Below are 57671 nucleotides of genomic sequence, written 5' to 3' on the forward strand. Positions count from 1 at the left end.
CATCCATTCGCATCAGCAGTGCCATCCTAAAGGCAGTCAAAAGATAATGAAAATTTTAAATTCTTATTTAGAACATAAGAAAAAATTATGTTTTATCCGGACAGTGTAGTCACAAGATATTTGTCCCAAGAGTGATACACCTGATTTGCACGGCAGTAAGAAAAAAAGAGGTATTTTTAGCATATCGTGCAGCAATACCACGCCATTTTTTTAGATGAAGGAAAGTATTTTCAAAGAGATACCTCAGTTTATACAATTCATTATCATAATGATCTTTGCATTTTCCGATTTTTTTTGGTGGAATAACAACGTTTATCTTCTGTTTTTTCGCCTGTTCAATAATGAATATTACTGTCATAACCGTGATCAGCCAATAGATAATCGGCATCGATTCCTTCAATCAGGTGGCCAACTTACGTGCAATCAGCAGTGGTACCTTGCGTGACAAGGATTCTGATCGGCATACCATGCGCATCCACGGCCAGATGTATTTTGGTGTTGAGCCTCCTTTTGTCCGGCTCATATCCTGATTACCACCTCTGGCTCCACTGGCATGGGGGTGAACCTTGCAGTGGCTGGCATCAATCATCAGCCATTCATAATCTGGATCATCAATCAGAACCTGTTCAAAGTCTCTGTAAATATGAGACACTTGGGAGATGAGAAACAGTTACCCGAGCGACATCAGTCACGAACAATTCGAGCTTATCAAACCTTTGCTGGAGAGCGCGCGCAGGAAGACCAGCCCCCGACGAATAGATCTGTACGAGGTTTTTTGCGCGGTGCTGTACCTGCTGCGTACGGACTGCCAGTGGCGAGCCCTGCCTAATGACTTTCCCAAGTGGCGCACGGTACACTCATACTGGGCCATCTGGAGTGAGTCGCGCGAGGGCGGTAGCCTGCTGGAGCAGGCATTAAAAAAATCAGGTTGGTGCGGCCCGAGAGAAGTTGGGGCGCAACGCCTGCACGTCATTCTTGATCGTGGACGCGCAGAGCGTGAAGAACACGGACACGGCGAGCCAGAAGGGCTATGACGCAGGCAAGAAGGTATCAGGCACCAAGCAAGCGTCATATCGCGGTCGATACCCAGGGTTTGCCGCATGCCATTGCGGTGACGACAGCGGAAGTGACCGATCGCAAAGGTGTGTTGCAGGCTTTTCAGCGTTGTCGTTCAGGCCTTGGCCGGGTGGTGGCGGTGTTGGCGGACAACGGTTATGTGGGGAGTCGTTTGCTCAAGGTGTACGCGATGTGCTGAGCGAGACTGTCGCGGTTCAGATCGCCAAGCGCGCAGTGAGTTGCATACCTTCGCCGTTATCCCCAAGCGTTGGGTGGTGGAGCGCAGCTTTGCCTGGCTGGAGAAGAATCGACGGCTGTGGAAAAACCGTGAGCACTTACTCAACACCAGCTGGCAGTTTATTCATCTGGCCTTCCTGGCATTAATACCCAGAAGATCATAAACAGGTTCTTAGGGCTTTGGTACGGAGGCGCAGTGCGAGCAAGCGCTGGAAGTTGCCAGCTGGTCGGATGGGCTTCACTGTCCACGCTGTAACAGTACTGCTTACTATGTCATACGTGATGGTATACGCAAGGTTTTTCAATGCAGAGCCTGCCGACATCAGACCTCATTGATTGCCGGGACAGTTTTTCAGGGCACTAAACTACCGTTGACCGTCTGGTTCTTGGCAATTTATCTGGTTAGTCAGGCCAAGACCGGTTTGTCGTCCCTGGTGCTCAAGCGTCAGCTGGGAGTGAGCTATCCTACGGCATGGTTGATACACCACAAACTGATGCATGCGATGGCCAATCGTGAGGAGCGCTATGTCCTTGATGGCAAAATCCAGGTCGATGATGCTTATCCTGGTGGAAAGCGTGCGGGTGGAAAAGTGGGCAGAGGTTCAGAGAATAAGGTGCCCATTATTGCCGTTGACACCCGCTGTGCCTCTGACTGAGGATGACCACTCTTTGCGCGTGAGGCTTACCCCAGTCTCAGAACTTATGCTGGAGGCAATTTCAGCCTGGGCAAAGGATTGTCTGGCACCAGGCAGCACGGTACTCTCGGATGCCTTGGCCTGCTTTGGTGCCGTTACAGAAATTGGCTGCAGTCACCATTTTACAGCTATCACCGGACACAAACCAAAGGAGACTCCCGAGTTCCGGTGGGTCAACACTATACTCGGTAATCTCAAGACCAGTTTGTCAGGTTGTTACTATGCTTTTAACTTCCGCAAGTATGCCGCTCGCTATCTTGCCGCCTTCAGTTACCGATTCAACCAGCGTTTTGATCTTTGCTCACTCCACGAACGATTGCTGATCGCCGCTGCTTCGACCACTCCGCAGCCCTTGCACTCTATTCGGATGGCTGACGTTCGTTGCTAATCAGGTCATTACAAAAGCAGTTTCTGACTAACGGGGATAGTTACGTCTTAAAGATGATTACTTGTCATAAAACGTAACTATCCCTGTATCCACATCGTACATTCCACCTTCCAAAGCAATTTCCTTGTTATCCAGCAAAGTAGTCAGATTGCCCAGTTTGATACCGTGGCACGCGCCCTTGACTGCACCACATTTGGAATTCACCTGTTTCTCAATATCACTCCTGCATGTAGAAAAACGATGATAGCCATTTGTGAATCGTTCGATACAAGGCCCGGGGAGGGTTCAATACTTTATAAAAAACAGGTAAAAAATTTCTGTATGTTGGATGCATGTCGAGCAAAGGGCGACGAAGCGGTAGGGCTATTTCCAGGTTTCCAGAAACAGATAAACGATCAACTGCAATTTTCAGGGTGACTTATCCGCATTTCTCAAAAGAACCAGTACAGCGCCACTTCCCCCATGTTCAGGCAGTGCCTGGCAAAAAGCGAGCACATCATCATGGTGCATCAGCCAGTTGCCTGTCAGAATTTTTAGTACCGGTCTGCGGCTCTTTGAACTGAGTCCTCTGCCATGAATAACCCGCACACAGCGATATCCCTGCAGGATGACATTCTCCAGAAATGCCACCAACACCCGGTATGCCTCATCCCGATTTAACCCATGCAGATCAAGCTCACCCTGAACAGGCCAGTACCCGCGCCGTAGCTTGCGTAAGGTATAGCGCTGCAAACCGGGACGAATAAAAGACCATTCATCCCCATCCGCCACCTTTTGCTGATAATCATCAAGCAGACGATCCCGAACCTCTAACAAGGCTGGTGTATCAAGTTGAACAATCGGCTGCTGTCTTGATGAAGCAAGCGTAACTTTCCCGGTCTCGGCAAGCGGTCTAACTCCCTGCATAGCCTCGCGGAACAAGGCAGCATCATTACGGTTAGTTTCCTGACTGGATGACGGGTTACCCTCCTCCTCTACGCGTAAATATGTGGACAGAAAATTCATCGCATTCAACTGGATTTTTCAAGATATCTTTCCGCATCCAGAGCGGCCATACAGCCACTGCCAGCACTGGTAACCGCCTGGCGATAAATATGATCCTGCACGTCACCAGCTGCGAATACACCCGGGATACTGGTCGCTGTTGCATTACCCTCGTTCCCACCTTGCGTAATAATGTAGCCATTTCCCATTTCCAGCTGTCCCTGGAACAGATCAGTGTTGGGATGATGCCCGATAGCGATGAACACACCCTGCAAATCAAGATCACGTGCCGTATCGTCCCGGACATGACGAATGCGAACTCCGGTAACGCCACTGTCATCACCCTTCACCTCTTCCAGAACGTGATCAAGTGCCAGCTCAATCTTGCCGCTTTGTACCTTTTCCATCAACTTGTCGATCAGAATTTTTTCTGAACGGAACTTGTCACGACGATGTACCACAGTTACCTTACGAGCAATATTAGAGAGATACAACGCTTCTTCTACTGCGGTATTCCCCCCCCCAATGACAGCGACATTCTGATTTTTATAGAAAAAACCATCACAAGTTGCGCAGGCTGAAACCCCTTTCCCCATAAAAGCTTCTTCTGAAGGCAGCCCGAGATATTTTGCCGAAGCGCCTGTCGCAATAATCAGTGCATCACAGGTGTAGGTTCCCTGGTCGCCTGTCAGTTCAAACGACTTTCCTGACAATTTAGCAGTATGGATATGATCAAATATGATTTCAGTCTGAAAACGCTCGGCATGCTTCAGAAAGCGTTCCATCAACTCCGGACCCTGTACCCCGGCAACATCCGCCGGCCAGTTATCCACATCCGTCGTCGTCGTGAGTTGCCCGCCTTGTGCCATCCCGGTAATCAGCACTGGATTGAGATTCGCACGCGCAGCATAAATAGCTGCTGTGTAGCCAGCTGGACCGGATCCGAGAATGAGTAATTTACAATGTCTGGTTGTTGTCATAATTGAATAAGAAGTATCAGAATAATTTTTAATTACAGGTTAAAGATTGCGTTCCACCCAGCCCGTCACACTTGTCAGGGCTTGTGGCAGCTTGTCTGGCAGCGTGCCGCCGGCCTGTGCCATATCCGCACGTCCGCCACCTTTCCCACCCACCTGTTGCGCAACAAAGTTGATCAGGTCACCTGCTTTGAGCTTTGCTGTCAGATCATCGGTCACACCGGCAATAAGCACTACTTTATCGTCTTCGATGGTACCCAGCACGACAACACACGATTTCAATCGACTCTTGAAATTATCCAGTGTTTCACGCAGTGTTCTGATGTTCACATTTTCCAGCACTGCCGCCAACACTCGTATTCCCTTGATTTCCTGCGCCTGCTCAATCAGGGAAGAACTTTGCATGCCAGCAAGCTTCGATCGCAAAACTGCGATTTCCTTCTCTACTTGCCTGACATGATCCAGCACCTGAGATAACTTCAGAGCAGCTTCCTGTGGTGCTGCCTTGAGCACATCGGAAACCTGTTGCAACTGTTGTTCTTGTTGCTGTATGTAAGCTAACGCAGCCTCGCCCGTCAATGCTTCAATCCGGCGAATACCTGCTGCCACACCAGATTCAGCAACAATCCGGAAGAAACCAATGTCGCCACTGTGTTGCACATGAGTACCACCACATAGCTCGGTTGAAAAATCACCCATTGATACAACACGTACCGTATCACTGTATTTTTCACCGAATAATGCCATGGCACCTTGCTTGACGGCCTCATCATAGGCCATCAGTTGTGTCGCTACTTCATGATTCTTGCGGATTTGCATATTGACGAGATTTTCAATCTGACGAATCTCGTTTGCCTGCATAGCGCTATTATGGGAAAAATCGAAGCGTAATCTGTCAGCATCAACCAGTGATCCTTTCTGCGTGACATGATTACCCAATATCTGGCGTAAAGCAGCATGCAGCAAATGTGTCGCGGAATGATTGTAGGCAGTGTTGATTCGAGCAACTGGATTAACCCTGGCGATCACCCGATCACCTGTCACCAGCCGACCACTGCTCAGCATTCCAGTGTGGCCGAATACCTTGGCCTGGATTTTCTGAGTATCTCTTACGGTAAAAGTGCCGCCACCTGACAAAAGCTCTCCGCTGTCGCCGGCTTGGCCACCTGATTCCGCATAAAAAGGAGTTTGATCCAGCACAACCACAGCTTCTTCACCGGCCTCTATGAAATCCACACGGCTGCCTTCCTTATACAGCACCAAAATATGCGCTTCATGCTGCAATGTTTCATAGCCGTGAAACTTGGTTGGCAATCCGACATATTCAAGACTCGTTTGCATAGTGAATTTGCCGCTGGCACGTGCGCGATCCCGTTGTTGCGCCATACACACCTCAAATCCGGCCAGATCAATCCTGACCTCTCGTTCACGAGCAATATCCGCAGTCAGATCAACCGGAAAACCAAAGGTATCGTACAGACGAAAAACAACATCGCCCGAAAGCATATTGCCTTCCTGAGCTAATGCGGCTTCCAGCACTCCCATACCATTCTCCAGTGTTTCAGCAAAACGTTCCTCTTCCTGCCTGATAACACCAGCCACATGCTTCTTGGCAGCCATCAATTCTGGATAGGCCTGCCCCATGACATCAACCAGATCATCCACCAGCAAATGAAAAAAAGGCTGTTTCTGCCCGAGCCGGTATCCATGCCGAATGGCGCGACGCAGGATACGCCGCAACACATAGCCTCGTCCTTCATTGCCTGGAATCACATCATCCGTAATCAGGAAAGCACAGGCACGGATATGATCAGCGATAACCTTGAGCGAGTTGTTTGACAGATCCTGTTCACCGGTCACTCTGGCGGCAGCTTCAATCAAACAGCGAAACAGGTCGATTTTATAATTGCTGTGAACCTGTTGCATAACAGCCGCAATACGCTCCAAGCCCATGCCGGTATCTACTGATGGCTTGGGCAGCGGATGCAGTTCGCCACTGGCATCGCGGTTATATTGCATGAATACCAGATTCCAGATTTCGACATAACGATCACCATCCGCATCCTCCGATCCGGGCGGGCCGCCCGCCACTTCCGGGCCATGATCATAAAAAATTTCGGAACAGGGGCCACAAGGCCCTGTATCTCCCATTTGCCAGAAATTATCTGATGTTGCAATACGCACCAGCCGGGAAGGAGCAATCTTCACCTCATTCAGCCAGATATCTGCTGCTTCATCATCCTCCGCATAGACAGTTGCCCATAGCTTATCCCTGGGAATATTTAGCGGACCGGTCAGAAACTCCCAGGCAAACAAAATAGCATTACGCTTAAAATAATCTCCAAAGCTGAAATTACCGAGCATTTCAAAAAAAGTATGATGCCGTGCGGTATAACCTACATTTTCCAGATCATTATGCTTGCCTCCTGCCCGCACACAACGCTGGGCACTGGCGGCACGAACGTAAGGGCGTTTATCCTGACCAAGAAACACATCCTTGAATTGCACCATACCCGCATTGGTAAACAGCAAGGTGGGATCATTCCCTGGCACCAGCGGGCTGGATGGCACGACGACATGCCCGTGTGTCTCAAAAAAATCAAGAAATTTCTGCCTGATTTCACTACTTTTCATCCTAAAAACCTCACGACTCAATTCTCTATTTCCCTGGTATCACACAAAACCCTGCTGATCACTTCAGAAGGAAAGCCTTTTCCTGCCAAATAACGGATTTGCTTTCCCCGTTCTGCCGGAGTAGACGAGACGCCGCCAAATTTTTTGTACCAAAGCGCTCGTGCACAGGAAAATTCTGTTTGCTCAAAATCTTTCATGGCAGCTTCAATCAGATGATCGGTAATTCCCTTCATTTGCAACTCATAGCGTATTCGTTTGCTTCCATATTTACGACTGCGCGCATGGAGAATCTGCTCAGCTGCCCTTTCATCTGACAGCAGTTTTTGCTGCTCAAGTCTGTCAAGAATATTTTTTATTTCATCAAGTGTGTGCTCATGGCGCGATAGTTTTCTTTCCAGCTCCTGCCGCGAATACTCTCGTCGGACAAGATATCCCAGCGCGCGTGTATATAAATTCATCTTTATTCGTCGGGAGAAGGTGGAACAGCTCGATTATTTGTTTCAGCAAGATCAACTGCCGCACGTATTTTCTGTTCAATCTCACGTGCAAGATCCTTGTGCTCTTTCAGGTAGTCACGCACATTATCCCTGCCCTGCCCGATTTTCTCACCGTTGTAGGAATACCAGGCGCCAGCTTTCTCGATCAGTTTATGCAACACACCCAGTTCGATAATCTCGCTCTCGCGCGAGATACCTTCCCCGTACAAAATAGCGAAATCTGCCTGTTTAAAGGGAGGCGCAACCTTGTTTTTAACAATTTTAACGCGAGTTTCATTACCAATCACTTCATCCCCCCGCTTAATTGAACCGGTACGGCGAATATCCAGACGAACGGAAGCATAAAATTTCAGTGCGTTACCGCCTGTGGTTGTTTCCGGATTACCAAACATCACACCAATCTTCATGCGTATCTGATTGATAAAAATTACCGTAGTATTGGTTCGTTTGATATTGGCGGTCAGCTTGCGCAAGGCCTGAGACATCAATCTTGCCTGTAGTCCCATCTGCGGTTCACCCATTTCCCCTTCTATTTCAGCGCGGGGTGTCAGTGCCGCAACCGAGTCGATTACAACAATATCAACCGATCCGGATCGAACCAGCATATCCGTGATCTCCAGCGCCTGTTCACCGTTATCCGGCTGGGAAATCAGCAATTCCTGTACGTTAACGCCAATCTTTTGAGCATACTGCGGATCCAGCGCATGTTCTGCATCAATAAAAGCGGCTGTTCCGCCAAGCTTTTGCATTTCTGCTATCACCTGCAGCGTCAGGGTAGTTTTACCTGAAGATTCCGGACCATAAATCTCGATAATACGTCCGCGCGGAAGTCCGCCCACACCCAGCGCAATATCCAGACTCAGCGAACCGGTAGATACCACCTGGATATCTTTAGCCACATCGCTATCACCAAGCCGCATGATTGAGCCCTTGCCATACTGCTTTTCAATCTGCGCCAGTGCAGCCGTAAGCGCCTTATTTTTGTTTTCGTCCATAGCTATCCCCGAAAAAGACAGCCGAAATTATCGCATATTCAATCTGTAAAAAACGCCATCCAGCATCAACTACTATGCCAATACGCTAAAAGCCTCCAAAAACTTCAAGCCACTGGCTGCCCTGGGATATAATTCACAGCAAAATCCACAGGAAAGAATGCCGATTCGTCTGACACTGATTACTCACAAGACATCTACGGCACGCATAGCTTCAGGATGGTTAACATCCAGATAAAATAAAGGAGGCCAATCATTCGTATCATCTTACTGGGCGCACCAGGCGCGGGCAAAGGCACGCAAGCAGGTTTTATCCGCGAGCATTTTTCAATTCCACAGATTTCCACCGGTGACATACTCCGTAATGCTGTAAAAGCAGGAACCAAGCTGGGCATAATGGCAAAAAAAATCATGGAATCTGGCGGCCTGGTTTCGGATGAAATCATTATTGATCTGGTCCGCAATCGAATTGAAGAACCTGATTGTGTCAACGGTTTTTTGTTTGATGGCTTTCCCCGCACCATTCCTCAGGCCGATGCACTTAGAACAGCCAATGTACATATAGACTATGTCATCGAAATTGATGTACCTGATGCCGAAATCATAAAACGTTTATCAGGCCGCCGCGTACATCCAGCATCAGGTCGGATTTACCATATTACATTTAACCCGCCAACAGTTGCTGATCGGGATGATGTGACTGGCGAAGCGCTGGTTCTGCGTGATGATGACCGGGAAGAAACCGTGCGCAAACGTCTGCAGGTCTACCATGACCAGACTCAGCCATTGGTTGGATACTATCTCGAATGGTCAAACAGCAGCGATCCCGATGCGCCAGGTTACGTCAAAGTTGCCGGAACCGGCAGCGTGGAAACCATACAGAAAAATATTATCGTGGCGCTCAAACAGACAGGCCAAGCACTTCTTTGAATCGTTCCCTGTCCCAGATCATTTGCTGAGAAATGACTAAAGTAAACGCCGGGCAGATTGTAACTGCCTGATCAGGCAGCTGGTTTTTCAAAGACTTCTGCTGCGTGACATTTATTTATACGGTACGCGGACGAGAAACAAGTTTTGATCAACCAGGAGTGGAATATGACTATAAAAAATGCATTCTATGCCCAATCTGGCGGTGTAACGGCTGTAATCAATGCTTCAGCAGCAGGTTTACTGGAAACAGCACGCACACACCCGGATAAAATTGGAAACGTTTATGCCGGTCGCAATGGCATTATCGGGGCACTCACCGAAGACTTAATTGATACCGGCGCCGAATCCTCTGAAGCAATCCGGGCATTGCGCCACACGCCATCCGGCGCTTTTGGCTCCTGTCGCTACAAACTGAAAAGCCTGGAAGATAACCGACGGGAATACGAACGTCTGATAGAAGTATTCAAAGCCCATAATATCGGCTATTTCTTCTATAACGGTGGCGGTGATTCAGCCGATACCTGCCTGAAAGTCTCACAGCTGGCCGGTACACTCGGCTACCCAATCCAGGCAATTCACGTACCCAAGACGGTTGACAACGATCTGCCTGTCACAGATTGTTGCCCGGGGTTTGGTTCAGTCGCCAAATATGTGGCTGTTTCCATGCTGGAAGCCAGTTTTGATGTCGCCAGCATGGCCAAGACTTCAACCAAAGTATTCATTCTGGAAGTAATGGGACGTCATGCCGGCTGGATTGCAGCCGCGGGCGGGTTGGCTTCCAGTAAAGATCGTCATGTCCCAATTATCATCCTGTTTCCAGAAGTTATATTTGATGAAGAGAAATTTCTGGCCAAAACGGATCGTTACGTCAAGGAATACGGCTATTGTACGGTAGTGGTATCAGAGGGAGTGAAAGGAACCGACGGCAAGTTCCTGTCCGATCAGGGGTTGCGCGATGCGTTTGGACATGCGCAACTGGGTGGTGTGGCACCAGTGATCGCAAATATGGTCAGGAATGGCCTGGGATTAAAATATCACTGGGGAGTAGCAGATTATCTTCAGCGTGCTGCCCGGCATATTGCCTCCCGCACAGATGTGGAACAAGCCTACGCCATGGGCAAAGCTGCTGTGGAATATGCAATTGCCGGACACAATTCGGTTATGCCAACTATCGAACGTATCTCCAGCTCGCCCTATGCCTGGAAAACCGGCATGGCCGAACTCTCCAAAGTCGCCAATGTAGAAAAGATGATGCCAGCAGACTTTATCAGTGAAGATGGCTTTGGCATTACTGACAAATGCCGCGAATATCTCAGCCCTTTAATCGAAGGGGAGGACTATCCACCATACAAAAATGGACTGCCCGATTATATTCGGCTTAAAAATACGGCAGTTGCTAAAAAACTGGCCGAGTTCAAAATTTAATCTGTTTTGTTTTTTAGCAGCAAGAGCATATAAAATATACGTTTAAGCTATATATGCTCAGAGCTGTTCATGGTTTTGATTGTAGATTGATGCGGGGCTACCAGGCCTGGCTCCGTACGTATTTAGGATGGTCTGATTTTAACTGGAGTTCTTTATGGCAAACGGTTTAACGATTGCAATCTGCAGCGCGATACTTGCCCTGATTTTTAGCGGCCTGTGGATTCGGCGTATCTACGCACAACCCGCTGGTAATGCACGCATGCAGGAAATTGCAGCCGCCATACAGGAAGGTGCGTCGGCTTATCTCAAGCGACAATATCTGACGATCGGTATGGTGGGTATAGTTTTATTTCTGATTATCGGTCCGACACTTTCCTGGAATACAGCCATTGGCTTTGCGCTGGGGGCTATACTTTCCGGGCTGGCCGGTTTCATGGGCATGAACGTCTCGGTTCAGTCCAATGTCCGGACAGCTGAAGCCGCCCGCAGCGGATTGAACGAAGCACTTGCCATTGCCTTCCGTGGCGGCGCCGTAACCGGAATGCTGGTTGTGGGGCTCGGCTTGCTTGGTGTGGCAGGTTATTCAGCCCTGCTACTCAGTGGCGCAGATGAAAGCAGCAATATCAGTGCTCTCATCCACCCGCTGGTTGGTTTTGCTTTTGGTGGCTCATTAATTTCAATTTTTGCCCGGCTGGGTGGTGGTATTTTCACCAAAGGTGCAGACGTTGGTGCTGATCTGGTTGGTAAAGTTGAAGCCGGAATTCCGGAAGATGACCCGCGCAACCCGGCCGTAATTGCAGATAACGTAGGTGATAACGTGGGTGACTGCGCTGGAATGGCGGCTGACCTTTTTGAAACCTATGCAGTCACCATCATCGCTACCATGCTGCTGGGTGCCCTGCTGTTCCAAACCGAAACAGGCAATGCAGCGGTCTATCCGCTCGCGCTGGGTGCTGCATCCATCGTTGCTTCAATTATCGGCTGCTACTTCGTCAGGATGCGTGAGGGTGGCAAGATCATGAACGCTCTGTATCGCGGATTGGCAGTTGCCGGTGGAATTGCTTTCTTCGCTTATTTGCCAATAACCGTATGGTTTATGGGAGGAGCAACCCTGTCACTAGACGGTGTCGAAGTCAAGGGCGGCGAGCTGGTCATGCGTCTGTTTGCCAGCACAACGGTTGGCCTGGTCTTAACCGGTCTAATGGTTATTATCACTGAATACTACACCTCTACTGAATATCCACCGGTACAACATATCGCCAACGCTTCCACCACCGGACATGCCACCAACATCATCGCTGGACTCGGCGTGGGTATGCGTGCCACAGCTGCCCCGGTACTGGCAGTCTGTGCAAGTATCATCGTTGCCTACTCACTCGCCGGAATCTACGGAATCGCGATTGCTGCAACCGCCATGTTATCCATGACTGGCATCATCGTAGCACTGGATGCCTATGGCCCGATTACTGATAACGCGGGCGGCATTGCTGAAATGTCCGGCATGCCTGACTCCGTGCGTGCTATTACCGATCCGTTGGATGCAGTAGGTAACACCACCAAAGCCGTTACCAAAGGTTACGCGATCGGCTCGGCCGGCCTGGCTGCGCTGGTATTGTTCGCCGACTATACTCATGGACTGGAACATGCCGACAAACTGCTTACCTTTGATTTATCCAATCATCTGGTAATTATCGGGCTGTTTATCGGCGGCATGGTTCCCTTCCTGTTTGGTGCAATGTCGATGGAAGCAGTTGGGCGTGCAGCTGGCTCAGTTGTACTTGAAGTGCGTCGCCAGTTCAAAGAGATCCCAGGAATTATGGACGGTACCCATAAACCTGATTATTCCCGTGCGGTCGATATGCTGACCAAGGCAGCGATTCGGGAAATGATCATTCCATCTCTATTACCTGTGCTGATACCGGTGTTGGTCGGCGTTTTCCTCGGCCCGCAGGCTTTGGGAGGCGTCTTGATGGGCTCAATCGTTACGGGCCTGTTTCTTGCTATCTCCATGACTGCTGGTGGCGGCGCATGGGACAATGCCAAGAAATATATCGAAGATGGAAATTATGGTGGCAAAGGTAGCGATGCTCACAAAGCTGCTGTAACGGGTGATACAGTTGGTGATCCTTACAAGGATACTGCTGGCCCAGCTATTAACCCATTGATTAAAATCATCAACATCGTAGCGTTACTGATTATCCCACTGCTATAATCGGAAATCAGGCTCTACTGCTAAAAAAGCCCGCCAGATTTGGCGGGCTTTTTCGTATATCCTGCAAAAAAATCCATGCAAAAATAAAACTCTCTACTTATCAGCCAACATATCCAGAATCCTGGACTGATAATCTACAATAGCAACTCTATTCCACATTTTAACCATCGTACCCATACCTTATCCTCACTCGCACAAGGTTAAATAATTTTCAAACTAATTCTGTTGTCGTATCTGTTTATGAAAACTGACCAGCTCTGAAGTTATACGACATCACATACAAGATTATTGGACAAAATGTCTTATATATTACGTTATACGAAGGAAGAAAAAGAATGAGTGCAAAAGAATTTGCGTCGCAGCTTAAAGCAACGATCCAGGACATCAAAGGCAAAGGCACCGCTGCAATCTACTGCGACAACCTCATCGCATATCTCGACGAGGTAGCCAACTCTCCCTCGGTGATGGTCTCTCCGGCCGAGCTGGAGCAGTACAAGGCGCAGCTGCAACTCGAAGTAGAAAGAAACAAGAATGAACATGCTTCCGGTTTGGAGATGTTTAGGTCAGTTATTACCGCCGGCCAGAACGCAATCCGATCGTCATTCTTGTTGAACGGTGGCGCGGCGATCGCCCTGCTAGCCTTCATAAGCAAGTTGACGGAGAACCAGAAAGACAAGGTCGCGCTCTTTGCCGACAGCCTTAGCCCTTTCGTGCTGGGCGTCCTTGCAATAACGGTCACTTCCGGGTTTACGTACTTGAGTCAATGGTTCTATGCAACCGACGGCGGCGGTTGGAAAGTCAAGACAGGCCTCTGGCTCAATGTTGCCGCCATTGTCATCGGGTTGTCGTCCTACGGGTTCTTCATCTGGGGCATGTGCAAAGGCGTATGCAGGCTTTCAGACCTTCGTATAACAAGCCCATGCACGCGACGTGCGACACGTCGGGGCAGCACAAGCCAATCGCACGGTTTGAATCCAGCACGCCATTCACAGCGGCCAGCGTGGGCGAACGCTTCGACGATATCGGTTGGGAGCGATTGGACGGGGCAGGAAAGATTGCGTCACCATCGTCACCAAAACGGTATACGGTTCATTCCATCAAGCATTTAGTAATAGTTGAGGCTAATGTGTTAGTTGTAAAGTACTGCCTGAACCTTGAACTGTTCAACGGCCCAAGCCCTCCGGTTTGGGGAAACAAATGAAGTTGAGAACCATCGTAAGTAGAGCCAGCGACCTAACCCGGCGGTCAAGCCGAACGCCTTCGGCGTCGGCTTACCTTGCACGTTATACGCATAAGCTCGCCCCTTCATAGCGGTTGCCAAATTGCAGCATTTTGTATACTATGAGTCACACACAAAGCTGTACTGGAAGTAAAATGAAGTTTCTTGAAGTTAATAAAATCCATCAAGGCCGATCAGAAATACTAATGAAACAGATTGAACCAGAATCTGTAGCTCTTAGCTTTTGGTCTCCGCCCTACTTTGTTGGCAAGGAATACGAAAAGGATGAAACCTTTGATTCTTGGCAGGCTATGCTTCGCCAAGTTATACACCATCATTCAAAGGCACTCAAACCAGGCGGGTTCCTAGTAATAAATATTGGTGACATTCGTTGCTTCAAAGACGAGAGCATTCCACGCTTCCAAGCAATGAACATCTCTATGCAAAAATCAAAAATTACCAGAGAAATGGTGCTTGAAGCAAAAGCACAATTTCCTGAATTTAGCCGGTATCAACTAGCAGAACATCTTGGTTGTAGCGAACAAACAATTGATAGAAGGCTAAACGGAAATAATATTCGGGGTGGAAAATATGAAATACAGACAAGAGTAAATCTTGTGGGTGGGCCACTCCAAACATACGGACAAGAATGTGGTCTTTATTTGTATGATCACAGAATCTGGGTTAAAGACCCAGCATGGGCAAATTGCAAGTGGACTTCAAACTCGCTTAAATCAGTTGATGAATATGAAGATCTTTACGTTTTTTGGAAACCAGGGCAGCAAACCATAGATAGAAAAAAATTAGAACCACAAGAATGGAAGGATTGGGGGTCGAGAGCTATATGGTTTGTTAAAAGTGTGCGCGCAAACGATGACCATGAAGCTAAATTTCCACTGGAGCTTGCGTCAAGAGTTATAAGGCTATACACAGATAAAGATGATGTTGTGCTAGATCCTTTTATGGGATCTGGCACAACAAGCATAGCTTGTATTCGTCACGGAAGGAAATTTATTGGAATTGAAAAAGAGGCTAAATATGTAGCGCTGGCACAAGAAAATATAAAAAAGGAGATGAGCCAACTTAAGCTAAATATTTAAGGGAACGGCACTTGAATGGTCTGCACTCTCCATGGTGCAATATTTTTTAAGAGTTCAAAACTGACACGAGCTCGTAATTTTCTTGGGTCTTTGGATTTATCATCTTTTCCTGGAAATAATAAACCGTTATACGCGCCAAGATAATTCGGCTGCTGTGTTAACAAAAGTCCATTCGGAATGCAGGCAATATCAATTCTTTCCAATGGCTGCCCATCATTTCTAGCGCCTACAACATTTGGTTGCAACATTCGATACACGGGTTTTAAAGCAATCATCACAAGCGGGGCAATCGTGCCATCTGAAAGAACGAAAACCGGCGGGAGGCTTGCATGAAAATCATGTGATGCCCGCGCCCCAGTTGCTTGTAATATGGTATTTCTGACCCCATCCACGGGATTTATCCAAACACCATCGCCTGAGACTTGGTTGTGACTCATGACTGTGTGATGTTGATCATCTCTTGGGCCTACGCTTTTGATATCCACGAAGAACCATACTGAATTCGTAAATCCACCTGTTGCGGTCGCAATCGCATCGTCAGTGAGTACAAATCGCTGATCTGATCCCGTTGGTAATCCCGTGTCTCTAACACGGAATACCGAATCTAATAATCTTGGCAGTTTTGAACCGATTGCGTGCTCGCCAACCTCAATCCAAGGATACTGGTCTTTAATTGGCTGGCGCCCCCTATCTTCAGGTGGATAGTTCTCCCAAAAAGGGTAGAGATAAGATGCTTCATTGTAATCTTGTTTGATTTCAACAATATTTGCAGTAATTATCGAAACAAGGTAGTTTGTCAAAAACTTCTCAAGCTCAATCAAAGAAGACGGGTTGGCTATAAAATGGTTTCTCGCTGAGTTATAGATATTGAATTGATTTTGTCGATGAATATTAATCATAAAAGCTAGCTTTCACCTTGAGGTCTGCAAATAATTCTTGAATATCAACATCCAAAGCCACTGCAACTTGCTGTACGATTTCAATCGTAGGATTTCTGACTCCGCGCTCGATTCCGCTTATGTATGTGCGGTGAAGTCCTGACTCATCAGAAAGTCGGTCTTGTGACCAACCTTTTTTTTCACGGGCTAGTCGTACATTTTGGCCAAAAAGAAGTTGTATGCTCATATGTCTGCATAATGGCGGTGCGTTACTTATTGGTCTATAGACGATGAGTCACATTAAAGAATACGTATAACAAATCGCTCAACACGGACGGGCAAAAGCGGCACTTCGCTCTGCTTTTGCTCGCCGGTTAGCTCAAACGTTAGGCACCAATATCATGCGAACACTTTCACCGCTGTTTCTTGCATTCGCAACGCTCTTCGGAGCCACAGGACTGTATGCAGCCACAATGAACAAGTGCGTCATCAACGGCAGCGTCTCATATCAGCAAACGCCCTGCTCTTCGACTCAGGCCCGAAAGGATCCGACGCTGGACGAACTGAACGCCGCTGAAAAGAAACGGCGCGCTGCTTCCAACACAACCAAAGCTACGGCTATTCCAGCCCCCCTCTCCCCACCCCGGGTGAGTTGTCGCCACCCGCTCCTACAGCCTCCAACCGCTATCGCTGCGACGGTCGCAAGCATTGCTCTCAAATGAGTTCGTGCGCGGAAGCCAAATTCTTCCTGAGCAACTGCCCCGGCGTAAAAATGGACGGAGACAACGACGACATCCCCTGCGAAGAGCAATGGTGCAGCCCTTGAGCATCTACCAGCGCCTAACTGAGCGTTGCAGGGAACGCCTCCAGCAGTGCACGCTTCGGCCACGCCACGCGAGCGCCCATGAACGGAGATCACGATGGCCTGGATATACCTGATCCTCGCTGGACTCTTTGAGATTGGCTGGCCCATCGGACTGAAGATGGCGCAGGTGCCGGAAACCCGATGGAGTGGTGTTGGCATTGCGGTCGCGTTTATGGCCGTGAGTGGCTTTCTGCTATGGCTGGCTCAGCGGCACATTCCCATCGGTACTGCCTACGCTGTTTGGACGGGCATCGGTGCGGCCGGCACCTTCCTCGTGGGCGTTCTTTACTACGGAGATCCAACATCAGTTGCGCGGTACTTTGGCGTGGCGCTCATTGTTGCCGGGGTCATCACGCTCAAGCTCGCGCACTGAGGTGTGGGCGCTAACAATTCATTCAAGCCGAAGCCGCTCTTCGCGGCGCGGCTTAATTCAGGCGTTGGGCGCCCAAGGATGACCGTGCAAATAGACAAAATCATCGCGCAGTGTTCGGCTGAACAACCAACGGCTGAATCTCTAGTAAGAGACTTGGGTGTGTACTCCCATGAGGAGTTCTGCATATCGTTCTGCGCGAGAGTTGCATCCGAGTACGTGGCAGGCCGTCTTTCATTTGAGGCCGCAGATGCGGCGGTGAACTGGCTTCACTATTTCTGCTATGTAGATGCAGAGCGGGGTATACCGGATTTTTCTACGGCAGTTCATGCGGCATTTGACCAAGGCGAGTACGCTCACGCTGGAGACCCACCAGACACCGATCCCGTAGAGAAATACACTCGTCCTCTACTGGCGCAAGTGGCTACTGACTATGGCAGTCTGTGTGCGCCCAACAATTCGCTGCGGGCGCGACGGCCCTGACGGGCCGCAGCCTGAGCTCAAACGTTAGGCATCATTCCGTATGCGCAAGCAATATCATTTTCGTGAAAGCAAAGAAGGCTTACTCGCTTGGGATGTTCATCTCTTGATTGACCTTGTGAAGGATATACAGCCTTGTGCTGTGGATCTTTCCGCCATCCGGGAAGTTGACGAGCCCTATTGGTACAGCACTAAAGATCCACTCCCTACTTGCCGTGATTTGATCGACCATATGCGACTTGTCGAGGCCACAGACCTTATCTATCCGATCATTCTTTCACCGGATGGTCGGGTTATGGATGGGATGCATCGTGTGGCCAAGGCCCTGTTGCAGGGTCAGCCCCACATCATGGCCGTACGCCTTCAGATCATGCCGGAGCCGGATTATATTGGCGTTGATCCGGACGATCTCCCGTATGATGATGCCTAACAATTCATTCAATCCGACACCGCTTCGCGGCTCGGTTTAATTCAGGCGTTAGGAGTGCCAATGAATTATAACAACCGAATATTTCGTGGAAAATCTAACTCTGCGAATGGTGAGGTCAGCGAATCAACGCGTTTTCATTATCATCAAAACGCAGATCAGGTCTGGGCTGAGTACTCTGGCGGCGAAATTGTGAGTGGACACCTTCAAGGGAAGATATTTGCTGATGGTAGTCTTGAGTTTATGTACCATCACGAAAATATCTACGGTGAGTTGATGGCCGGTAGATGTTGCTCTACACCTCATCAAAGCCCAGATGGAAAGCTAGTTCTCAAAGAGAGTTGGCAATGGTTTACTGGGGATCAAACAACTGGAGTATCAGAGATTGAAGAAGTTTTTGAATCCTAACAAGTACCAGCACAACCGTTCCCTCCTGTCACTGAACTCGCAACAAGTTGCTCGCCTGTGTGGTGGGCGTTAGGCGCGACATGACAGATCCTCGCAACTTGAGCCAAGAAGATCGGCGCCTTTTTCGCATCGTCGGCGAAGTGCTTCACTACGTCTGGGACCCAATCGGCGTAGCTGGCGTCCCACAAGCTCGTGACGAATACGACAATTACGTGCCGCAAGTATTTAGCCTTCTTCGGGCAGGCTCCGACAAAGCGGTAATATCTGAGTACTTGCAACAGATTTCAGAAGGCCGCATGGGACTCTCCAAACTTACGGATCAAGCCGATGATGCGGCCTCAGTACTCGTGGACTGGCGTGATCACATCAATGAAAGTCGCGCCTAACAATTCATTCAAGCCGAAACCGCTACGTTCCTGCATCGCCTGCATGACTTCTTCGTGGGTGTATGACTTGGCATTGAGGTCGTTGGCTTCCCGCAGGGCTTACTTGGAACTATCGGGTATATTCCTCCTGCTGAAGCAGAAAGAAACTTCTATCAGCAGCAGGATAAACACGTGAACAAAGCCACTTTACTTTAACTCAATAGCCTCCTCAAAACCTGGGGCGGTTCAGTGAGCCCACTTGCGCAAGGCGACATAAAAAACAGGAGTAAGAAACAAACCAAACAACGTCACACCGAGCATCCCGGCAAAAACGGTTATACCTGTTGCGTAGCGCACTTCACTACCTGCACCGTAGCTGAGCACGAGGGGAACAGAGCCAGCAATGAAAGCGATTGAGGTCATTATGATCGGGCGAAGTCGAAGACGGCAGGCCTCTAATGCAGCCTCGACGATATTCTTACCCTGGATTTCAAGTTCCCGGGCAAACTCAACGATCAGGATGGCATTCTTGCATGCCAGTCCCATCAATACAACCAGCCCCACCTGGACGAATATGTTGTTGTCGCCGCCCGCGAGCCAGATACCGAAAAGCGCAGCGCACATGCATACCGGCACGATCAGGATGACCGCCAAGGGTAATGTCCAGCTCTCGTAGAGGGCAGCCAGCACCAGAAAGACCAGCATGATCGATAATGGGAAGACGATGACCGCCGCATTGCCCTGCGTCACCTGCTGATAGCTGAGGTCGGTCCATTCCAGCACAATGCCGCGGGGCAAAACCTCCGCAGCAATCTCCGACAGCTTGGCGATGACTTGTCCCGAGGAAAGCACGCGGGGATCCGCATCACCGATAAGGTCAGCGGCGGGATAACCGTTGTAGCGGATGACTGGATCCGGGCCAAAGGTATGCTGAATCGTTACCATCGACCCCAGCGGAACCATCTCTCCTTCAATATTGCGGGTGTACAGGTTGCCGATGTCTTCAATCTTCTGGCGGAAGGCTGAGTCTGCCTGGGCCATCACCCGGTAGACCCGGCCAAATAAATTGAAATCGTTGATATAGATGGAGCCAAGATAGATCTGCAAGGTGCTGAAAAGATCTGTCAAAAATACCCCTTGGGCTATGGCTTTAACTCGATCTACATTGACCTCGAGCTGCGGGACGTTCGCTTGATATGAGCTGACAGGAAAAGTCATGCCCGGCGTCTGGGCAATCACATTCTGGAATTTAGTCGTTGCGCTTTGCAACGCTCCATACCCTAGACCGGCGCGATCGACCAGATAGAGCGAATAGCCCGACCCGTTGCCCAGCCCTTGAATAGGCGGAGGCAGTAATGCATAGGCTTGCCCGTCCTTGATCTCTGCAAGCCTGCCATTCAGTTCAGCGGCGATGGATTCCGCAGAACGCTGGCGTTGGTCGAAAGGTTTGAGGATGATGTAGGACGTGGTCTGGTTGGGCGTGTTGACGGATTGCAAGGCATTCATGCCCACATAGCTTTCAGTGATGTCCACGCCTTCGATAGTACTGGCGATTCTGTTCAGTTGACGTGTGACAGCATCGGTACGAGCAAGTGATGCGCCCTCCGGCAATTTGGCTCCTGCGAAGAGGTAGAGCTTGTCCTGATTTGGAATAAAGCCGGTCGGCACGATATGGAATAGCAGGGTAGTCGCGAGCAATAGTCCTGCATAGACGGTGAACACGATGCCGCGGCGCCCCAGCGTTCGGGCTACAGTATTGTGATATCCATGGGAGCTGCGGAGAAACAGCCGGTTGAACGGACGGAACAGCCACCCCAGCATGCGTTCGAGCAGCCGTGTGAGCGCATCCTTCGGAGCATCATGTCTTTTGAGCAGTTTTGCCGCCAGTGCCGGCGACAGGGTGAGTGAATTGATCGCAGAAATGACGGTGGATATGGCGATGGTGACGGCAAACTGCTTGTAGAATTCCCCGGTGACACCGCTCAGGAATGCCATGGGCACGAAAACCGCGCAAAGCACGAGCGCAATGGCGATGATCGGACCGGAGACTTCCTTCATGGCCTGGTGTGCTGCTGCAAGAGGACTCAGGCCTTCCTCAATGTTGCGCTCAACATTTTCGACGACGACGATGGCATCATCGACGACAATACCGACTGCCAATACCAGTCCAAACAATGTCAGCGTATTGATAGAATATCCGAGAAGGTACAGCCAGGCAAAAGTACCGACAATCGAGACCGGTACCGCGATCAGGGGAATGATTGATGCACGCCAGGTCTGCAAGAAGAGAATGACCACCAGCACGACCAGGAAGACCGCTTCGATCAGGGTTTGACCCACTGCCCGAATGGATTCCCGGACAAATACAGTAGGGTCCCACACTATTCGATACGTCACGCCCGCAGGGAAGTTTGCTGAAAGTTCTTCAAACTTGGCATAGACCGCTCTGGCTACCGCCAGGGAGTTTGCGTTGGGAGTGAGGAAAATGCCAGCGCTGGCGCCGTTCTTTTCATCAATCATAGCGTGCAGCGTGTAATCGCCGGAGCCGAGTTCAACGCGTCCCACGTCGGATAAGCGAACCAATTGGCCATGGTCCCCGCTTTTCAACACGATATCGCTGAACTCCTGTTCGCTGCGAAGCCGCCCGCGCACATTTATCGGAATGAGGAAATCCGTACTCTTGGGCGATGGTTCTGCGCCCAACTGACCCGCAGATACCTGGACGTTCTGTTCACGCACGGCATTGATCACATCACTGGCTGTAAGCCCGCGTGTGGCGAGTTTGTTCGGGTTCAGCCACAGACGCATCGCATAGTCGCCTTCCCCGTATAATCCGACGTTGCCCACCCCCTCCAGGCGTGAGAGCTGATCCTTTATATTCAATGTCAGGTAGTTGCGTAGATAGACTCCATCGTAGCGATTGTCAGGTGAAGAAAGACTCACAAACATGAGCGGGGTAGGAGACTGCTTCTGTGTGGTTACACCGTACTGACGTACATCGGGGGGCAGACGGGACAGGGCCTGGGCGACGCGATTTTGTACACGGACAGCTGCAGTATCGGGATCGATGCCGGGTGTGAAGGTGACTGTCACTTGCAGGCTTCCGTCGGAACCCGCAACGGACTTCATGTACATGATGCCTTCGACGGCATTGATCGCTTCTTCCAGCGGAACGGCGATTGAATCTGCCATCTCTTTTGGATTGGCGCCGGGGTACATTGCCCGCACAACTACGCTGGGCGGCACCACTTCCGGGTATTCACCCGCAGGCAGGAGCGGAATGGCGATAAGTCCCAATGCAAAAATAATTATTGAAAGAACAATTGCAAATATGGGACGGTCGATAAAGAATTTGGAAAAATCCATGATCGTACCTTTACCCTGACGCTTTCATGGAACCGGAAGAGGGGTAATCGCTTGCGATTCCATGGCGACATGCTCAGGACTTACAATCATTCCCTCACGAAAGATCTTCTGGGCGCCGGTGACAATGACCTTATCTGTCGTGTCAAGGCCGGACTGCACGATGTATAGGCCATCGATCTGACGACCCAGTGTGATGTTCTTGCGTAGCGCTTGGTTACCTTCTCCCAGTACATAAACATATTTATGATGCTGGTCGGTCAGAATGGCCTTGGCGTCTATCAAAAGTGCAGGCAACTCATCACCTTGCAGCTGTACTCGAGCGAAAAGGCCGGGTGTCAGCAAGCGGTTAGCATTAGGGACAACAGCGCGAGCACGAATTGTGCCTGTTGTGGGATCAACTTGATTGTCGAAGAAATCCACAATCCCCCGGTGCGGAAAGCCTTCCTCATTAGCCAGACCGATGCGGACCGGATAGACATTGCTCTCGCGATTGTTCTTGCGAGTGAATTCCTTGTGGCGCAGGAAGCTATGCTCATCGCAGTCGAAGTACACGTACATTGGATCCTGCGAGACCAGGGTTGTCAGCATTGACTGGTCAGCCTGGGCAAGATTGCCGGCAGTTAAGTATGCTCGCCCCACGCGACCTGCGATCGGTGCTCGAACCTCGGTAAAACCGAGATTGAGTTTGGCAGTAGCGACGGCAGCTTCCGCTGCACGAACCTCGGCGGCCGTTTGGTTCAACTCCGTTTGTCTCCTGTCAAACTCTTCGCGTGACATCGCCTGTGCTGCGAACAGTGCCCGCGCGTGTGTAGTCTTGCTTTGCGCAAGTTTCGCCGCCGACCGTGCATGTTCGAGCTGCGCCTGTGCACTATGGAGCACATTGCGGTATGGCCGGGGATCAATGACGAAGAGAAGGTCGTCAGGTTTAACCTCGCTCCCTTCCTTATAGGCAACGCGATTGATGTAGCCACTGACGCGAGGACGCAGCTCTACAGTTGGGATTGCATGGACTCGGCCATTGAATTCGTCCCAGGTTTGCACTGAACGCACCAGTACACTCGCAACTGCAACATCGAGTGGTGATGACTCGACCGGCGTATTAGATTCGATATTACATCCGACGAGGAAAGCTACCGAGAGAGCAATAAGAATAGTAAATACGCATGGCTGACGTATGGTTGAGCTGTACATATAAATCATGAAAAATCTCTGGAGCGATTTTGGTGCAAATATACACTGAAATACACTGGACCAAGGCATTCTGCGGCGGGTTCAAGTACAACCCGATTACATCAGCGGCCTTGGCTGCAAACTCGGGATCCGTGCTGACGCACCAGGATCAGTGGCGCTGGCGCTGGGCGTCTCCGATGACGCGGTGTATATAGCGCGTGCTGCGTAAACAAGGCAAGGCGTCCAGCTGCAGCGCCAAAGAACCGCCATCCCAGCTCGCCTTGCTCACTGGTGGCGCCACCACCCGACCGTATTCGGGCGCACGCCGATCTCACTGGCAACTTCGTCGTTGCGCTTGCCCCGCAGGCAGGCCAGAACGATGCGGGCGCGTTCGGCCATGCGAACCTCACCGCTGCGACTTCGCGATAGCCGCTCAAGCTCGGTCATGACTTCCGCCGTACACGACAACGTGATCGCCACTCATGCCATGAGGCCCCATGCTTCAAATGATGCGGGTATCATAATATGATCGACATATTTTGTAATTAAACACCAGCTTAGAGGGTCGTGAAACTTAATCCTCGAAATATTCCTATTGAGGGTTTCTGAGAAAAAGTGCCTCGGAGAAAAGTTAAATTATGGCATGATCTAATAGATTCTGACAGGCCGCCACTGAGTTTTATCATTAGGGTGCAGGATATCGTGGGCAAGAGAAGATGAACCTGAATCCAATTTTCAGAAAGATTGTTTTAGGTGCTGCCGAAGCGTCGTTGGACGTCGCGGGAGCAGCGCTCCTGCCTGGGGCGTGGTCGATATTGAAGGGTGCCCTCGAACCGGTATTGGAACGATTGAAAGCGCGACTCGGGGGCGAGGAGCCTACCACAACGCTTGAACGCGCCCAAAAGGCTGTTGCGGAATTTGAGGCCGACCATCATCTGCAGGAAATGCTGCGCAGCACTCTGTTAGAACGACTCGATATGCTCGTCAAGGGCCAGCAGATTATTCACACTGACGTGCAGAAATTAATGCTGATCGTATCGGGTGATCAGAAGCTGTTGAATGAGCTTGTAGGAGGTATCCAGCGTATTGAGCAGCGCCTGGATGAAGGCGTGAATCTCAGCGACGAAGCTGTGAAGAAGCTGACACAAGCCGTACTACGTGAGGCGGAAAACAGTCGCCAAGTGCGAGCGTTGGCCCTCCGGGAGATGGGCCCCGTAACGAAGCTTGTTGCGCGGCAGGTACACCGGTTACAGGTCCGGGCCGTCGAGCTGATCGAAGAAGGAGCACTGGATCGCGCTAACGATGAGCTGCAAGAAGGACTGGTGCTGATTGCAGCGTTACTGAAAGAAGCACCCACTGATTTGACCCTGCGACTACAGCTGGGATTTATCTACAAAACCATTGCACAGGTATTCAGCGTGGCTGACGATCATGAACAGGAGAAGACCTACATCCAGCGCGCCGAACAGATATTCAGATTCGTGAAGGATGATGTATCCGGTAATCCAAAGACTGCTTTGGATGCCGCCAACGCGATTCACGGGTTAGGCAATGTGTATCACCAACGAGGTGACTTTGAGGCGGCGGTTGAGAACTACAAACTGGCCACTTCACTTTCCTCGGATCACATGTACGCATGGCACGATATGTTTGTCGCTTATTACGAGCTGGCGAAGCGAGGTAAGGTAGACTTGAACATGATGCGCCATGCACTCAACATGCTGAAGCTAACGGGGGAAGAAGCGCCCGGACTGAGTGCCGGGCATATTGCACAGTTGGCATCAATTCTCTGTAAATTTGAGAAAGATGCCATACCCTGACACCCAGATACAGCTGATCGACTGCGCCAGCGGATAATTCGAACCGTTAGAGGCATATATGAATTACACAGCAAATAAGGAGTATCAAATGACTTCAAATTCAGAACGGGACATAGAAAAAGGCTATTCGAAAGCGGATTTTGTCGCAAAACTCCGCCGGCTGGCAGATTCCATTGAAAATGGCGAGCGTTTCGAAATTCAGATCGCGGGAGAACGCATTTATGTTCCGGTTCGTGCAACCTTTACCATTGAGCATGAAAGATCCGATTCAGAAGAAGAAATTGAATTCCAGATAAAGTGGCAGAAAAATTAACACTCAAGATTCTGTTCTGGTCAAGTAAAGCCGGACACATTGTTGGTAATTGTCAATCTACTTGTCGCCTATAAGGAAACTCAAGCCACCTGTTTGAGTGTGTTTTTTTGTTTACCAGAAGGTGTTTTACTTTTCCGGGGATTCAGATGAACTTGTTGATTCTGCACCAGTTTCGTACTGGGCTCAATCATCGTTCAGGATGGTTTGCTCGTGCTACCTCATAGATGGCATGGCGTTGAGCCAGCAACTCCTCATCCTGACCGTTTGCCGTTGCATGGGAGTGCTGTATTGAATCGCGCTGTGACCATGTTCCGTGTTGTACAACGGGACATCGTCGCCATACTGGTGCCGCCGTCCGTTAACTCCAACGTTGAAGGCTTACGAAAAAGCCACGATTTGACCACAATCAGTTTTCTTCCTACAATCTGCTGTACTATTAGAAGTTAGCAATCCAGCAACACGTCAGATCTACAGCCCAAGGCTGGCGATTCAAATCTCACCCCGGCAGTACTTGTTTTTGGCATAGCCATTACTTTTTTGAAGAAGCCTTTTGTACGGCTTTCTCTCACCAGCGAGATTTTCACGAACCCATTGACAGGTTCAACATAGGGCGTAGTTCAGCCTGACCCGGCATTGTTTGGATCTTGAAAGACAGATCGAACTCACTAGATTTTTCCCAGGATTGCTCATCACCCGTGCTTGGGTATTTTCTTGTCACAGCATAAGGTAATGGTAAAACCACCCCCTACTGCCCTTTATTTGTCAGTGTGTAGTCGTTCACCCCTCGCTTTCAAGTGGTGTAATTTCTTCAAAGGAACGAATAAATTCATGACAGATCAGCTATTACGTAGCAACAACTTCCCTCCAACAACCTGCAAAACTTTAAAAAATAATTTCACTTCCAGGCCAGAAGCTCTGGGCATTTCGTCCTCTCCCAGGTGTACCCATAAGCAAATGATCAAACTGCAAAATCTAAAGCCTAATTTGTTTTATCAAGATCAAAAATCAGACATCACTTGCAGGCTTGCCGAATGAATCTCCACTTCATACAAACACTCGGCTTGTTCCGTTCACGTTTCCCGGGTAACAGCGACCCTCTTATCCGTTCTACGCTTGGCCCTCATAGCAACCCGAGCCAGCTTGGTGTAGCAATTGCCCAAGGCTCCAAAGCGTATTTAGCCGGACTTCATCATTTTAAGTTGCGAGAACGAACGCGTGAAAATGCGCTTTACATTCGTGCAGTTCTGCGCACCCTTAACCGCGCCCAGCAACGCGGCGAAAATGTAACACCAACCGCCAGCTGGTTGCTCGAAAATGCTCATGTCATTGAAGAGGCAATTCCTGCTGTTTTACGCGATCTTCCCCCCCGCTTCTACCTGCAACTGCCATCCATGCCCAACTCCAAGGTGTCACGCACACTCGCGATTGCCTGGGCTTATATTGCGGATGTAGATAGTGCCGTGTCAGAAGAAGGTTTTCGTACCCTCGTCGAGGGTTTTCAGACTGTACAGCCTCTGAATATTGGAGAATTATGGGTACTACCTTCATTGTTACGCTTTGTTCTGGTTGAAAATCTCCGGCGTATGGCAATCCGCATCGTACACACACACGACATGCGGTTAACCGCTAATCTCATTGCCAACAGGCTGATCGACGCATCCCCCGAAGAAGAAACCGGAATACTGGCTGATTATGCCAAGTATGCCCAAGACAGAACTTTTGCCACACAGTTTCTCCATCGTTTGCGGGATGGTTCCCACATTTCACATAAAGGATTACTTTGGCTGGAATCTGCACTGAAGGCTGCTCAAACAACTGCTGAGCAAATCACACTTGATGAGCATGCTGATCTATCGATCAATGGAATCATTACCGGCAATATCTTCAGGAGTCTACGTCTCATCGATGATATTGATTGGACCAACTGGTTCGAGCAGGTCAGCCTTATTGATCAGCTGCTGCGTGCACGAACCAATTTTGCTGCACTGGATTTTGCTTCACGTGACACGTACCGCAATGCGATCGAAACACTTACCAAACGCTCAGGACAGAATGAACATGATGTCGCTCGGCAAGTAGTGGAACTGGCTGAAACAACATCAGATGAAACAGCGCACAATCCCGACAAAGTGGATATAGGCAGCTTTCTCGTTGGATCCCGGCGACACGAGCTGGAAAATATACTCGGTTGTACCACACCCTTTGGGGAACGCCTCCGCGACGCATGGCGTAAAAGTAGCTGGCTTGGCATCGTGCTACCGGTCAGCCTGATAACCGGATTATTACTGGCTGTTGCCACCTTGAGACTGCGTACAGAAGAATCAGATGTGTACGTACTGCTATTACTGCTTGCACTTTCTCTCATCCCAGCAATTGAAGCGGCAAACGGCCTGTTCAACGCATTCATTACCATGCTGATCAAACCGGACAAACTGATTGGCTACGAATTCAAGGAAGGTGTACCTGATGATGCACGCACCTTTGTGGTTGTGCCCACATTAATCGGTAATCGCGATGAAGTTGAACAAGCGATACGTGATCTTGAGATTCTCTACCTGGCCAACATGAAAGGCACGTTGTATTTCGCGCTGCTATCAGATTGGCCCGATAGCAGCATGGAAGAAACACCTGCTGATCGCAAGCTGCTCGCCTTTGCACACAAACAGATGGCGGCTCTCAATAATCGTTATCCGAATAAAAACTTTACCCGTTTTTATTTCCTGCATCGCAATCGTCTCTATAACGAAGCGGAAGGTTGCTGGATGGGTTGGGAACGCAAGCGAGGCAAGTTACAGGAGTTCAATGCCCTGCTGCGCGGCGATGCCAGCACCACTTACTTTACGCCAGACAATCCGTTGCCCGAAGATGTCAAGTACGTACTGACACTCGACGCTGACACAAGAACAACACGCGATGCAATTGCACGTCTGGTCGGCAAGCTTGCTCATCCACTTAATCATCCAATATTTGATACAGAAAACAGGCAACTTCGTACGGGTTACGGCATCCTGCAACCGCGTATTACACCATCGCTCACCGTCGGCGACAAAGCGTCCTTATTTCAGCGCATCTCTTCCACCAATCGCGGTATGAATCCTTACGTATTCGCAGTTTCAGATATTTACCAGGATCTGTTTGCGGAAGGCATTTTCACCGGAAAAGGGCTTTACCACATCGATACCATGACGGCAGCTCTGCAAGGGCGTATCCCCGAAAACACCGTTCTCAGCCACGATTTGCTGGAAGGGGCTTACGCACGTGCCGCTCTGGTGACTGATATTGAGGTAGTCGAAGATTACCCAACCCGCTACCTGGTTGATTCTGCCCGCCGACACCGCTGGGTACGTGGTGACTGGCAGCTGCTGCCGTGGATTTTTAATCCTAAATCAGGATTATCCATGTTGTCGCGCTGCCAAATGATTGATAACTTGCGCCGCTCAATTACACCAATTTCATGGATAGCTGCTGCTATTGCAGGTTGGACGCTGCTCTCCTCAGAACTAGCAACGGAATGGTTGGTGCTATTAGCATTATGCCTGTTCCTGCCACAAGCACCAGGCTTGCTGAGTGCATTGCTGCGGCGCGATAGCAGGACAACTCTCGGCAGTCACTTTGCTGCCTTCGCGCGCGATACCCTCCTTGCGGTAACACAAATAGTGGCAAGAATCATTTTGATGGCGCATCAGGCGTGGTCCCTCAGCGATGCTATCCTGCGTACGCTGCACCGGCTGCTGATCAGCAAACAGAGACTACTTGAATGGCGTACCGCTTCGCAAGAAATGCGATTCAGTGAACGCAGCCTCGCAGGCCACTTTCGTATCATGTCGGGAGCGCTGATAATCGCCACCGCCGGATTGATCATTCCATTAATACTTGGTGCAGATGGAATAACCGTAGCGATAGTATTCACATTGCTCTGGGCGGGATCACCTATCCTTGCATGGTTGATCAGCCACCCGGCAGAAGCTGAGAGCAGACTGAAGATAGCACCGGAAGATATTTCAGCATTACGTCGTATTGCCCGCCGGACTTGGCTCTATTTTGAGACTTTTGTCACAAGTGAACACCACATGCTGCCACCTGATAATTATCAGGAAAAACCCATACCACTTGTTGCCGGTCGAAGTTCCCCCACCAATATTGGCGTCTACCTCCTCTCTACAATCGCAGCGCGGGATTTTGGCTGGATTGGATTTATTAAAACGGTAGAGCGGCTGGAAGGAACATTTGCCACGCTGCAAAAAATGGAACGTTTTCGCGGCCATCTTTATAACTGGTACGACACACGCAGTCTCGAACCTCTTCAGCCTCTCTATATATCCTCAGTGGATAGCGGTAATCTCGCTGGCCACCTGATCACAGCAGCAGCAGCCTGTGACAACTGGTCAGCCGCACTAGCTGTTCATCTGCAAGGTGATTATGAAGGCATCATCGACTGCACTGATATTCTGCATGAAACGCTAAAAGTTCTGCCAGATGACAGAAAATCACTCAGACCATTGCGACAACGGTTGGGCGAGCGCCTCAAAAGCATGCATCACGCGGTCAATGCATTGCATCATGAGCCCGGAACAGCTTCTATTCGTACCATTAATCTCGTTGCACTGGCTACGGATATTGTTAACCTGGCAAAGGCGCTTGACGAAGAAATTCATTCACCTGCCTGCGAGAAACTGGTGCTGTGGGCACAAAATCTGGAAAAAACCTGCAATGCGCATCTGAGTGACACGCATACTGATGCCGAGACAGTCAAACAACTGCGCCAGCGGCTGCTTACTTTACACGATGGATTAAGAAAATTTGCCTTTGAAATGGATTTCCAGTTCTTGTTGCGGCCAGAACGCAAACTGCTTTCCATCGGTTATCGAGTAACAGAGCGTCAACTGGACGAAAGCTGCTACGATCTGTTGGCCTCCGAAGCGCGGCTGACAAGCCTCTTTGCAATCGCGAAAGGTGATCTGCCAACCAGGCACTGGTTTCGCCTCGGCCGCCCGATAACAGCAATTGGTTTTTCCGGTGCCTTAATGTCATGGTCGGGCTCGATGTTTGAATATCTGATGCCTGCTCTGGTGATGAAAGAACCATTGGGCAGCATTCTCAACCAGACGAATCAATTGATCATTGAGCGCCAGATTGCCTATGGGCGTAAAAAAGGTGTGCCGTGGGGAGTATCGGAATCTGCCTACAATGCCCGTGACCGGGAAATGACTTATCAATACACCAGTTTTGGCATCCCGGAACTGGGGTTGAAGCGTGGTCTGGCCAAGGATACAGTCATTGCACCCTATGCCAGCCTGCTCGCCGTCCAGTTCCGTCCAAAAGAAGCCGTTGCCAACCTCAATCGACTGGAAACTCTGGGTGCGTTAGGTTACTACGGCTTTCATGACGCCGTAGATTTCACACCTGAACGCTTACCTAAAGATCGAGGATGCGCCGTAGTGCGCAATTTCATGGCACATCATCATGGTATGTCCATCATTGCTATTAATAATGCTTTGCTCAACGGTCGGATGCGTGAACGCTTTCATGCTGATCCGGTAATTGAAGCAGCTGAATTATTATTACAAGAAAAAGCACCGCGTACGGTACCCGCCATGCCTATCCATGCTGAGACCAGTGATCGAATCGAGCCCGAACTGCTTGATCAACGCCCGGATTCACGGCTGATAACCAATCCGCTCATTGCTCCCCGCGCGGTTAATGTTATGTCAAATGGCCATTATTCACTTATGCTAACTGCATCTGGCAGTGGTTACAGCCGTATCGGTGAAATTGCCCTTACCCATTGGAACAATGACCCCAATGAAGAACGTACCGGCACTTTCCTGTTCATTTCCGACCCTGCCACTGGCGCATGGTGGTCAGCCACAGCTGAGCCCAAACATGTTCCCAATGAAATTTGCCACACCACGTTTTACAATGATCGCGCTATTTTTTCCAAAAAAGTTGGCCAGTTGCGCTCAGAGACGGAGTGTATCGTTATGTCCGAATATGACGGCGAGATGCGACGCATTACACTATGGAACAATGGTGATGAAGATCGTCATATCGAGATCACTTCTTTTGCTGAACTGGTGCTTGCACCCGAAGCAAATCATAGTGCTCACCCATCCTTTTCAAAAATGTTCGTTCGGACGGAAATCTGTCATAACAACACAACCATTTTTGCCGAACGACGCAAACGCCTGGAAACCGAGCCTGACATGGCACTTGCTCATCTTGTGACCTTCAGTGAGGGAATGCTGCGTGAAGTTGAGGCTGAAACAGATCGCCGTACCTTCATTGGCCGCGGCCGTTCTATTGCCAATGCAGCTGCCTTTGATCCAAACACCCGGCTGTCCCAGAAAGCCGGCTTTACACTTGACCCTGTCATGGCGCTGCGGGTCAAGATACGTGTGCCCACGCGCCGTAAAATATCGGTTGCTTTCTGGACTATTGCTGGAAAAAACCGTTCTGAGCTTGAGCAGAATATCCATCGCCTTGTCCATCCAGGCTGTTTTCGGAGGCAAGCAAAGCTTGCCTGGACTCGCTCACAAATCCAGGCACGTTACGTAGGTTTAAAACTTGCAGAAACATCTGGTGTGCAGAAACTTGCCCGTTATCTGCTCTACCCTCATCCGGTACTGCGAGCACCCGTAGATACAATTGCGCCCGGGCCAAGCCAACAATCAATGCTGTGGCCCCTGGCAATCTCAGGTGATTTCCCGATATTTGTCTTGCGTATTGCTGATATTACTGACCTGGCTATCATCATCCATGCCCTGCGCATACAGGAATATCTGCGCAGCCGCAATCTGATCTTTGATCTCGCCGTTATCAACGAGCAACCCACCTCTTATGTGCAGGATTTGCAGCAGGCAATCGAACAACTTTGCAGTAACGCAAGACTTCTCAACGGCGAATCTGGATCATGTCAACATATCTTCGCGATACGCCGGGATCTGATTGATGCGGATACTTATAGCGCATTACTGGCGATTGCTTATATTAGCTTGCATACGCATAACGGGCCTGTTCTTGACCAGATTGAACGTGCTGAAATAGCGCTTGCCCGTCACAAAACCACTGCCCCACCCTCAATTCGTTTGCAGCAAGCTGCTCCAGTGACCGTTTACAGTCAAGATCTCACTTTCTGGAACGGCTTTGGCGGCTTCGCAAATTCGGGCCGAGAATATGTTGTTCGACTCTCAGGAAATCGGGTAACGCCACACCCATGGATCAACATTATCGCTAACGATAATTTCGGCTTCCACACCTCATCCGAGGGGGCATCTTTCACCTGGAGTCGTAACAGCCGTGATTTTCATCTGACTCCATGGTCAAATGATCCTGTGACTGACCGGCCAGGAGAAGGTATCTATATCCACGATCTCGATACAGGAGCTGCCTTTTCTCCATTTGCCTGTCTGTTGCGCGATCCGGCTGCTGTTTACGAGGCACGTCATGCACGAGGCGTATCCAGCTTTACAATTCAGCGTGGCAGCCTTACCGCAACACTCACTCAGCTTGTCGATCCGATTGATCCTGTAAAAATACAGCGCTTGTGGTTTAAAAATACAGGCAGTAAACCCCGCAAGTTCAGAATCTATGCTTATGCTGAGTGGATACTTGGCAATCATCGCTCCCGTTGTGCGCCCTTCATCGTAACCGATCGTGATCCAACAACTGGGGCACTGAGCGCACACAATCCTTATCACCTTACATTTGATAACATCACTGCCTTTCTGGCCTGTGATGGTAACAACCAGCATTTCACCTGCAATCGGAGCGAATTCATCGGTCCCGGCGGCTCAACCAGTGCACCTGTGGCAGTATTAACAGGCGCAACGCTATCGGACAGCCTCACAGCGAATGCTGATCCCTGTGCGGTGCTGGCCTGCGACATCAAGATCGCACCAGGAAGTGAAGCAACACTGCATTTCGTACTGGGTACGGCTGATTCACTGCAAGAAATTTCAGAACTAGCACAACCTCACCTTGCCAGAGATTTCGACACCCGCCTCACTGATAATTACGCAGCATGGAATAAATTCGCCAGTACACTCCAGGTGCAGACGCCTGATCCTGCCTTTAATGCCATGGTGAATGTCTGGTTGCCCTATCAGGCACTGACCTGCCGTATCCGCGCCCGTTCTGCTTTTTATCAGGCAAGCGGCGCTTATGGCTTTCGGGATCAGTTGCAGGATACATTAGCGTTGCTTTTGCACGATTCCACGCTGGCTCGCATGCAGATTCTCAATGCGGCAAGTCGCCAGTTCGTACAAGGTGATGTTCAGCACTGGTGGCTGCCATTGAGTGGCTCGGGCGTACGTACCACTATCTCAGATGATGTGGTATGGCTTGTTTACACGACCTGGCATTACATCAAAACTACAGATGATTACGCTATTCTTGATGAAGAATTGCCTTTCATCACGGGCCCCGAGCTGGAGCAAGGACAAGCCGATGCCTTTTTTACACCAGAAACTGCCGAAGAAAGTGCATGTCTTTATGAGCACTGTGCACATGCGCTTGATCTCGCAATAAAACGAAAGGGCGAAAATGATCTACCGCTGATCCTCGGTGGTGACTGGAATGACGGCATGAACCTGGTTGGTAAAGCTGGACAAGGCACCAGTACCTGGCTAGGCTGGTTCCTGCTCAAGACATTGCGGGATTTTGCGCCTGTTGCAAGACAACGTGATGACATAAAACGTGCTGAAGCCTGGGAGCAACATACCCATTGCCTGGCTCTTGCACTCCAGGCTCACGCATGGGATGGACACTGGTACCGCCGTGGCAGCTATGATGATGGCACATTCCTCGGATCGCAATCATCTGATGAATGTCGCATTGATTCTATTGCACAATCCTGGGCAGTGCTGTCTGGTGCGGATGATCTCCCGCGTGCCAGGCAGGCAGTCGATCAAGCCATTAAAATGCTGGTGGACGATAATTCAGGAATTGTGCGCCTGTTCACCCCGCCTTTTCAACATACCAGCAAGGAACCGGGTTACATCAAGAGCTACCCGCCAGGCATACGCGAGAACGGAGGGCAATATACTCATGCCGCAACCTGGCTCGTAGCCGCACTCACTGAACTGGGCAATGCAGATGAAGCATATCGGCTATTTTCCCTGCTGAACCCGGTGAACCACGCGCTGGACGAAGCAGCCGCCTCACGATATCGCGTCGAGCCTTACGTGGTTGCCGCCGATATTTACTCTGAAGGCCGCCAGGCTGGGCAAGGTGGCTGGACCTGGTATACCGGGTCAGCTGGCTGGTTGTACAGAGTTGCAGTCGAAAATATATTAGGGATCCTTCGCGAAGGAGCAGTACTCCGGATAAAACCGGCACTTCCCTCCACCTGGGACAGTTTTTACGTTCAGTTGCACATTGACACAGCGTACTACAACGTTACAGTAAAGCGTGCAGCATCGGCCAGCTGTACGCTTGATGGCAGATTAATCGAAAATTTCCTTATCCCACTGGAAAAAAATGGTCAGCATGAAATAATGATCAATGTAATCTAAGCAACGATCGCTGTTTGCATATTTCATCCTGCTGTTTCGATAACTTTTGTAAGAAACTACATCCATAAAATCAGATCCAATTTTTGAGTCTGATACGAACATCAACTCTGACAAGCACTTGGAGTAATTATTGGCAACATCCGAAAACTCAATAAATAAGTCAGATCATTCCGCTCACACTCCCATGATGCAGCAATACCTGCGTATCAAAACACAGCATACCGATAAGCTGCTGTTTTACCGCATGGGGGATTTTTATGAGCTGTTTTATGAAGACGCTGAAAAAGCAGCCAGATTGCTGGATATTACATTGACTCACCGTGGTTCCTCCGCCGGAGAGTCAATCAAAATGGCAGGTGTGCCATTTCATGCAGCAGATCAATATCTGGCAAGATTGGTAAAACTGGGTGAATCCATTGCTATTTGTGAACAGATCGGCGATCCCGCTACCAGCAAGGGGCCGGTAGAACGTCAGGTTGTCCGCATCATCACCCCCGGTACCCTGACTGATGCGGGGTTGCTGGAAGAACGTGGTAATAGTGTTGTATTGACACTAGCACTGCATCACGGCGTGATTGGCCTGGCTTGGCTCAACTTGGCCGCCGGAGATATGCGCGTACTGGAAACCTCCCCAGATAACCTGGCCAGCGAGCTGGAACGCTTGCATCCATCAGAAATTCTGTTGCCGGAATCACTTGATCTGCCTGTGATATTAAATAATTTTACCGCCCCCAAACGCCTGCCGGATTGGCAATTCGATTATGAACATGCCATGCAGCAGCTTACCCGGCAATTCGGCACCCGTGATCTGAATGCCTTTGGTTGTGAAGAATTGCGTGCTGCAATCATGGCAGCCGGTGCATTATTTGAATATGTCAGGCTGACGCAACATACTGCTGCAGCCGACGAATCGGCAGCACAGATACTTGGTCATCTGCAAACATTACGGGTGGAACGGCCAGAGACCTATTTGCGTATGGATGCCGCTACGCGCCGTAATCTTGAAATTACGCTGACATTGCGCGGAGAAGATGCACCCACACTATCATCCCTGCTGGACATTTGCTCAACCAGCATGGGTAGCCGGTTGTTGCGACACTGGCTGCATCACCCGCTACGCAACCGTATCATCTTGCAACAGCGACTGGATACCGTTTCTGATTTGATTGAGGCAAAGCCTGGAATCCTCTATGCAAGCATCCGTGAACAACTCAAACATATTGCTGATATTGAGCGCATCACCAGCCGGATTGCTTTAAGAACAGCTAGACCCCGTGATTTATCCGGCCTACGCGACAGCCTGACAGCGCTCCCTGAAATTGTTAAACTGATCACAACCTCAACAGCTATTGCCGTTCATCGTTTTGTCCCGGCCATGGGGCCGAATACCACGCTCACACAACTGCTCGTTCATGCACTGCAACCGGTACCCGGTGCAGTGATTCGTGAAGGGAACGTTATTGCTGACGGCTATGATATCGAGCTGGATGAATTACGCGCTTTACAGAAGAATTGTGGCGAATTCCTGCTGCAACTGGAAGCACGGGAACGTAAGCGTACCGGTATCCCGACCCTCAAAGTGGAATATAACCGGGTACATGGTTTTTACATTGAGGTAACCCGCATCCATAGCGAAAAAATCCCCTCGGACTACCGCCGCAGACAAACCTTGAAAAATGCGGAGCGCTATAGCATCCCCGAGTTGCAGGCATTTGAGAACAAAACACTGACTGCACGTGAACAGGCATTGGCACAGGAAAAAAAACTGTACGAGCAGTTACTGGAACAACTGGCAGATTTCATCATTCCTTTACAGGAAATTGCCGGCTCTGTTGCTGAACTGGATGTCCTGTGTGCTTTTGCTGAACGTGCAGATTTGTTTGGTTATACCAAACCGGTATTTACTGATGATCCTGCTTTGGATATCGAGGCTGGGCGACATCCGGTAGTGGAAAATCAAATAGAACAATATATTGCCAATGATATACAGTTGGGTGCTGTCACGCGGGAAGGGCGGCAGATGCTGATCATCACCGGCCCGAACATGGGTGGAAAATCTACTTACATGCGACAAACAGCGCTAATTGTTCTGCTAGCGCATTGCGGTAGTTTTGTTCCGGCCGGGAGCGCTCGCATCGGCCCCATTGATCAGATTTTTACCCGGATTGGTGCAGCTGATGATCTGGCAGGGGGACGTTCCACCTTCATGGTGGAAATGACGGAAGTCGCCAGTATTTTGCGCAATGCAACCGCACAAAGCCTGGTGCTGGTGGATGAAATTGGCCGGGGAACTTCAACTTTTGATGGGCTTGCATTGGCTTTTGCCATCGCCCGCCACTTACTGACTCAGAATCAGAGCTATACCTTGTTTGCCACACACTATTTTGAACTGACCCGACTAGCGGAAGAATTTCCGCAGGCAATCAATGTACATGTCACCGCAGTAGAGCACAAAAGACGTATTGTCTTTCTTCACCGAATAGAGGAAGGATCTGCCAGCCGGAGTTATGGGCTGCATGTTGCCGCACTGGCAGGTGTACCGGATAAAGTTATCCGGAATGCCGGAAAAATTCTGGCGCAACTGGAGCGGGAAGCGCTCAGCAAGAACCCTCAGCAGAGATTATTTGAAACGATTGAGGAAAACGAGGAAGCTGCTCCTGCTTCCGTGCATCCGGTGCTTGATTATCTTGAGCAACTTCACCCTGACGAGCTGACTCCCCGGGATGCACTGGAACAACTTTACCTCATTAAATCAATGGCTAATAGGATAAAATGATTAACAGGATGGTGAAAAACGCTGGTAAGATCATCTAATGTTCGTGGCCATGCGGCCCATGTACATGCCCGTGAGATAATTCTTCTTCCGTTGCTGGACGTACTTCCATAACAGTGCATTCAAACTGAAATGCTATACCAGCGTAGGGATGATTACCATCCACTACCACGACATCATCAGTGATCTCTCTCACTGTATAGATATAGAAATCATCAGAATCTTCCTCGCCTCCCTCAAACTGCATCCCGACCGTGATTTCTTCTGGGAACGCACTACGCGGCTCAACGCGCATCAGTTCTTCATCATATTCGCCAAAAGCATCATCTGGTTCCATTTGCAGGGATAAGGTTGCCCCGATTTCTTTTTCATGCAGCGCTTCTTCTACTACTGGAAATATTCCATCATAACCACCATGCAAGTAGCTGATGGGTTCATCAGTTTCTTCCATCAGATTTCCTTCCTGATCGGTCATTTTATAGTGAAGTGATACCACCGTATTTTTTACTATGCGCATGCTTCCTCTGCCTGAATCAGGCTTCCTTGTGGTTGATAAAATTTGTTCAAAGTCACACTGTTAATTTCTCAGCACACACGGTGCGAAACTTTTGCGATGAATAGCTGTTATCCCATGCAAACGAATTGCTTCCAGGTGCGCCTTGGTGGGATAGCCTTTATGTCGATCAAAACCATAAATCGGGTAAATCTCGTGTAGCCGTAACATCTCTGCATCCCTCGCAGTTTTGGCAAGAATCGAGGCTGCCGAAATCTCAGCTACTAGACTATCTCCTCTAATAACTGCCTGCACTTCATAATCCAGTTGTGGTACATGGGTGCCATCTACCACAATTAGTGAATTAGATACCGGCATTAATTCAATCACTGCTCTTCGCATTGCGAGCATGCTGGCCTGTAAAATATTCAGCCGGTCTATCTCCTCTACCGAGGCTGACGCAATTGCCCATGCACGAGCATACTGTTTGATCTGTCCGGCCAGGCTAGTTCGCCGTTTTTCACTTAACTGTTTGGAATCCGCCAATCCATTGATAACGTGACAAGAATCCAGCACAACACACGCAGCATAAACCGGGCCGGCCAGCGGCCCCCTACCCGCCTCATCCACCCCGTAGATAGCTTTTCCTTCTGGATAAATCCATACCCGAACGACATCAGAAGTTGCGATTTCCGAATTCCCTGTTAACCAAATCAGATGGCCCGGGCAGTGCACATCAGCCGGGCTTCGGTAACAAGCTGGCCATCCACCTCTGCACAGGCTGAATATTTCCAAATTCCTTTAAGCTGACGGGTAATTTCAACCTTTAATACCAGCTGATCACCCGCGATAACCGGTTTCTTGAATCGTACCGCATCAATACCAACGAAGTAATACACCTGTCCGGCATCTTTTTCCATATTCTCCGATCGAATCGTTAGCAAGGCAGCCGCCTGCGCTAGTGCTTCAACAATCAATACTCCCGGCATCACCGGATGATGCGGAAAATGTCCGGAAAAATAGGGTTCATTGATGGAAACATTCTTGTATGCATGAATCCGTTTGCCCAGCTCAAGTGAAACCACTCGATCAACCAGAATCAACGGATAACGATGCGGCAGGTATTTCAGTATTTCATGGATATCCATCACAGCCATTCTATCTCTCTGTTATACAAATATTTTATGTACTTATTGCTTCTCGGAAACCGGTTCCTGTGCATTTAATGCCTTGATCACCTGGTCAGTAATATCAATACGCGCACTTCGATAGACTGAATCTTGCAGTTGCAGGATCAGATCATAATCCTGTTGCTCTGCGAGTTCTTTAATCACCTTGTTGGTGCGTTCCAGAATCAGGCTGTACTCTTCATTTTGGCGCAAACTCAAATCTTCCCGCATCTGCTGCTGTGTACGCTGGTAACGTCGGCTGAGTCCGGCCAGTTCCCGCTCCTTCAAGCGCCGCTCCTCTTCATTGACAAAGTCAATATTTTTTTCCAGCTCCTGCTGTAAAGCTCTGATCTGCACGGAAAGCTCCCTGATACGTGCATCACGCGCCTGAAATTCATTTTCTATCTTTTTTTGCGCGGCTACAGCAGGCATTGATTCCCGCAGCACTTTCTCGGTATTGACAACGCCGATCTTGATCTCTCCAGCAAACAGATAGGGCGATAGAACAAAAACCACCAGAAAAATGAATATTTTTACAAAGCGAGCAACAGTTATCTGACTGTACCTATTCAATGAATCTTTCATTTTCTTCTAATACGATTTTTCAGATTCAGAAAGTCTGTCCAAACTGAAACTGGAAACGTTGCAATTTGTCGCCTGGTTTATCATTAAGTGGCTGGGCAATACTGAACTTTAGTGGCCCCATGGGAGAAATCCAAGTTGCAGCCAATCCGGCAGAATAACGAAAATCATCAAATCCCAGTCCGGAAAATGAATTAATAATTGTACCGCCATCCGCGAACGCACTCAGGCGAACTGATTTGTCTTCCTTCATAAACGGTACCGGAAACAATACTTCAACGTTACCGACTATACGCTTGCTGCCTCCCAGAGCCAGATTATTATTGTCACGAGGCCCCAACGTATTGATGTTGTATCCTCGAACCGAATTAAAGCCACCTGCAAAAAAATTCTTGAAGAAAGGTAGCGGTTTGCCGGAATATCCATCACCCACTCCCACTTCACCATTCAGCATCAGGGTAAACAGCCTGGAGACAGGAAAAAACCATCTCTGCTCATAACTGACTTTGTAGTAATTCAGGTCTCCGAACGGCATACCAAATTCGCCAAATAATCGCTGCATCAATCCAGAGGTTGTCCAGATCGCACTGTCACGACGATCACGCGCCCAGCTCAAGGTAAGCGGAAGATTATTGGAAGTCTTGCCAAATTGATCGACAAAATCCCTGAAACGTTGCGGGCTGTCATTGCGCAGATCAATTTTGGTGTGTTCATAACCCAGCCCCAATGAAACCACGTCATTTTCCGCGACAGGGATACCAAAGCGAATATTGGCACCAGTCGTATCGGTATTGAACACCCCTACACTGCTCAGAGAGCGGGTATTGATGTCACGTTTAAACGCTTCCAGACCGAGACTGACTCCATTAATCGTATAGTACGGATTACTGAATGAAGCCGAGATAATCTTGTTAACGCTCCCGGTATTCACCTGCAGACTGAGAAAATTACCCGTTCCCAGAATATTGTTCTGGGCAATTGATCCATTCAGAATAATTCCTTCGCGATCGGAATAACCAGCACCAAACATGATTGCCCCGGTCGGCTTCTCAACTACATTGACATTGATATCCACCTGATCCGGTACATCTGCAACTGGAGGGGTTTCGACGTTAACACTGGTGAAAAAATCCAGCCTGTCCACCCGTTGGCGGGAGCGGTTGATCTGTTCGGTAGAATGCCAGCCCCCTTCCATCTGCCGGAATTCACGACGTATCACTTCATCCCGGGTACGTTCATTACCGCTGATGTTGATGCGTCTGACATAAACCCGGCGCCCTGGGTCAATAAAGAAAGTAAAAGCTGTCTTGCGAGTTTCCTTGTCCAGCTCCGGTGAGGCATTAACATTGGCAAAGGCGTAACCGTCATTCCCCAGCCTGTCACTGATCAGCTTGATAGATTCAGTCAGCTTTTCGCGGGCAAATACGCCACCTGGCTCCAGTTTAATCAGCTTGCGCAATTCTTCTTCCGGCACAAGCAGCTCGCCTGCAAGTTTTATATCGGATACCGTATATTGAGGACCTTCCGTTACATTGACTGTAATGTAAATATCTTTCATATCCGGCGTAATCGAAACTTGCGTAGATTCGATATTGAACTCTAGATATCCCCGATCAAGATAATAGGAACGCAGCGTTTCAAGATCAGCCGATAATTTTTGCTTTGAATACTGATCGTCCTTCGTAAACCATGTCATAAAACCCGGTGTTTTGAGACTGAACAGACCGGTCAGCTCATCTTCAGGAAAAACATGATTGCCGACAATGTTGATTTGCTTGATTCGAGCTGTTTTTCCTTCCTTGATGTCAAAGTTGATGCCGATACGGTTCCGTTCCAGCGGCGTGGTTGTGGTCGTAATTTTGACGGCATACTTACCCCGGCTGATGTACTGACGCTTCAATTCCTGCTCAGCTTTTTCAAGTAGCGAACGACTGAAAATACGGGATTCTGACAAGCCTGCCTGCTTCAGCCCTTCCTTGAGCTTATCCTTGTCAAATTCCTTTGCGCCGTTGATTGTGATTTGCGCGATTGCAGGACGTTCCTGAACCTGCACAATCAGCAGCTCTCCTTCGGATTTCAGTTTGACATCACTAAAAAAACCGGTTGCATACAGTGCCTTGATCGCTGCACTGGCTTTTTTACTGTCGAGCACATCGCCAACTTTAACAGGCAGATAACTGAATATTGTTCCGGCTTCGGTACGCTGAATACCTTCTACCCGGATATCCCTAACCACGAATGAATCATTTGCCGCGCAACCTATTGAATACAGGAAAAAAAATAACGCATAAAACCTGAATTTCATGTCTATTCAGCAGCCAGACGAAGTAGATCGTTATATATTGCAAACACCATCAACGTAATCAGCAAAGCCATACCAATCTGATTACCGACATACATTATTTTTTCAGATAATGGTATTCCCCGCACCACTTCGATCAAGTAATACATCAGGTGCCCGCCATCCAGAACTGGAATCGGTAGAAGATTCAACACACCAAGACTGATACTAATCAGAGCCAGGAATCCCAGGTAGGCAGCAAACCCCATTTGAGCCGACTGGCCAGCATAGTTTGCAATGGTAATCGGCCCGCTGATATTCTTCAGCGAAACATCACCAGTTACCATTTTCCCAAGCATGCGCACGGTAAAATAAGACATTTCCCAAGTCTTGGTAACCGCTTTAATCAAAGCTGCCATCGGAGGATAGCTGGTTTTCACTAGCAGATTTTCTAGTATCTCATGATGGATTTCAGGCGTAATTCCAGCCTTGCCAATTTCAGCATGACCCTCGGATACGGTTTCCGGCTGTAATGACATAACAAGCACCCGGCCATCCCGCATCACCTCAACCGAGAGTGTGTGCCCGGGATTTGAACGCACCATATCGACAACATCTTCCCAGGTGGAGACTTCCTTTCCATTAATCGCCACAACTCTGTCGCCAGTCTTGAGACCCGCGTGTTCTGCCGCCCCGCCAGCCATCACCTGATCAATAACCGGAGCAATAATTGGCCGATAAACACTCAAGCCCAGTCGGTTCAGAAAATCGCTTTCAAGATCTTCTGCGCCAAGACTGCTCAAATCGAGCTTAAGCTGACGAGAAATTCCACTTTCACCTGCAACTGTTATCCTCACATCAGGATTCTTGTCTACTGCATTATCCAGCAATAGCAGTCGGGTTTCCTGCCAGGTGGTAATTGCCTGATCGCCGATTCCGGTAATGGTATCTCCGTTTCTGAAGCCTGCTGAAGCCGCAAGTGTTGCGGGTTCAATTTCTCCCAGGATTGGCTTTACGCCACTGATACCAAGTATAAAAAGTAACCAGTACAACAAAATAGCTAATAAAAAATTGGCCACAGGGCCTGCAACTACGATAGCGAAACGCTTGGAAACAGGTTGTCGATTAAACGCACGCGGAAGTTCGTCAGCGGAAACTCGCCCTTCCCGTTCATCCAGCATCTTGACATATCCTCCCAGAGGGATCGCAGCAACCACCCATTCCGTCTGATCACCACCAAGGCGTTTTTTGAACAGGGGCTGACCAAATCCGAGAGAAAAGCGCAGCACCTTGACTCCACACCAACGAGCGACCAGATAATGACCAAATTCGTGAAAAGTGATCAGCAGACCCAGTGCAATTACGAATGCAAAAATAGTTGAGAGCAGTGTCATATCAAAGATCTGCAAAAATTATCCATTCCACTGCTCGGTACGAAATAACGGAGCCCCAGACCGCTCTCTTTGCCAGGTCTGATTATCCAACCATTTGCGAGCTATCTCACGCGCCTGTAAATCAGCAACAAGCACATCTTCCAAGTCTGTAACTTCCTGTCTGTCTATTGATTCCATTACATATCCGATGATCGCAGGGATTGCCGTGAAAGGTATTTCACCGGCCAGAAAAACTTCAACCGCAACTTCATTGGCAGCATTCAGTACGGCTGGCATATTACCTCCCTTTGAAAGGGCTTCATATGCAAGCCTGAGACAGGGGAATCGCTCGAAATCCGGAGCTTCAAAATTCAATTGTGCAATTTTGAAAATATCCATGGATTGCACACCACTTTCCATTCGCTCGGGATAACCCAACGCATGTGCTATCGGCGTGCGCATATCCGGATTACCGAGTTGGGCAAGCACCGAGCCATCAATATATTCAACCATAGAATGAATGACGCTTTGCGGATGAACAACCACCTGGATTTTTTCGGGTTCTACATTAAACAGCCAGTGCGCCTCAATGACTTCCAGCCCTTTATTCATCATGGTAGCCGAATCAACTGATATTTTTCTGCCCATCACCCAGTTGGGATGAGCACAAGCTTGCTCCGGCGTAACGGTTGACAAGGTCTGCAGATCTGCTTTACGGAAAGGTCCTCCCGAGGCAGTCAGCAATATCCGGCGCACCCCAGAACTAATCAGATCTCCATTGTAATGTTGTGGCAATGACTGAAAAATCGCATTGTGTTCGCTGTCTATCGGTAATAACGTTGCATGATATTGTCTGACCGTATCCATAAAGATACGGCCAGCCATCACCAGCGTCTCCTTGTTAGCCAGAAGAATATGTTTGCCCGCCCGCGCAGCTGAGAGTGTCGGACGAATACCTGCCGCACCAACAATCGCTGCCATAACCGTATCGATTTCTGGCAAAGATGCTACTTTTTCCAGTGATTCGATACCTGAAAGCACCATGGTATCCAAGCCTGCCACACGCAATTTAGCTGCCAGTTGCTCGGCACTCTGAGCGTTAAGCATCACAGCATACAACGGATAAAATCGTTTACACTGCTCAAACATTTTTTCAACATTCTTATCGGCAGTCAGGGCAATCGCCTGAAACCGGTCGGGATGTCTGGCTACCACATCCAGTGTGCTTTCCCCAATGCTGCCGGTCGAGCCCAAGATGGTCAAATGACGGATTGGAGTCATAATTCAGTCGAATAAAATAAGATGGCCGCTAGCGCAGCAACGGGCAAGACCGGGATCAACGCATCAATACGATCCAGTATACCGCCGTGACCTGGTAAAATACTGCCACTATCCTTAACGCCTGCCTGCCGTTTCAATAATGATTCAAACAAATCACCCACTATTCCCAGCACCGCGAGCACAAGCAACAAAGGAACCAGCAAGCTAATCAGTTTGTTTTCCCTATCTACTATATAAAACCAGATCAACGCATAGATCAATACACCAACTAGCGCAGCAGCCACTCCCTCCCACGTCTTTCCAGGACTGATCTGCGGTGCAAGTTTATGCTTGCCATAGGTACGCCCGATAAAATAGGCAACGCTGTCAGATACCCACACTACTCCCATGAATCCAAGTAACAATAATGGATCTATCGCACGAAGCTGATAAAGTGACAGACACACTGGCAGCAATACCAGCCAGCCGGTTAACATGAATACCCACACATTGCGGATGGGTTGGGTTGTTACCAATTGGTAAGGTACCGCCAATAACCAGAAGATGGCAGATGCGATATAAAACCAGATCATCGATGAATCTGCCGGATTTCTGGCTACCACCATGCTGGTCAAGAATAATAGCTCCCCTCCCAGCAAGGTGGTGAAAATCATATAAAGAACAGTCTGGCCAACTGAGAAACGCCCCAGACGACACCACTCCCTGGCTGCTGTAACAGTCAATCCCAGGAGTAATACGGCCCAGAAAATATCCGGTAGATAAAATAATGCCGCCAGAAAGGCGGTCAATAATATGAGTGCAGTAAAGAGTCGGGTGCTAAGCATGAACGGGTGAGTCCCGTTAATTGAACAATGATGGTTAAACTTTATTTTCGTTCAAGATCTTATCCTTGATTTCCTGCCGACTTGCAAGCTGCTCACTTGTTTGGCCAAATCGGCGCTCACGTTTCTGGTAGGAAAGGATAGCCTTGTCAAGAGTTGATACATTGAAATCCGGCCACAAGGTATCGGTAAAATACAGTTCGGTATACGCAAGTTGCCAGAGCAAAAAATTGCTGATCCGACATTCTCCTCCTGTGCGAATGAATAAATCCGGCTCGGGAGCATCCGCCATAGCTAAGCATCTGGAAAGATCAGATTCATTAAAGTCCATGGTTGAATCAGAGCTTTGGGCGATCATTTTACGTACAGCCTGCATGATATCCCAGCGTCCTCCGTAATTTGCAGCCACCGTAAAATGCAAACGAGTGTTACCGGCAGTAAGCATCTCACCATGCCGAACACATTCGATTATTCTGGGATCGAATTTCGAAAGATCACCAATCACCCTGAACCGGACTCCATTTTCATGCAAGCTGGCGACCTCCCGTTCAAGCGCAGCAAGAAACAGCTGCATCAGCAACTTGACCTCTTCTGCAGGTCTTCGCCAGTTTTCACTACTGAACGCAAAAATTGTCAGATACGGAACGCCTTTTTCAATGCAGGCTTTGATCGTGCCTCGTACTGCCTCAACACCCTGAGTATGCCCTGCTATTCGTGGCAGATAACGCTGCTTTGCCCACCGGCCATTACCATCCATGATAATAGCGATATGCTTGGGTGTCATCCCGGTTTCCGGGATTCCACGAGTTGAACTCAATATTGAAGGCATATATCAGACAGCCATCAATTCTGCTTCTTTGGTTTGCAGCAGCTTGTCTACCTCGGCAATATATCGGTCTGTCAGTTTCTGGATATCATCCTGCGCACGGCGATCCTCATCTTCCGCGATCAACTTGTCCTTCAACAACTCTTTCAACTGGGTGTTAGCATCACGCCGAATATTCCTCATTGCGATACGAGCTGTTTCCGCTTCTGTTCTAACAATTTTGGTCAAGTCCTTGCGTCTCTCTTCTGTCAAAGGAGGCATAGGCACTCTCACCATTTCACCCGCAGTCATCGGATTTAAGCCCATATCAGAATCTCGTATCGCTTTTTCAATGGCTGAAAATGCTTTTTTATCCCATGGAATAACACCTATGGTCCGCGCATCAGCCAGGGTTACATTCGCAAGCTGCCTGATCGGCGTAGGTGTTCCATAGTAGTCAACTGTTATATGATCCAGCAGTCCTGTATGTGGACGTCCACTTCTTACTTTGCTGAAATCAACTTTAAGTGCATCTAGGCTTTTCTGCATTTTCTGCTCAGTAGCCTTTTTTACATCAGCAATCATATTTAAGTAGATATTGATATTAAAAAGCGATTACAACAATGCACATACGCTCTGCCATATACCGCGCGGAATAACAATATTTTAGATAGCATCCAAAAATTCAGACAATTACCGAGGTTCCTTCATCTTCACCCATGATAACTCGTTTGAGTGCTCCGGTCTTAAAAATACTGAATACATTGATGGGAAGCTTCTGATCACGGCACAAGGTCAGCGCAGTAGCATCCATTACCTGAAGGTTTTTATTAATTGCCTCATCAAAAGTCAGGTTACGAAAACGTTGTGCATCCTTATTTTCAAAAGGATCACTGGTATAAATCCCATCAACTTTGGTCGCCTTGAGAACTATGTTGGCATTCATTTCCATACCACGCAAGGCAGCTGCTGTATCCGTAGTAAAAAAAGGATTACCGGTTCCCGCAGCAAATATGACTACTTTACGTTCATTTAAATAACGCAAGGCCTTGCCACGAATATAAGGTTCCACGACTTGATCTATCCGCAAAGCTGATTGTACCCGTGAGACAACGCCATTCCGTCTCATCGCATCATGTAATGCTAAAGCATTCATGGTGGTAGCAAGCATTCCCATATAATCAGCTGTTACGCGATCCATGCCATCTCCCGCAGATTTCATACCACGAAAAATATTACCCCCACCTACCACAATCGCAACCTCAACGCCTAACTGCAACACTCCAGCAATCTCGACGACGATACGCTCAACCACTGTACGATCAATGCCATACTGCGCATCACCCATAAGAGCCTCGCCCGACAACTTCAATAAAATACGCTTATAGACGGCTGGCATATATGCCCGTGTAATGGAAATTTATCGTAAAGTCTTCCTGAAAATTGATCACGCTGCTATCCATACACTATCAACAGCTACTCCAGATTCTGTTGAGACTCCTCTGGAGTGATGACAGCAGATAGCAGGAAATGGCTGACGAGAAGCTGCAGTCGATCTTATCGCTGTGCAAAGGAAAGAAAGAGCGATCGTGTTCCATTTGTTAAATTCGACTGACAAGTTTCGCCAGAAACTGGCCTGTGCGTATATCCATAACACAGCCTCTACATAACTGGTAATTGTTCGTATCGCTGCGCTCCGGATCGTCTGCCTTGTCCAAACAATAGAGCTCCATCTTTGCTCACTGTGCCTCTGTTCATACGTGAATTGAGCTCCAATAATCCATTAGAAACCCATAGAAGATATATAGAATTTACGCCTGATGGATAAATTCAGGCTGAGGCACAATCCGCATACACCAGATACTGAATCTCAACAGATCCTAGCTTATAGTGACAAGCCGTTATTTACCTCTGTCGCACACTCGGTCAAACCAATCACTAGAAAATATTCTTATTTTGATTGACTTACCTGCGCCATAACCTCAGCTGCAAAATCATCAGATTTCTTTTCGATTCCCTCACCTACAACGTACAGTGTAAAATTATTGACACCAGCAGACTTTGTTTTTAACAGCTTTTCGACAGTCTGCTCGGGATCTTTGATAAAAGGCTGACCTAACAATGTAACTTCCGCCAAATATTTGGCAACCCGCCCTTCTACCATTTTCTCAATTATATTAGCCGGTTTACCACTTTCTGCCGCCTGGGCAGTAAATATCTGACGCTCATGCTCAAGTAAATCAACAGGCACTTGCGCACTTGATACGCAAACAGGCTTGCTGGCTGCAATATGCATGGCTATATCTTTACCCAGGACTTCGTCTCCTCCCGAATAATCAACCATTACCCCGATCTTGCTTCCGTGCAGATACATCGCGAGACGACCTTCGGCCTGGTAACTGATTCCACGACGAATACTAATATTTTCGCCCAGCTTCATAATCAAAGCCTTGCGAACAGATTCAACCGTTTCTCCACCAGTCAAAGGCATTTCAGCCAATAATGCCGTATCCGGAACACATTGGCTCACCATCAATTTCGCCAGATCACTGGCAAAACTGATGAAATCTTCATTTTTGGCAACAAAGTCGGTTTCACAGTTAACCTCTACCAGTGCGCCCTGTTTGCCATCAGCAGTAATGAACCCACTAATAACTCCTTCCGCAGCAATACGGCCAGCCGCTTTACTCGCTTTGGCTCCACTTCTGATCCGCAATAAATCTTCAGCGGCCTTCATATCTCCATCAGCCTCGGATAAGGCTTTTTTACATTCCATCATGCCCAAGCCGGTAAGCTCGCGCAATTCTTTAACCATACTTGCAGTAATCTCTGCCATACTGACTCCGTATCCGGTTAATACAAAAACTTTGAATAATCTATTTCAACAAGAGGCGGTAACGGAGATCATTTACGCACCTGCAGACAGGTCTTGACCGGACAGAATCTCACTATCAGTTTTACCCATCTCGACAATTTCCTGGATGGCTTGGTTGCGCCCCTCCAAAATGGCATCTGCCATGGCGCGCGCATAAAGTCGTATCGCTTGGCTGGAATCATCATTTCCCGGTATCACATATTGAATACCGGCCGGGCTATGATTTGTATCTACTACACCCACAACCGGAATGCCCAGTTTACTCGCCTCGATAATCGTGCCTTTCTGGTACCCCACATCAATCACAAACATGGCATCCGGCAGTCCTTTCATCTCCTTGATGCCACCAAGACTGTTGTTCAGCTTTTCCAGTTCACGCTGAAAATCAAGAGCCTCTTTCTTTACCAGCTTGTTTAATGTCCCATCTTGCACCATTTTTTCCATATCTTGCAAACGCTTGATCGATTGCCTGATCGTCTTGAAATTGGTCAGCATTCCTCCCAACCAGCGCTGATTAACATAAGGAGCGCCACACCGGATTGCTTCTTCTTTGACAATATCACGTGCCTGGCGCTTAGTTCCCACGAAAAGAATTGTCTCTTTATTTGCTGTTAACCTGCGAGCATAATCCAGCGCATCCCTGAACATGACAAGCGTATGCTCGAGATTAACGATATGAATTTTATTACGCTGACCGAAAATATATGGGGCCATTTTCGGGTTCCAGAAACGGGTTTGATGGCCAAAATGAACACCCGCTTCCAACATTTGCCGCATAGTAACTGACATGAATTCTCCCTAGGGTTAACCGCTACTTATCGACGTACTTCCTTAATGAAGGCACCCTATTTTGATAAGCGCGAGTTGTAAGTTATATTATAAAAGTTAATGAAATAAGAAATTTCTCCAGCGCATAAAATTGCTTCTGGCACCGAACACAATTATAACATGGCAGATCCCGCGCTCAAGAAAACTCACTTTTCAAATTGAATGAAACCGGAATCAGTCCGCTGAATTACCAACTCTGAAGTTCAACTTATCAACATCATGTAATGTGATATGTTTGATATTAACCGTGATAAGGCCTTCCTCCTGCAGCTTGGAGAATGATCGGCTGACCGTCTCCAGCTTGAGCCCCAGATAGCTACCAATATCTTCCCTTGTTGCTCTCAAAATAAAATCTGTTGGCGAATATCCTCGCCTGGCCAGACGGGTTGACAGGTTAAGCAAAAAAGCAGCCAACCGTTCTTCTGCTCGCATGCCGCCCAGTAACATCATAACCCCTCTGTCCTGCACAATTTCACGGCTCATAATCTTGTGAAGCTGACTCATCAGCGAAGGAATATTTTGCCCGATTTCCTCAAGTTTTTTGAAAGGCACTTCGCAGACCTCACTATCAACCAGCGCAACCGTGTCACAAGTATGCTTCTCCGGACTGATCGCATCCAGCCCCAACAGCTCGCCTGTCATATAAAAGCCAGTCACCTGCTGGCGCCCGTCCACCTTCAGCACACAAGTTTTAAAGGAGCCATTTTTTACCGCGTAGAGTGACTTGAAATCAGATCCGGCATGCGATAAATACTCGCCTCTCCGCACCCTGAATTTATAATTGATCAGATTTCCAAGGTACTCTATTTCCTCATCAGTCAATCCCACCGGCAGACACAATTCTCGAAAACTGCAAGTCATACAGTCGGATCTTTGCTGCAGGACAGTGGAATTACCGGGTATTGCGCAGTTATACAAGACGACTCCCACCTTAATTTAGAGAGGAACAAAGACCAGGCACTAATTTATCTGGCAACACTATTCCCCAGCACATACTCCGCCAGACTCTGCGCAGAATCCCCCGTCAAATTTGGAAAAGCGGGCATCCCAATTCCTTTACCATTTTTCACTCTTTCCATGATAGCGTCCGCATTAGTCATCTCGGGCTTCAATATCATTACGTTGCCGCTCACAGGCGTATGGCACTGCACACAGGCTTCCTTAAAAATCTTTTCACCTGTCGCGCCTGATGATGGCATGTAGTCATTACTTCTGATGCAACCACCCAACGCAGACAACACAAAACCGAGCAGCATCACAGGCAAAATAGTTTTCATTTTTCTGGCATCTATCAGCAATAACATCTCTAAAAACAGCCAAGCTTACAGGCAACCGATCAAGTCTAGCATACTTACCACTCACTCGGATTAATTCCAATAAAGACACATTAAAATCAATTGGTTATCATGAGATCATCAAATATGAAAAAAGCATAATTGTTACGAACCAAAAGCTTGTAATGAATCAATGAATTTCAGCCACCTCGAAAGCCTGAGTTCATCATAGTATTGATCCTAAAAATTCACACGCACTCCCGCAAGACCAGAACGCCCAGGCAATGGCGCGCGATCCTTCAAAAAAGAGGTATGCCGCCGCGCTTCCTCATTTAACAAATTGGAGCCTCGCACGAACAGGCTGCAATTCATCTCCCCCCAGTCAAACCCATAATCCAGCTGAACATTCAGCATTGTGTAACCAGCGGTAGCTGTTTCCAGTGAAGCGGTATCAGTCTGTTTGTATACTTGCATCATATCAACTTTCCCTCGCCAGGGGCCATAGGTATAATCAAGCGCACCTCCGAAACGAAGTGGCGTTATCCGTGGCAAATATCCCCCCGTGGACAGTCGCCCGCGCACGTAGTCAGTCCACAACCGCAAATCCAGTTTGCTACGACGATTGTTGAGCAGATGAATAATCGTTTCGAATTCCGCTCCTATGAAATTTGCATTACTCTGATCATAATTCAGTAATAACAGGCCATCCTTGTCCAGCACGCCCTTGATATCGACACGATCCGGCAATCTGTCACCTGTCAAATCTGATTCCCGCAAAAATATAAAATCACCGATCTGTTTGGCAAACAGGTTAAGTGTCCAGTTTAAATTCCCGTTTTGTTTGCTCAGAGACAGATCAATACTACTGGTCTTTTCCGGCGAGAGTGTGGTTCTGCCCACTTCAAATGTATTTGTAGCCAGATGCGGCCCGTTGGAATACAGCTCTTCCAATGCCGGGGCCCGCAGCGCGTAGGAAAGACTCCCACCCAGCGAATAATTCTCCTGAAATTTCCATGTTGCACCGCTTGAAATACTGAAAATGTCATGACTGACTTCAAAAGCGTCATTTTTACGCTCCGTCCATTGATGTTCAAAGCGCCCGCCCACCTCAATAATCCAGCGTCCGGCATCTAGTTTTTCCAGCAAGAATACCCCCAACGAATCCAGGTGAGAATCGGGAACAAAGGCCTCTTCACCAGCAGTAGAAAGATTGCGATTCTGGTATTGCAGTCCCAGCACACCCCTCCAATTACTTAGGGGCTGGTGCAGCATCTCAAGCCGACCATCCCACTCACGATTCAGCAGCAACGTTCCATTCCCATCATCTCCCGATTCCCGATGCGCATGATCGTTATAACCCCAGCGTATTTTTATTTTCTGCAACCCAGGCAGAGGTTGATTTAACGCCCCCTTCATATCGAAACGCGTCTGCTTTTGTCTGATTCGCGCCCCCTCTTCATGGCCCGATACAGCATCGTCACCATGCAAACCTTCGTCATGCCCGTGATCATGCCCCGGCACGCCATAGTGATTAACAAAGCGACTGACTGCGACCCCAAAAAAACCACGTTCGTCAATATAAGATAAACCACTGGAAAAATTTGTTGTCCGGACATCGCTGTTCTCAAGCACACCTTTTTTCGCACCAGGCTCTGGCTCAATCTGCGCGAAACCGGGTATCGAATAATTCCCGGTGTGCCGCTTCATTCCATCCAGATGCCAGGCAAAATGCCCGGCTCCCGCATTAAGTCGGAATGCTCCCGTAAAATCATCAGCAACCGAGCTGTAATGCCCATACAGATCCCCCTCCATTTCATTAGGGATATGATCTGGTATCCGTTGATTAACGACATTCACCACTCCACCACTGGCTCCGGAGCCATAAAGCAAAGTCGAAGGTCCGCGAAAAATTTCAACCTGATCGGCAAACAACGCCTCTACTGCCACGGCATGATCAGGGCTGACCGTGGAAACATCCATCGTACCAACACCATCCTCCAGCACCCGCACCCGCCCGCCGCCCAGGCCGCGGATTATTGGGCGACCGACCGCCGGCCCGAAATCACTGCTGGATACACCCAGCTCCTGAGAAACTGCTTCACCAACATTACGTAAATCACGTGTTTGAATACGTTCTCGTTGCAAAATTGATACAGGCTTGGGTATATCTGCCTGAGTTCCACTTAAAGGATCAGCCGTCACCACGATGGGTTGAAGTGATATGGATTCAGTCGCTGCAGACTCAAATGCCATACCATCAGACACTTCCGATACTTCCCGGGCGCAGGCGCAAAACGAAACCAACAACCCTGCAAATACTATCAGACCGGTTAAAGCCTCCGGTTTTCCTGAATCAAATTTGAATAAACGGAAAAGTTCGATTATGCTACTGCTTACAAACAAAACGATGAACATAGGAGGTTTAAATGTTTAGATTTTCATTTTTAGCAATCGCCTGCGCAGCCATCTTGGCGTTAAGTGCCTGCGAAGAGAAAAAAAGCCTTGATGGGCACTCAATGGAGAAACCACCTCCCTCAGCTTTCATGGAGCGTGATTCCGCCCCAGATCTCGACAACCCTGAAGGGATGGCTACGAGTTCATCTTCACCCGAAGAGGAAAAGGGCCAACCTTAAAACTTCACAATTATAAACAGCTCACCAGTACAATTAGCGTGATCTGTATGATGCCATGCATAGCCTTCTTATTTGAAAGATGTGTAGCAAAATCTAAGGAAGGCTATGTAGGTAAAGTGAAATCGGAACAAACAGCCTCTCTTGCGAGTGCGCAAGATTAATTAGCCTCACCATCCATACATATTCGCCATGTTCTGGCTCTGGCGCATATTTACCCGCCATCACAAGAAACAACTCAATATTTACTGGCAGTAATAAATATTGTCCAAAAGGTACTCGCAGAAACAAGTTGTAGCGTAGTCGTTAGTTCATCGATGGAATTTATACACAAAAACTCCCTGTGAAAACATGATAGAAATTGCTACCCACAACACCCGCGCCCGTTAAGCTATTTTTATTATGGCTGTTTTGCTATGATGAGGAACCTTGTGATCACACATTCTTCGATGTTAAACATTGACTTGCACAGCCACTCAACCATATCCGATGGTATGTTATCACCCTCTCGATTATTGGCGCACGCAGCCTCGCGTGGTGTAAATATACTGGCATTAACAGATCATGACGATATTGCGGGGTTGAGTGAAGCCCGCCACCGCGCCCTGCAGGAAAATATCACATTAATCAACGGCGTTGAGATTTCTGTCACGTGGCGCAGCCGGACTTTACACATCATAGGACTTAGAATCAACCCCGAGCATCCACCACTGGCAGATGGGTTAGAAGAAATCCGAGATGGCCGTATGGATCGGGCACAAGCAATTGCTGCACAACTGGATAAATACGGTATTCATGGCAGTCTTGAGGGTGCTCGTGCCCAGGCTGGTGAAAGCAGATTAATCGGTCGCACACACTTCGCCCGTTTTCTGGCTAGCCAGGGATACGCCAAGGATGTCAAATCCGTATTCAAAAAATTCCTGGTCAAAGGCAAGCCTGGCCATGTCTCACACGTATGGACCAGTCTGAGTGAGGCCATAGATTGGATTCGTGGCAGTGGAGGTCAGGCTGTCATTGCCCATCCAGCTCGCTACAAGCTGGGTAATAACCTGCTCGAACAATTACTTAGCGAATTTTGTGAGCTAGGGGGGGCAGGAATAGAAGTTGTCTCTTCCAGCCATACGTCCGAACAAACTCGGCAATTTGCACAACTGGCTTCTCGCATGAATCTGTACGCATCGTGCGGATCCGACTACCATGGCCCGGGAGAAAGTTACTTTGATCTGGGCCGATTACCCGCGTTGCCGCCCGAATGTACCCCGATATGGTCAGAATGGAAAATTTCAGACATTCAGAAAAAGTCAATCCAGTAACCATAAATGAGCAAGCCGGATAAACCAGATTATTATTCTCTGGAAAGTTACCTATTTCACTCAATCATGAAACTGTTGTAATTTCCTTATATAACCGCTTTAAAAAATAGCCATGGCTCAATTTTTTTCCATACATCCACAAACACCCCACTTAAGACTTATCCGCCAGGCAGCTGATATCGTTCGCAAAGGCGGCATAATTGTTTATCCAACCGATTCCTGTTACGCACTGGGTTGCCAGATCGGCAACAAGGAGGCAATGGATCGCATACGCACCATTCGCAAAGTGGATCAGAATCATAATTTCACACTGGTGTGCCGGGATCTGGCGGAAATAGCAACGTATGCCAAAGTGGACAATGCGCAATATCGTCTGCTTAAAACCGCCACACCCGGCAGCTATACTTTTATTCTGACTGCGAGTCGCGAAGTTCCACGTCGGCTCCAACATCCCAAGCGCCACACAATCGGGCTACGCATCCCCGAGCATCCTGTCACACAGGCATTATTAGCCGAATTAAACGAACCTCTGCTGAGCTCAACACTTATCCTCCCAGAGGACGAGCTGCCACTGAATGATGCCGAAGAAATACGCCAGCGCCTGGAACATCAGGTCGAGTTAATCATGGATGCCGGCTCCTGTGGCACCAACATGACTACGGTAATTGATCTGACGGAAGCAACCCCGAGAATCGCCCGCCTTGGAAAAGGGGATCTCTCACCCTTCGGAATCACGAATGGATGACATCATTCAAGGTATCGCTATTTACGCACTGCCTGTTATTTTTGCCATCACATTGCATGAGGCCGCCCACGGCTATGTTGCCCGGCATTTTGGTGATCTAACCGCAGAAAAAGCCGGGCGTATCAGCCTGAATCCACTCAGGCACATTGATCCTTTTGGCACTATTCTACTTCCCTTAATGATGTTCCTGGCTAGCAAACTGGTAATGGGTAACGGCCTGCTTTTTGGCTGGGCCAAACCGGTCCCCGTTAATTTCAACCAGTTACGACAACCCAAAAAAAACATGCTGTGGGTAGCTGCCGCCGGCCCAGGTGCCAACCTGCTAATGGCCTTCTTCTGGGCAGCCATCATCAAATTCGGAATAAGTGTACCTGACGGTACTTATGCCAAGCCCATGATATTAATGGGCATCGCTGGTATCGAAATTAACGTGGTTTTGATGGTGCTGAACCTCTTACCCCTGCCACCGCTTGATGGTGGACGTATAGCAGTAAGTCTGCTGCCCAACAAACTTGCCTGGAAATTTGCTCAAATTGAACCCTATGGGTTTGTAATTTTGCTGGTACTACTCGTCAGCGGTGTCCTGGGGGTGGTGCTATGGCCTCTGATTACAATCACCAAACAGATGATCGTCATACTTTTTGGTCTTTATGTATAAATAGTGTTCTCTCTACGTATCGCCAGGCACCCTTATATTTTTTCTTCGATTCCACGCTATCCGGAGCTCTGTAAAAATGTTTGTTGATCGCGTTCTCTCAGGCATGCGTCCTACAGGAAATCTACATCTAGGACATTACCATGGTGTATTGAAAAACTGGTTAGCCTTACAGCAGAAATATGAATGCCTCTTTTTTGTGGCTGACTGGCATGCATTGACGACTCATTACGACTCCCCCGAAATCATTGAGCAGAATAGCTGGAATATGGTAATCGACTGGCTGGCAGCAGGAGTAGATCCTACACAGACAACCTTATTCATTCAGTCGAAAGTCCCCGCACACGCCGAGTTATATTTATTATTATCAATGATTACCCCACTTGGCTGGCTGGAACGTGTCCCTACTTACAAAGATCAGCAGGAAAAACTTGTTGCGAAGGATCTCAGTAC

At 48.7% G+C, this 57671-nt stretch carries 46 protein-coding genes and 3 pseudogenes (1 of these 49 running past the window's edge); 20 read left to right on the plus strand and 29 right to left on the minus strand.

The annotated features are described in order from the left end of the window. Positions 1–109 precede the first annotated feature (109 nt). Positions 110–619: pseudogene (locus tag BM331_RS12220) on the minus strand (IS5 family transposase); the annotation flags it as partial. Between the two features lie 40 nt (positions 620–659). Here BM331_RS12220 and BM331_RS11445 point away from each other — a divergent pair. Both BM331_RS11445 and BM331_RS08575 read left to right on the plus strand, forming a co-directional pair. Then, positions 660–1457 (plus strand): annotated as a pseudogene (locus BM331_RS11445) (IS5 family transposase). A gap of 15 nt (positions 1458–1472) precedes the next feature. After that, positions 1473–2376 (plus strand): annotated as a pseudogene (locus BM331_RS08575) (IS1595 family transposase); the annotation flags it as partial. 57 nt (positions 2377–2433) lie between these two features. Here the strand turns inward: BM331_RS08575 and BM331_RS11870 are convergent. The 6 genes from BM331_RS11870 to recA form a co-directional block, all read right to left on the minus strand. Further along, positions 2434–2580, minus strand: a complete 147-nt coding sequence (locus BM331_RS11870) for a hypothetical protein (RefSeq protein WP_011633888.1) — start codon at positions 2578–2580, stop codon at positions 2434–2436. Positions 2581–2784: 204 nt separating this feature from the next. Further along, positions 2785–3381, minus strand: a complete 597-nt coding sequence (locus BM331_RS08580; protein ID WP_074929019.1) for a Smr/MutS family protein — start codon at positions 3379–3381, stop codon at positions 2785–2787. Positions 3382–3386: 5 nt separating this feature from the next. Then, a complete protein-coding gene (gene trxB / locus BM331_RS08585) occupies positions 3387–4340 on the minus strand; it encodes a thioredoxin-disulfide reductase (protein ID WP_074928879.1) in 954 nt (317 codons plus the stop codon). Positions 4341–4379: 39 nt separating this feature from the next. Continuing rightward, positions 4380–6971, minus strand: coding sequence for an alanine--tRNA ligase (gene alaS / locus BM331_RS08590; RefSeq protein ID WP_074928881.1), 2592 nt, complete (start codon positions 6969–6971; stop codon positions 4380–4382). 17 nt (positions 6972–6988) lie between these two features. Then, positions 6989–7429, minus strand: a complete 441-nt coding sequence (recX, locus tag BM331_RS08595; RefSeq protein ID WP_074928883.1) for a recombination regulator RecX — start codon at positions 7427–7429, stop codon at positions 6989–6991. Between the two features lie 2 nt (positions 7430–7431). Beyond that, the gene (gene recA / locus BM331_RS08600; protein ID WP_074928887.1) at positions 7432–8463 is read right to left on the minus strand and encodes a recombinase RecA; all 1032 of its coding nucleotides are present in this window, start codon (positions 8461–8463) and stop codon (positions 7432–7434) included. A gap of 252 nt (positions 8464–8715) precedes the next feature. On the opposite strand from recA, the gene adk reads away from it, so the two are divergent. From adk to BM331_RS08625, 5 genes are all read left to right on the plus strand, one after another. After that, positions 8716–9390: an adenylate kinase gene (gene adk, locus BM331_RS08605; protein ID WP_074928894.1), complete on the plus strand. Its 675-nt coding sequence runs from the start codon at positions 8716–8718 to the stop codon at positions 9388–9390. A gap of 165 nt (positions 9391–9555) precedes the next feature. Next, on the plus strand, positions 9556–10815 hold the full coding sequence (locus tag BM331_RS08610; protein ID WP_074928895.1) for a 6-phosphofructokinase: 1260 nt from the start codon (positions 9556–9558) through the stop codon (positions 10813–10815). Positions 10816–10969: 154 nt separating this feature from the next. Continuing rightward, the gene (locus tag BM331_RS08615; RefSeq protein WP_074928897.1) at positions 10970–13027 is read left to right on the plus strand and encodes a sodium-translocating pyrophosphatase; all 2058 of its coding nucleotides are present in this window, start codon (positions 10970–10972) and stop codon (positions 13025–13027) included. Positions 13028–13362: 335 nt separating this feature from the next. After that, a complete protein-coding gene (locus BM331_RS11450) occupies positions 13363–14136 on the plus strand; it encodes a hypothetical protein (protein ID WP_177217856.1) in 774 nt (257 codons plus the stop codon). A gap of 265 nt (positions 14137–14401) precedes the next feature. Further along, entirely contained in the window at positions 14402–15346 is a 945-nt protein-coding gene (locus BM331_RS08625; protein WP_074928901.1) for a DNA-methyltransferase, read from the plus strand. Here the strand turns inward: BM331_RS08625 and BM331_RS08630 are convergent. From BM331_RS08630 to BM331_RS12445, 3 genes are all read right to left on the minus strand, one after another. Then, complete coding sequence (locus BM331_RS08630) at positions 15343–16245, minus strand: BglI family type II restriction endonuclease (RefSeq protein ID WP_074928903.1); 903 nt, start codon at positions 16243–16245, stop codon at positions 15343–15345. The genes BM331_RS08625 and BM331_RS08630 overlap by 4 nt on opposite strands. Next, complete coding sequence (locus tag BM331_RS08635) at positions 16238–16471, minus strand: helix-turn-helix domain-containing protein (protein WP_074928905.1); 234 nt, start codon at positions 16469–16471, stop codon at positions 16238–16240. The genes BM331_RS08630 and BM331_RS08635 overlap by 8 nt, the downstream gene beginning before the upstream one ends. A gap of 285 nt (positions 16472–16756) precedes the next feature. Next, positions 16757–17143, minus strand: coding sequence for a hypothetical protein (locus BM331_RS12445; protein WP_256214866.1), 387 nt, complete (start codon positions 17141–17143; stop codon positions 16757–16759). A 1-nt stretch (position 17144) separates the two neighbouring features. On the opposite strand from BM331_RS12445, the gene smr reads away from it, so the two are divergent. The 5 genes from smr (at position 17145) to BM331_RS08665 (ending at position 19160) form a co-directional block, all read left to right on the plus strand. Next, the gene (gene smr, locus BM331_RS08645) at positions 17145–17462 is read left to right on the plus strand and encodes a multidrug efflux SMR transporter Smr (protein ID WP_074928908.1); all 318 of its coding nucleotides are present in this window, start codon (positions 17145–17147) and stop codon (positions 17460–17462) included. A gap of 216 nt (positions 17463–17678) precedes the next feature. After that, the gene (locus tag BM331_RS11640) at positions 17679–17942 is read left to right on the plus strand and encodes a hypothetical protein (RefSeq protein WP_218154576.1); all 264 of its coding nucleotides are present in this window, start codon (positions 17679–17681) and stop codon (positions 17940–17942) included. 40 nt (positions 17943–17982) lie between these two features. Next, positions 17983–18369, plus strand: a complete 387-nt coding sequence (locus BM331_RS08655; protein ID WP_074928912.1) for a hypothetical protein — start codon at positions 17983–17985, stop codon at positions 18367–18369. Positions 18370–18429: 60 nt separating this feature from the next. Beyond that, positions 18430–18774 (plus strand): avidin-fold protein, encoded by a 345-nt coding sequence (locus BM331_RS08660; protein WP_074928914.1) that lies wholly within the window; start codon positions 18430–18432, stop codon positions 18772–18774. An 80-nt stretch (positions 18775–18854) separates the two neighbouring features. Further along, the gene (locus BM331_RS08665) at positions 18855–19160 is read left to right on the plus strand and encodes a hypothetical protein (protein ID WP_083414732.1); all 306 of its coding nucleotides are present in this window, start codon (positions 18855–18857) and stop codon (positions 19158–19160) included. A 225-nt stretch (positions 19161–19385) separates the two neighbouring features. Here the strand turns inward: BM331_RS08665 and BM331_RS08670 are convergent, their stop codons facing one another. Both BM331_RS08670 and BM331_RS08675 read right to left on the minus strand, forming a co-directional pair. Next, positions 19386–22505, minus strand: coding sequence for an efflux RND transporter permease subunit (locus BM331_RS08670; RefSeq protein WP_074928915.1), 3120 nt, complete (start codon positions 22503–22505; stop codon positions 19386–19388). Between the two features lie 24 nt (positions 22506–22529). Next, complete coding sequence (locus tag BM331_RS08675; RefSeq protein WP_074929021.1) at positions 22530–23696, minus strand: efflux RND transporter periplasmic adaptor subunit; 1167 nt, start codon at positions 23694–23696, stop codon at positions 22530–22532. Between the two features lie 695 nt (positions 23697–24391). Between BM331_RS08675 and BM331_RS08680 the strand changes: the two genes are divergently transcribed. The 4 genes from BM331_RS08680 to mutS all read left to right on the plus strand — a co-directional run bounded on the left by BM331_RS08680 (position 24392) and on the right by mutS (position 38096). Then, entirely contained in the window at positions 24392–25495 is a 1104-nt protein-coding gene (locus BM331_RS08680) for a tetratricopeptide repeat protein (RefSeq protein ID WP_074928917.1), read from the plus strand. 88 nt (positions 25496–25583) lie between these two features. Continuing rightward, on the plus strand, positions 25584–25808 hold the full coding sequence (locus BM331_RS08685) for an amphi-Trp domain-containing protein (RefSeq protein ID WP_074928919.1): 225 nt from the start codon (positions 25584–25586) through the stop codon (positions 25806–25808). A gap of 1031 nt (positions 25809–26839) precedes the next feature. Next, complete coding sequence (locus tag BM331_RS08695) at positions 26840–35320, plus strand: glycoside hydrolase family 94 protein (protein ID WP_074928923.1); 8481 nt, start codon at positions 26840–26842, stop codon at positions 35318–35320. Between the two features lie 184 nt (positions 35321–35504). Continuing rightward, entirely contained in the window at positions 35505–38096 is a 2592-nt protein-coding gene (gene mutS, locus BM331_RS08700) for a DNA mismatch repair protein MutS (RefSeq protein ID WP_074928926.1), read from the plus strand. Between the two features lie 34 nt (positions 38097–38130). Here mutS and BM331_RS08705 read toward each other — a convergent pair whose 3' ends face one another. The 17 genes from BM331_RS08705 to BM331_RS12230 form a co-directional block, all read right to left on the minus strand. Further along, complete coding sequence (locus BM331_RS08705; RefSeq protein WP_074928928.1) at positions 38131–38610, minus strand: FKBP-type peptidyl-prolyl cis-trans isomerase; 480 nt, start codon at positions 38608–38610, stop codon at positions 38131–38133. Positions 38611–38670: 60 nt separating this feature from the next. Beyond that, a complete protein-coding gene (gene rnhB / locus BM331_RS08710) occupies positions 38671–39246 on the minus strand; it encodes a ribonuclease HII (RefSeq protein WP_371265352.1) in 576 nt (191 codons plus the stop codon). A 53-nt stretch (positions 39247–39299) separates the two neighbouring features. Further along, positions 39300–39743, minus strand: a complete 444-nt coding sequence (fabZ, locus tag BM331_RS08715; RefSeq protein WP_074928931.1) for a 3-hydroxyacyl-ACP dehydratase FabZ — start codon at positions 39741–39743, stop codon at positions 39300–39302. A gap of 33 nt (positions 39744–39776) precedes the next feature. Beyond that, a complete protein-coding gene (locus tag BM331_RS08720) occupies positions 39777–40340 on the minus strand; it encodes an OmpH/Skp family outer membrane protein (protein WP_074928939.1) in 564 nt (187 codons plus the stop codon). Positions 40341–40365: 25 nt separating this feature from the next. Beyond that, positions 40366–42642, minus strand: coding sequence for an outer membrane protein assembly factor BamA (gene bamA, locus BM331_RS08725; protein ID WP_074928941.1), 2277 nt, complete (start codon positions 42640–42642; stop codon positions 40366–40368). 2 nt (positions 42643–42644) lie between these two features. After that, positions 42645–44012 (minus strand): RIP metalloprotease RseP, encoded by a 1368-nt coding sequence (rseP, locus tag BM331_RS08730; protein ID WP_074929023.1) that lies wholly within the window; start codon positions 44010–44012, stop codon positions 42645–42647. An 18-nt stretch (positions 44013–44030) separates the two neighbouring features. After that, positions 44031–45272 (minus strand): 1-deoxy-D-xylulose-5-phosphate reductoisomerase, encoded by a 1242-nt coding sequence (gene ispC / locus BM331_RS08735; RefSeq protein ID WP_074928943.1) that lies wholly within the window; start codon positions 45270–45272, stop codon positions 44031–44033. After that, entirely contained in the window at positions 45269–46096 is an 828-nt protein-coding gene (locus tag BM331_RS08740) for a phosphatidate cytidylyltransferase (RefSeq protein ID WP_074928945.1), read from the minus strand. The genes ispC and BM331_RS08740 overlap by 4 nt, the downstream gene beginning before the upstream one ends. A gap of 34 nt (positions 46097–46130) precedes the next feature. Then, positions 46131–46922, minus strand: a complete 792-nt coding sequence (uppS, locus tag BM331_RS08745) for a polyprenyl diphosphate synthase (protein WP_074928947.1) — start codon at positions 46920–46922, stop codon at positions 46131–46133. Positions 46923–46925: 3 nt separating this feature from the next. Beyond that, positions 46926–47483, minus strand: a complete 558-nt coding sequence (gene frr / locus BM331_RS08750; protein WP_074928949.1) for a ribosome recycling factor — start codon at positions 47481–47483, stop codon at positions 46926–46928. Positions 47484–47583: 100 nt separating this feature from the next. Further along, positions 47584–48297, minus strand: a complete 714-nt coding sequence (gene pyrH, locus BM331_RS08755; RefSeq protein WP_074928951.1) for a UMP kinase — start codon at positions 48295–48297, stop codon at positions 47584–47586. Positions 48298–48849: 552 nt separating this feature from the next. Then, the gene (gene tsf / locus BM331_RS08760) at positions 48850–49734 is read right to left on the minus strand and encodes a translation elongation factor Ts (protein WP_074928953.1); all 885 of its coding nucleotides are present in this window, start codon (positions 49732–49734) and stop codon (positions 48850–48852) included. A 72-nt stretch (positions 49735–49806) separates the two neighbouring features. Beyond that, positions 49807–50562: a 30S ribosomal protein S2 gene (gene rpsB, locus BM331_RS08765; protein WP_074928954.1), complete on the minus strand. Its 756-nt coding sequence runs from the start codon at positions 50560–50562 to the stop codon at positions 49807–49809. Between the two features lie 213 nt (positions 50563–50775). Further along, entirely contained in the window at positions 50776–51462 is a 687-nt protein-coding gene (locus BM331_RS08770; protein WP_074928956.1) for a helix-turn-helix domain-containing protein, read from the minus strand. A gap of 104 nt (positions 51463–51566) precedes the next feature. After that, positions 51567–51905, minus strand: coding sequence for a c-type cytochrome (locus BM331_RS08775; RefSeq protein ID WP_256214868.1), 339 nt, complete (start codon positions 51903–51905; stop codon positions 51567–51569). A gap of 210 nt (positions 51906–52115) precedes the next feature. Beyond that, entirely contained in the window at positions 52116–54128 is a 2013-nt protein-coding gene (locus tag BM331_RS08780) for a TonB-dependent receptor (RefSeq protein ID WP_074929025.1), read from the minus strand. A 169-nt stretch (positions 54129–54297) separates the two neighbouring features. Further along, positions 54298–54420 (minus strand): hypothetical protein, encoded by a 123-nt coding sequence (locus BM331_RS12230; RefSeq protein WP_256214869.1) that lies wholly within the window; start codon positions 54418–54420, stop codon positions 54298–54300. Between the two features lie 501 nt (positions 54421–54921). Here BM331_RS12230 and BM331_RS08790 point away from each other — a divergent pair. From BM331_RS08790 to BM331_RS08805, 4 genes are all read left to right on the plus strand, one after another. Beyond that, the gene (locus tag BM331_RS08790; RefSeq protein ID WP_083414735.1) at positions 54922–55818 is read left to right on the plus strand and encodes a 3',5'-nucleoside bisphosphate phosphatase; all 897 of its coding nucleotides are present in this window, start codon (positions 54922–54924) and stop codon (positions 55816–55818) included. 112 nt (positions 55819–55930) lie between these two features. Next, positions 55931–56563: an L-threonylcarbamoyladenylate synthase gene (locus BM331_RS08795; protein ID WP_074928961.1), complete on the plus strand. Its 633-nt coding sequence runs from the start codon at positions 55931–55933 to the stop codon at positions 56561–56563. Further along, a complete protein-coding gene (locus BM331_RS08800; protein ID WP_074928965.1) occupies positions 56556–57221 on the plus strand; it encodes a site-2 protease family protein in 666 nt (221 codons plus the stop codon). The genes BM331_RS08795 and BM331_RS08800 overlap by 8 nt, the downstream gene beginning before the upstream one ends. A gap of 76 nt (positions 57222–57297) precedes the next feature. Next, positions 57298–57671: the 5' portion of a tryptophan--tRNA ligase gene (locus BM331_RS08805; RefSeq protein WP_074928967.1), read on the plus strand. Its footprint extends 829 nt past the window's final position; 374 of the gene's 1203 nt are visible here — the first part of the coding sequence; it begins with the start codon at positions 57298–57300; its stop codon lies beyond the right edge, outside the window.

This window comes from Nitrosomonas eutropha (assembly GCF_900116685.1).
Lineage (GTDB): Bacteria > Pseudomonadota > Gammaproteobacteria > Burkholderiales > Nitrosomonadaceae > Nitrosomonas > Nitrosomonas eutropha_A.

Excerpts from the sequence above, each read along its gene's own strand:
- BM331_RS08580 (WP_074929019.1), bottom strand. The coding sequence starts at position 3,381 with ATGAATTTTCTGTCCACATATTTACGCGTAGAGGAGGAGGGTAACCCG.
- trxB (WP_074928879.1), bottom strand. The coding sequence starts at position 4,340 with ATGACAACAACCAGACATTGTAAATTACTCATTCTCGGATCCGGTCCA.
- alaS (WP_074928881.1), bottom strand. The coding sequence starts at position 6,971 with ATGAAAAGTAGTGAAATCAGGCAGAAATTTCTTGATTTTTTTGAGACA.
- recX (WP_074928883.1), bottom strand. The coding sequence starts at position 7,429 with ATGAATTTATATACACGCGCGCTGGGATATCTTGTCCGACGAGAGTAT.
- recA (WP_074928887.1), bottom strand. The coding sequence starts at position 8,463 with ATGGACGAAAACAAAAATAAGGCGCTTACGGCTGCACTGGCGCAGATT.
- BM331_RS08610 (WP_074928895.1), top strand. The coding sequence starts at position 9,556 with ATGACTATAAAAAATGCATTCTATGCCCAATCTGGCGGTGTAACGGCT.
- BM331_RS08615 (WP_074928897.1), top strand. The coding sequence starts at position 10,970 with ATGGCAAACGGTTTAACGATTGCAATCTGCAGCGCGATACTTGCCCTG.
- BM331_RS11450 (WP_177217856.1), top strand. The coding sequence starts at position 13,363 with ATGAGTGCAAAAGAATTTGCGTCGCAGCTTAAAGCAACGATCCAGGAC.
- BM331_RS08625 (WP_074928901.1), top strand. The coding sequence starts at position 14,402 with ATGAAGTTTCTTGAAGTTAATAAAATCCATCAAGGCCGATCAGAAATA.
- BM331_RS08630 (WP_074928903.1), bottom strand. The coding sequence starts at position 16,245 with ATGATTAATATTCATCGACAAAATCAATTCAATATCTATAACTCAGCG.
- BM331_RS08635 (WP_074928905.1), bottom strand. The coding sequence starts at position 16,471 with ATGAGCATACAACTTCTTTTTGGCCAAAATGTACGACTAGCCCGTGAA.
- smr (WP_074928908.1), top strand. The coding sequence starts at position 17,145 with ATGGCCTGGATATACCTGATCCTCGCTGGACTCTTTGAGATTGGCTGG.
- BM331_RS08655 (WP_074928912.1), top strand. The coding sequence starts at position 17,983 with ATGCGCAAGCAATATCATTTTCGTGAAAGCAAAGAAGGCTTACTCGCT.
- BM331_RS08660 (WP_074928914.1), top strand. The coding sequence starts at position 18,430 with ATGAATTATAACAACCGAATATTTCGTGGAAAATCTAACTCTGCGAAT.
- BM331_RS08665 (WP_083414732.1), top strand. The coding sequence starts at position 18,855 with ATGACAGATCCTCGCAACTTGAGCCAAGAAGATCGGCGCCTTTTTCGC.
- BM331_RS08670 (WP_074928915.1), bottom strand. The coding sequence starts at position 22,505 with ATGGATTTTTCCAAATTCTTTATCGACCGTCCCATATTTGCAATTGTT.
- BM331_RS08675 (WP_074929021.1), bottom strand. The coding sequence starts at position 23,696 with ATGTACAGCTCAACCATACGTCAGCCATGCGTATTTACTATTCTTATT.
- BM331_RS08680 (WP_074928917.1), top strand. The coding sequence starts at position 24,392 with ATGAACCTGAATCCAATTTTCAGAAAGATTGTTTTAGGTGCTGCCGAA.
- BM331_RS08685 (WP_074928919.1), top strand. The coding sequence starts at position 25,584 with ATGACTTCAAATTCAGAACGGGACATAGAAAAAGGCTATTCGAAAGCG.
- BM331_RS08695 (WP_074928923.1), top strand. The coding sequence starts at position 26,840 with ATGAATCTCCACTTCATACAAACACTCGGCTTGTTCCGTTCACGTTTC.
- mutS (WP_074928926.1), top strand. The coding sequence starts at position 35,505 with ATGATGCAGCAATACCTGCGTATCAAAACACAGCATACCGATAAGCTG.
- BM331_RS08705 (WP_074928928.1), bottom strand. The coding sequence starts at position 38,610 with ATGCGCATAGTAAAAAATACGGTGGTATCACTTCACTATAAAATGACC.
- fabZ (WP_074928931.1), bottom strand. The coding sequence starts at position 39,743 with ATGGCTGTGATGGATATCCATGAAATACTGAAATACCTGCCGCATCGT.
- BM331_RS08720 (WP_074928939.1), bottom strand. The coding sequence starts at position 40,340 with ATGAAAGATTCATTGAATAGGTACAGTCAGATAACTGTTGCTCGCTTT.
- bamA (WP_074928941.1), bottom strand. The coding sequence starts at position 42,642 with ATGAAATTCAGGTTTTATGCGTTATTTTTTTTCCTGTATTCAATAGGT.
- rseP (WP_074929023.1), bottom strand. The coding sequence starts at position 44,012 with ATGACACTGCTCTCAACTATTTTTGCATTCGTAATTGCACTGGGTCTG.
- ispC (WP_074928943.1), bottom strand. The coding sequence starts at position 45,272 with ATGACTCCAATCCGTCATTTGACCATCTTGGGCTCGACCGGCAGCATT.
- BM331_RS08740 (WP_074928945.1), bottom strand. The coding sequence starts at position 46,096 with ATGCTTAGCACCCGACTCTTTACTGCACTCATATTATTGACCGCCTTT.
- uppS (WP_074928947.1), bottom strand. The coding sequence starts at position 46,922 with ATGCCTTCAATATTGAGTTCAACTCGTGGAATCCCGGAAACCGGGATG.
- frr (WP_074928949.1), bottom strand. The coding sequence starts at position 47,483 with ATGATTGCTGATGTAAAAAAGGCTACTGAGCAGAAAATGCAGAAAAGC.
- pyrH (WP_074928951.1), bottom strand. The coding sequence starts at position 48,297 with ATGCCAGCCGTCTATAAGCGTATTTTATTGAAGTTGTCGGGCGAGGCT.
- tsf (WP_074928953.1), bottom strand. The coding sequence starts at position 49,734 with ATGGCAGAGATTACTGCAAGTATGGTTAAAGAATTGCGCGAGCTTACC.
- rpsB (WP_074928954.1), bottom strand. The coding sequence starts at position 50,562 with ATGTCAGTTACTATGCGGCAAATGTTGGAAGCGGGTGTTCATTTTGGC.
- BM331_RS08770 (WP_074928956.1), bottom strand. The coding sequence starts at position 51,462 with ATGACTTGCAGTTTTCGAGAATTGTGTCTGCCGGTGGGATTGACTGAT.
- BM331_RS08775 (WP_256214868.1), bottom strand. The coding sequence starts at position 51,905 with ATGTTATTGCTGATAGATGCCAGAAAAATGAAAACTATTTTGCCTGTG.
- BM331_RS08780 (WP_074929025.1), bottom strand. The coding sequence starts at position 54,128 with ATGGCATTTGAGTCTGCAGCGACTGAATCCATATCACTTCAACCCATC.
- BM331_RS12230 (WP_256214869.1), bottom strand. The coding sequence starts at position 54,420 with ATGAAAGCTGAGGGAGGTGGTTTCTCCATTGAGTGCCCATCAAGGCTT.
- BM331_RS08790 (WP_083414735.1), top strand. The coding sequence starts at position 54,922 with ATGATGAGGAACCTTGTGATCACACATTCTTCGATGTTAAACATTGAC.
- BM331_RS08795 (WP_074928961.1), top strand. The coding sequence starts at position 55,931 with ATGGCTCAATTTTTTTCCATACATCCACAAACACCCCACTTAAGACTT.
- BM331_RS08800 (WP_074928965.1), top strand. The coding sequence starts at position 56,556 with ATGGATGACATCATTCAAGGTATCGCTATTTACGCACTGCCTGTTATT.